Source organism: Rhodococcus sp. NPDC058505 (genome assembly GCF_042720095.1).
Classification (GTDB): domain Bacteria; phylum Actinomycetota; class Actinomycetes; order Mycobacteriales; family Mycobacteriaceae; genus Rhodococcus_G.
The window spans coordinates 1-56,444 of sequence record NZ_JBHXNB010000018.1 but is presented as its reverse complement, the minus strand read 5'-3'; the positions used below and the strand labels follow the sequence as shown (position 1 = coordinate 56,444).

General features: G+C 70.3%; 51 protein-coding genes, 4 tRNA genes and 1 pseudogene. 27 read left to right on the top strand and 29 right to left on the bottom strand.

Annotated elements, in window-relative coordinates:
* The first annotated feature begins 86 nt into the window (after nt 1-86).
* The gene (locus ACFWPA_RS14495) at nt 87-1,220 is read left to right on the top strand and encodes a nitronate monooxygenase (RefSeq protein ID WP_378570657.1); all 1,134 of its coding nucleotides are present in this window, start codon (nt 87-89) and stop codon (nt 1,218-1,220) included.
* Between the two features lie 7 nt (nt 1,221-1,227).
* Here ACFWPA_RS14495 and dinB read toward each other — a convergent pair whose 3' ends face one another.
* Nucleotides 1,228-2,451: a DNA polymerase IV gene (dinB, locus tag ACFWPA_RS14490; protein ID WP_378570655.1), complete on the bottom strand. Its 1,224-nt coding sequence runs from the start codon at nt 2,449-2,451 to the stop codon at nt 1,228-1,230.
* 147 nt (nt 2,452-2,598) lie between these two features.
* Here dinB and ACFWPA_RS14485 point away from each other — a divergent pair, with 147 nt between their 5' ends.
* Nucleotides 2,599-3,405, top strand: coding sequence for a DUF1542 domain-containing protein (locus ACFWPA_RS14485; RefSeq protein ID WP_378570653.1), 807 nt, complete (start codon nt 2,599-2,601; stop codon nt 3,403-3,405).
* 52 nt (nt 3,406-3,457) lie between these two features.
* Here ACFWPA_RS14485 and ACFWPA_RS14480 read toward each other — a convergent pair whose 3' ends face one another.
* Together ACFWPA_RS14480 and ACFWPA_RS14475 are read right to left on the bottom strand one after the other, a co-directional pair.
* A complete protein-coding gene (locus tag ACFWPA_RS14480; protein WP_378570651.1) occupies nt 3,458-4,255 on the bottom strand; it encodes an Fpg/Nei family DNA glycosylase in 798 nt (265 codons plus the stop codon).
* A gap of 4 nt (nt 4,256-4,259) precedes the next feature.
* Nucleotides 4,260-4,739, bottom strand: coding sequence for a ribose-5-phosphate isomerase (locus tag ACFWPA_RS14475; RefSeq protein WP_378506479.1), 480 nt, complete (start codon nt 4,737-4,739; stop codon nt 4,260-4,262).
* Nucleotides 4,740-4,844: 105 nt separating this feature from the next.
* On the opposite strand from ACFWPA_RS14475, the gene ACFWPA_RS14470 reads away from it, so the two are divergent.
* Complete coding sequence (locus tag ACFWPA_RS14470) at nt 4,845-5,621, top strand: SDR family NAD(P)-dependent oxidoreductase (protein WP_378570649.1); 777 nt, start codon at nt 4,845-4,847, stop codon at nt 5,619-5,621.
* A 151-nt stretch (nt 5,622-5,772) separates the two neighbouring features.
* Here the strand turns inward: ACFWPA_RS14470 and ACFWPA_RS14465 are convergent, their stop codons facing one another.
* Nucleotides 5,773-6,390, bottom strand: coding sequence for a DsbA family protein (locus ACFWPA_RS14465; protein ID WP_378506477.1), 618 nt, complete (start codon nt 6,388-6,390; stop codon nt 5,773-5,775).
* A gap of 141 nt (nt 6,391-6,531) precedes the next feature.
* On the opposite strand from ACFWPA_RS14465, the gene ACFWPA_RS14460 reads away from it, so the two are divergent.
* Both ACFWPA_RS14460 and pepN read left to right on the top strand, forming a co-directional pair.
* Nucleotides 6,532-7,764, top strand: a complete 1,233-nt coding sequence (locus ACFWPA_RS14460; protein ID WP_378506476.1) for an NAD(P)/FAD-dependent oxidoreductase — start codon at nt 6,532-6,534, stop codon at nt 7,762-7,764.
* A 102-nt stretch (nt 7,765-7,866) separates the two neighbouring features.
* On the top strand, nt 7,867-10,431 hold the full coding sequence (gene pepN / locus ACFWPA_RS14455; protein ID WP_378506475.1) for an aminopeptidase N: 2,565 nt from the start codon (nt 7,867-7,869) through the stop codon (nt 10,429-10,431).
* 89 nt (nt 10,432-10,520) lie between these two features.
* Here pepN and ACFWPA_RS14450 read toward each other — a convergent pair whose 3' ends face one another.
* The 3 genes from ACFWPA_RS14450 to ACFWPA_RS14440 are packed head-to-tail and all read right to left on the bottom strand — an operon-like array spanning nt 10,521 to nt 11,979.
* Nucleotides 10,521-10,994, bottom strand: coding sequence for a DUF5130 family protein (locus ACFWPA_RS14450; RefSeq protein WP_378506474.1), 474 nt, complete (start codon nt 10,992-10,994; stop codon nt 10,521-10,523).
* Nucleotides 10,981-11,244: a hypothetical protein gene (locus tag ACFWPA_RS14445; RefSeq protein WP_378506473.1), complete on the bottom strand. Its 264-nt coding sequence runs from the start codon at nt 11,242-11,244 to the stop codon at nt 10,981-10,983. Before ACFWPA_RS14445 ends, ACFWPA_RS14450 begins: the two co-directional genes overlap by 14 nt.
* Nucleotides 11,245-11,301: 57 nt before the next feature.
* Nucleotides 11,302-11,979 (bottom strand): HNH endonuclease, encoded by a 678-nt coding sequence (locus ACFWPA_RS14440; protein WP_378506472.1) that lies wholly within the window; start codon nt 11,977-11,979, stop codon nt 11,302-11,304.
* Nucleotides 11,980-12,133: 154 nt separating this feature from the next.
* Here ACFWPA_RS14440 and ACFWPA_RS14435 point away from each other — a divergent pair, with 154 nt between their 5' ends.
* Both ACFWPA_RS14435 and ACFWPA_RS14430 read left to right on the top strand, forming a co-directional pair.
* Nucleotides 12,134-12,529, top strand: a complete 396-nt coding sequence (locus tag ACFWPA_RS14435; protein ID WP_378506471.1) for a globin — start codon at nt 12,134-12,136, stop codon at nt 12,527-12,529.
* A 72-nt stretch (nt 12,530-12,601) separates the two neighbouring features.
* A complete protein-coding gene (locus ACFWPA_RS14430; protein WP_378506470.1) occupies nt 12,602-14,206 on the top strand; it encodes an alpha-amylase family glycosyl hydrolase in 1,605 nt (534 codons plus the stop codon).
* A gap of 17 nt (nt 14,207-14,223) precedes the next feature.
* Here ACFWPA_RS14430 and ACFWPA_RS14425 read toward each other — a convergent pair whose 3' ends face one another.
* The 8 genes from ACFWPA_RS14425 to ACFWPA_RS14390 form a co-directional block, all read right to left on the bottom strand.
* Nucleotides 14,224-14,880 (bottom strand): hypothetical protein, encoded by a 657-nt coding sequence (locus ACFWPA_RS14425; RefSeq protein WP_378506469.1) that lies wholly within the window; start codon nt 14,878-14,880, stop codon nt 14,224-14,226.
* Nucleotides 14,873-15,313, bottom strand: coding sequence for an acyl-CoA thioesterase (locus ACFWPA_RS14420; RefSeq protein ID WP_378506468.1), 441 nt, complete (start codon nt 15,311-15,313; stop codon nt 14,873-14,875). The genes ACFWPA_RS14425 and ACFWPA_RS14420 overlap by 8 nt, the downstream gene beginning before the upstream one ends.
* Complete coding sequence (locus tag ACFWPA_RS14415; protein ID WP_378570646.1) at nt 15,310-20,211, bottom strand: NAD-glutamate dehydrogenase; 4,902 nt, start codon at nt 20,209-20,211, stop codon at nt 15,310-15,312. Before ACFWPA_RS14415 ends, ACFWPA_RS14420 begins: the two co-directional genes overlap by 4 nt.
* Nucleotides 20,212-20,288: 77 nt before the next feature.
* A complete protein-coding gene (locus ACFWPA_RS14410; protein ID WP_378570644.1) occupies nt 20,289-20,699 on the bottom strand; it encodes an acyl-CoA thioesterase in 411 nt (136 codons plus the stop codon).
* Between the two features lie 6 nt (nt 20,700-20,705).
* Nucleotides 20,706-22,379 (bottom strand): energy-dependent translational throttle protein EttA, encoded by a 1,674-nt coding sequence (gene ettA / locus ACFWPA_RS14405; protein WP_378506465.1) that lies wholly within the window; start codon nt 22,377-22,379, stop codon nt 20,706-20,708.
* Nucleotides 22,380-22,451: 72 nt separating this feature from the next.
* Entirely contained in the window at nt 22,452-23,579 is a 1,128-nt protein-coding gene (locus ACFWPA_RS14400; protein WP_378570642.1) for a lipase family protein, read from the bottom strand.
* Between the two features lie 102 nt (nt 23,580-23,681).
* The gene (locus ACFWPA_RS14395) at nt 23,682-24,128 is read right to left on the bottom strand and encodes a single-stranded DNA-binding protein (protein WP_378570640.1); all 447 of its coding nucleotides are present in this window, start codon (nt 24,126-24,128) and stop codon (nt 23,682-23,684) included.
* Nucleotides 24,129-24,309: 181 nt separating this feature from the next.
* Nucleotides 24,310-24,927 carry a TetR/AcrR family transcriptional regulator gene (locus ACFWPA_RS14390; protein ID WP_378570638.1) on the bottom strand — a complete coding sequence of 206 codons (618 nt, stop codon included), beginning with the start codon at nt 24,925-24,927 and terminating at the stop codon, nt 24,310-24,312.
* Between ACFWPA_RS14390 and ACFWPA_RS14385 the strand changes: the two are divergent.
* Nucleotides 24,901-25,113: pseudogene (locus tag ACFWPA_RS14385) on the top strand (oxygenase MpaB family protein); the annotation flags it as partial. The gene ACFWPA_RS14390 and the pseudogene ACFWPA_RS14385 sit on opposite strands and share 27 nt — an antisense overlap.
* A 21-nt stretch (nt 25,114-25,134) precedes the next feature.
* On the opposite strand, the gene ACFWPA_RS14380 reads toward ACFWPA_RS14385, so the two are convergent.
* Nucleotides 25,135-27,165: a cytochrome c oxidase assembly protein gene (locus ACFWPA_RS14380; RefSeq protein ID WP_378570636.1), complete on the bottom strand. Its 2,031-nt coding sequence runs from the start codon at nt 27,163-27,165 to the stop codon at nt 25,135-25,137.
* 124 nt (nt 27,166-27,289) lie between these two features.
* On the opposite strand from ACFWPA_RS14380, the gene ACFWPA_RS14375 reads away from it, so the two are divergent.
* The 3 genes from ACFWPA_RS14375 to ACFWPA_RS14365 all read left to right on the top strand — a co-directional run bounded on the left by ACFWPA_RS14375 (nt 27,290) and on the right by ACFWPA_RS14365 (nt 28,850).
* Nucleotides 27,290-27,363 (top strand) — tRNA-Arg (locus ACFWPA_RS14375).
* Between the two features lie 385 nt (nt 27,364-27,748).
* Nucleotides 27,749-27,874 carry a hypothetical protein gene (locus ACFWPA_RS14370; RefSeq protein ID WP_378506459.1) on the top strand — a complete coding sequence of 42 codons (126 nt, stop codon included), beginning with the start codon at nt 27,749-27,751 and terminating at the stop codon, nt 27,872-27,874.
* A gap of 286 nt (nt 27,875-28,160) precedes the next feature.
* The gene (locus ACFWPA_RS14365; RefSeq protein ID WP_378506458.1) at nt 28,161-28,850 is read left to right on the top strand and encodes a hypothetical protein; all 690 of its coding nucleotides are present in this window, start codon (nt 28,161-28,163) and stop codon (nt 28,848-28,850) included.
* 8 nt (nt 28,851-28,858) lie between these two features.
* Here the strand turns inward: ACFWPA_RS14365 and ACFWPA_RS14360 are convergent, their stop codons facing one another.
* Both ACFWPA_RS14360 and ACFWPA_RS14355 read right to left on the bottom strand, forming a co-directional pair.
* Complete coding sequence (locus tag ACFWPA_RS14360; protein WP_378506457.1) at nt 28,859-29,020, bottom strand: hypothetical protein; 162 nt, start codon at nt 29,018-29,020, stop codon at nt 28,859-28,861.
* Between the two features lie 108 nt (nt 29,021-29,128).
* Nucleotides 29,129-30,526 (bottom strand): FUSC family protein, encoded by a 1,398-nt coding sequence (locus ACFWPA_RS14355; RefSeq protein WP_378506456.1) that lies wholly within the window; start codon nt 30,524-30,526, stop codon nt 29,129-29,131.
* A 74-nt stretch (nt 30,527-30,600) separates the two neighbouring features.
* Here ACFWPA_RS14355 and ACFWPA_RS14350 point away from each other — a divergent pair, with 74 nt between their 5' ends.
* On the top strand, nt 30,601-31,104 hold the full coding sequence (locus ACFWPA_RS14350; RefSeq protein WP_378506455.1) for a MarR family winged helix-turn-helix transcriptional regulator: 504 nt from the start codon (nt 30,601-30,603) through the stop codon (nt 31,102-31,104).
* A gap of 118 nt (nt 31,105-31,222) precedes the next feature.
* On the opposite strand, the gene ACFWPA_RS14345 is transcribed toward ACFWPA_RS14350, so the two are convergent.
* The 3 genes from ACFWPA_RS14345 to ACFWPA_RS14335 form a co-directional block, all read right to left on the bottom strand.
* A complete protein-coding gene (locus ACFWPA_RS14345) occupies nt 31,223-31,999 on the bottom strand; it encodes an HNH endonuclease family protein (protein WP_378506454.1) in 777 nt (258 codons plus the stop codon).
* A 122-nt stretch (nt 32,000-32,121) separates the two neighbouring features.
* Nucleotides 32,122-33,087 (bottom strand): endonuclease/exonuclease/phosphatase family protein, encoded by a 966-nt coding sequence (locus ACFWPA_RS14340; RefSeq protein ID WP_378506453.1) that lies wholly within the window; start codon nt 33,085-33,087, stop codon nt 32,122-32,124.
* Between the two features lie 47 nt (nt 33,088-33,134).
* Nucleotides 33,135-34,367, bottom strand: a complete 1,233-nt coding sequence (locus ACFWPA_RS14335; RefSeq protein WP_378506452.1) for a PucR family transcriptional regulator — start codon at nt 34,365-34,367, stop codon at nt 33,135-33,137.
* Nucleotides 34,368-34,595: 228 nt separating this feature from the next.
* Here ACFWPA_RS14335 and ACFWPA_RS14330 point away from each other — a divergent pair, with 228 nt between their 5' ends.
* Nucleotides 34,596-35,417, top strand: a complete 822-nt coding sequence (locus tag ACFWPA_RS14330; protein WP_378506451.1) for an alpha/beta fold hydrolase — start codon at nt 34,596-34,598, stop codon at nt 35,415-35,417.
* Nucleotides 35,414-35,992, top strand: coding sequence for a DUF4203 domain-containing protein (locus ACFWPA_RS14325; RefSeq protein ID WP_378506450.1), 579 nt, complete (start codon nt 35,414-35,416; stop codon nt 35,990-35,992). The genes ACFWPA_RS14330 and ACFWPA_RS14325 overlap by 4 nt, the downstream gene beginning before the upstream one ends.
* On the opposite strand, the gene ACFWPA_RS14320 is transcribed toward ACFWPA_RS14325, so the two are convergent.
* Nucleotides 35,968-37,287 carry an MFS transporter gene (locus tag ACFWPA_RS14320; RefSeq protein ID WP_378506449.1) on the bottom strand — a complete coding sequence of 440 codons (1,320 nt, stop codon included), beginning with the start codon at nt 37,285-37,287 and terminating at the stop codon, nt 35,968-35,970. The two genes, ACFWPA_RS14325 and ACFWPA_RS14320, sit on opposite strands and share 25 nt — an antisense overlap.
* Nucleotides 37,288-37,390: 103 nt before the next feature.
* Here ACFWPA_RS14320 and ACFWPA_RS14315 point away from each other — a divergent pair, with 103 nt between their 5' ends.
* The 5 genes from ACFWPA_RS14315 to ACFWPA_RS14295 all read left to right on the top strand — a co-directional run bounded on the left by ACFWPA_RS14315 (nt 37,391) and on the right by ACFWPA_RS14295 (nt 44,021).
* Nucleotides 37,391-37,918 carry a PadR family transcriptional regulator gene (locus ACFWPA_RS14315; RefSeq protein ID WP_378506448.1) on the top strand — a complete coding sequence of 176 codons (528 nt, stop codon included), beginning with the start codon at nt 37,391-37,393 and terminating at the stop codon, nt 37,916-37,918.
* A complete protein-coding gene (locus ACFWPA_RS14310) occupies nt 37,908-39,983 on the top strand; it encodes an FAD-dependent oxidoreductase (protein ID WP_378570634.1) in 2,076 nt (691 codons plus the stop codon). The genes ACFWPA_RS14315 and ACFWPA_RS14310 overlap by 11 nt, the downstream gene beginning before the upstream one ends.
* Before the next feature lie 56 nt (nt 39,984-40,039).
* Nucleotides 40,040-40,843: a mycolate reductase gene (gene cmrA / locus ACFWPA_RS14305; protein ID WP_378570631.1), complete on the top strand. Its 804-nt coding sequence runs from the start codon at nt 40,040-40,042 to the stop codon at nt 40,841-40,843.
* Nucleotides 40,844-40,960: 117 nt separating this feature from the next.
* Nucleotides 40,961-42,304 carry a diaminopimelate decarboxylase gene (gene lysA / locus ACFWPA_RS14300; RefSeq protein ID WP_378570629.1) on the top strand — a complete coding sequence of 448 codons (1,344 nt, stop codon included), beginning with the start codon at nt 40,961-40,963 and terminating at the stop codon, nt 42,302-42,304.
* A 79-nt stretch (nt 42,305-42,383) separates the two neighbouring features.
* On the top strand, nt 42,384-44,021 hold the full coding sequence (locus ACFWPA_RS14295) for an AMP-binding protein (protein WP_378570627.1): 1,638 nt from the start codon (nt 42,384-42,386) through the stop codon (nt 44,019-44,021).
* A gap of 173 nt (nt 44,022-44,194) precedes the next feature.
* On the opposite strand, the gene ACFWPA_RS14290 is transcribed toward ACFWPA_RS14295, so the two are convergent.
* The gene (locus tag ACFWPA_RS14290; protein WP_378570625.1) at nt 44,195-45,910 is read right to left on the bottom strand and encodes a helicase HerA-like domain-containing protein; all 1,716 of its coding nucleotides are present in this window, start codon (nt 45,908-45,910) and stop codon (nt 44,195-44,197) included.
* 84 nt (nt 45,911-45,994) lie between these two features.
* On the opposite strand from ACFWPA_RS14290, the gene orn reads away from it, so the two are divergent.
* Together orn and ACFWPA_RS14280 are read left to right on the top strand one after the other, a co-directional pair.
* The gene (gene orn / locus ACFWPA_RS14285) at nt 45,995-46,594 is read left to right on the top strand and encodes an oligoribonuclease (protein ID WP_378506442.1); all 600 of its coding nucleotides are present in this window, start codon (nt 45,995-45,997) and stop codon (nt 46,592-46,594) included.
* A 90-nt stretch (nt 46,595-46,684) separates the two neighbouring features.
* Nucleotides 46,685-46,757: transfer RNA gene (locus tag ACFWPA_RS14280), tRNA-His, on the top strand.
* Nucleotides 46,758-46,874: 117 nt separating this feature from the next.
* Here the strand turns inward: ACFWPA_RS14280 and ACFWPA_RS14275 are convergent.
* Nucleotides 46,875-48,047, bottom strand: a complete 1,173-nt coding sequence (locus ACFWPA_RS14275; protein ID WP_378570623.1) for an Ig-like domain-containing protein — start codon at nt 48,045-48,047, stop codon at nt 46,875-46,877.
* A gap of 297 nt (nt 48,048-48,344) precedes the next feature.
* Here ACFWPA_RS14275 and ACFWPA_RS14270 point away from each other — a divergent pair.
* Nucleotides 48,345-48,420 (top strand) — tRNA-Lys (locus ACFWPA_RS14270).
* A gap of 73 nt (nt 48,421-48,493) precedes the next feature.
* Nucleotides 48,494-48,569 (top strand) — tRNA-Lys (locus tag ACFWPA_RS14265).
* Nucleotides 48,570-48,627: 58 nt separating this feature from the next.
* Here ACFWPA_RS14265 and ACFWPA_RS14260 read toward each other — a convergent pair.
* Entirely contained in the window at nt 48,628-48,849 is a 222-nt protein-coding gene (locus ACFWPA_RS14260; protein ID WP_378506441.1) for a DUF3618 domain-containing protein, read from the bottom strand.
* A 71-nt stretch (nt 48,850-48,920) separates the two neighbouring features.
* On the opposite strand from ACFWPA_RS14260, the gene bcp reads away from it, so the two are divergent.
* The gene (bcp, locus tag ACFWPA_RS14255) at nt 48,921-49,394 is read left to right on the top strand and encodes a thioredoxin-dependent thiol peroxidase (protein ID WP_378570621.1); all 474 of its coding nucleotides are present in this window, start codon (nt 48,921-48,923) and stop codon (nt 49,392-49,394) included.
* 72 nt (nt 49,395-49,466) lie between these two features.
* Here bcp and ACFWPA_RS14250 read toward each other — a convergent pair whose 3' ends face one another.
* The 4 genes from ACFWPA_RS14250 to ACFWPA_RS14235 form a co-directional block, all read right to left on the bottom strand.
* Entirely contained in the window at nt 49,467-50,825 is a 1,359-nt protein-coding gene (locus ACFWPA_RS14250) for a dipeptidase (RefSeq protein WP_378570696.1), read from the bottom strand.
* Between the two features lie 34 nt (nt 50,826-50,859).
* Nucleotides 50,860-51,351, bottom strand: coding sequence for a hypothetical protein (locus ACFWPA_RS14245; RefSeq protein WP_378570619.1), 492 nt, complete (start codon nt 51,349-51,351; stop codon nt 50,860-50,862).
* 1 nt (nt 51,352) lies between these two features.
* Nucleotides 51,353-52,819 (bottom strand): APC family permease, encoded by a 1,467-nt coding sequence (locus ACFWPA_RS14240; RefSeq protein WP_378570617.1) that lies wholly within the window; start codon nt 52,817-52,819, stop codon nt 51,353-51,355.
* Nucleotides 52,820-52,978: 159 nt separating this feature from the next.
* The gene (locus tag ACFWPA_RS14235) at nt 52,979-53,713 is read right to left on the bottom strand and encodes a TetR/AcrR family transcriptional regulator (protein WP_378570615.1); all 735 of its coding nucleotides are present in this window, start codon (nt 53,711-53,713) and stop codon (nt 52,979-52,981) included.
* Between the two features lie 107 nt (nt 53,714-53,820).
* Here ACFWPA_RS14235 and ACFWPA_RS14230 point away from each other — a divergent pair, with 107 nt between their 5' ends.
* The 3 genes from ACFWPA_RS14230 to ACFWPA_RS14220 all read left to right on the top strand — a co-directional run bounded on the left by ACFWPA_RS14230 (nt 53,821) and on the right by ACFWPA_RS14220 (nt 56,379).
* Nucleotides 53,821-54,795: an ATP-binding cassette domain-containing protein gene (locus ACFWPA_RS14230; RefSeq protein WP_378570613.1), complete on the top strand. Its 975-nt coding sequence runs from the start codon at nt 53,821-53,823 to the stop codon at nt 54,793-54,795.
* Nucleotides 54,792-55,571: an ABC transporter permease gene (locus ACFWPA_RS14225; protein WP_378506435.1), complete on the top strand. Its 780-nt coding sequence runs from the start codon at nt 54,792-54,794 to the stop codon at nt 55,569-55,571. Before ACFWPA_RS14230 ends, ACFWPA_RS14225 begins: the two co-directional genes overlap by 4 nt.
* 88 nt (nt 55,572-55,659) lie before the next feature.
* Complete coding sequence (locus tag ACFWPA_RS14220) at nt 55,660-56,379, top strand: TetR/AcrR family transcriptional regulator (protein ID WP_378570611.1); 720 nt, start codon at nt 55,660-55,662, stop codon at nt 56,377-56,379.
* Nucleotides 56,380-56,444 lie beyond the last annotated feature (65 nt).

Genomic DNA, 56,444 nt, shown 5'->3' with positions numbered 1-56,444 from the left:
TTCCCTGGACCGCCCCGCAGCGCCGCGCACCGATCTAAGGTGCAACCTGTTACAGGTTTGCCACCGAATCAGTGAAGGAACCGCGCATGCACACCCCGCTCTGCGATGACCTCGGCATCGAGTTCCCCATCTTCGCGTTCACCCACTGCCGCGACGTCGTCGTCGCGGTCAGCAAGGCGGGCGGCTTCGGAGTGCTCGGCGCGGTCGGGTTCACCCCCGAGGAGCTCGAGATCGAGCTGAACTGGATCGACGAGCACATCGGCGACCACCCCTACGGTGTCGACATCGTCATCCCGAACAAGTACGAGGGCATGGACTCGAACCTGTCCGCGGACGAGCTCACCACCATGCTGCAGAACATGGTTCCGAAGGAGACGCTCGAGTTCGGGCGCAAGATCCTCACCGACCACGGCGTCCCCCTGCCCGATGATGGCAGCGATAACGCGTTGCAGCTTCTCGGCTGGACGGAGGCCACCGCCACCCCGCAGGTCGAGGTCGCGCTGCAGCACCCGAAGGTCACCCTGATCGCCAACGCGCTCGGGACCCCGCCGGTCGAGATGATCAAGCACATCCACGACGCGGGCCGCAAGGTTGCCGCGCTGTGCGGCTCGCCCTATCAGGCCCGCAAGCACGCTGACGCAGGCGTCGACATCATCATTGCGCAGGGCGGCGAGGGCGGCGGCCACTGCGGCGAGGTCGGCTCGATCGTGCTGTGGCCGCAGGTCGTCAGGGAGGTCGCGCCGGTGCCGGTGCTCGCGGCGGGCGGTATCGGCAGCGGCCAGCAGATCGCGGCGGCACTCGCGCTCGGCGCGCAGGGCGCCTGGTCGGGCTCGCAGTGGCTGATGGTGGAGGAGGCGGAGAACACCCAGGTCCAGCAGCAGGCGTACATCGGCGCCTCCAGCCGCGACACCGTCCGCAGCCGGTCCTTCACCGGTAAGCCCTGCCGGATGCTGCGCAACGACTGGACGGAGGCGTGGGAGCAGGAGGGCAACCCCGAACCGCTTGGCATGCCGCTGCAGTACATGGTCTCCGGCATGGCCGTCGCCGCAACACACAAGTACCCGAACGAGACCGTCGACGTCGCGTTCAACCCGGTCGGGCAGGTCGTCGGCCAGTTCACCAAGGTCGAGAAGACGTCCGCTGTGATCGAACGCTGGGTGCAGGAGTACCTCGAGGCGACGGGCACCCTGGAGCAGCTGAACGAGGCCGCGAACGCCTGAGCCTGCGCTAGGGGTCGGGAAGGATCGGGACGCTCGCTCCCCGCTCCTTCCCGAGCAGCGCGGCCCTGGTGACGGCGACCGACCCGAACCGGTCCCGGACCGCGTCGAGTGCGCTGTCGAGCGCGGCCACGTCCGGTGACCCGGCCGCGGCGGCCGTATCGAACGGCAAGGCCAGCTGTTCGGCGCCCTCCCTGTCGAGGCCGGTGAGTGCGACCCCGACCAGGGTCAGCCCGCGCTCGGCAATGACCGGGCCCGCCTGCGCCAGCAGCGCCCGCACCGCCGCGAGCACCGTCTCCGTGCGGGCGGTCGCCTGCGGCAGCGTCCGGGACCGGGTCGCGCGGGTGTAGTCCGCGAACCGCAACCGAATCACGACGGTGCGGCACACCCGCCCGGCGCGGCGCAGCCGACGCGTGACCCGGTCGACCAGTGCGGCGGCGAGCGCGTCGATCTCGGCCGGGGAGCGCGGCCCGCGGCCGAGGGCGTGCTGGGCGCCGATCGAGCGGCGGCGGGTTCCGGTCTGCACCCGGCGCGGATCGCGAGCCGAGGCCAGCGCGTGGAGGTGCCGGCCGGCCGCGCCGCCCACCACCGCGACGAGTTCGCGTTCCGGCAGCGCCGCCATCTGCCCGACCGTCGTGATGCCGTAGTCGCGCAGCGTGCGACTCGTCACCGCGCCGACGCCCCAGAGCCGCTCCACCGGCAGTGGATGCAGGAACGCCAGTTCGCGATCCGGCGGTACGAGCAACAGACCGTCCGGCTTACCCACCGCGCTGGCCACCTTGGCGAGAAACTTGGTCCGAGCGATCCCGACGGTGATCGGCAGCCCGACCCGGTCCCGGACGTCGCGGCGCAGTTTCGTTGCGATCTCGGTCGGCGTGCCCGCGATCCGGGACAGACCACCGACATCGAGGAACGCCTCGTCGATCGAGATGCCCTCGACCAGCGGCGTGACGTCCCGAAACACCTCGAACACGGCCCGGCTCGCCGCCGCGTAGGCGGACATGCGCGGCGGAACGACGATCGCCTGCGGGCACAGCCGCCGCGCAGCCGCCCCGCTGCTCGGGGTCCGCACCCCGAACGCCTTCGCCTCGTAGCTCGCCGCGAGGACCACCCCGCCGCCGACGATCACCGGCCTGCCGCGCAGCGACGGATCGTCGCGCTGTTCGACCGACGCATAGAACGAGTCGAGATCCGCGTGCAGGATCGTCGCCTCTTCACGATTGGACACGAACACATGTTCGCATCGGTCGCCGACAAGTTTCGCGGCAGCCGAACGGTAGCGGGAGGCAACGCCGAAACACCGGTATCCTGAGGATGTCCGTTTTGTCCCCGTGTGCGAACCGCCCACGCCCTTCCGGCCGGTTCGTCTGGAAGGTCTCGTGTGGAACTCCTCCTGATCCTCGTCGTCCTGGGCGCCGTCGTCTTCCTGGTCATGAAGAGCCAGAAGAAGTCGGTCGGACACGCCGCCAACCAACTCGAGGACGCCAAGGCCGACGCCAGGCAGTCGATCGAGCGACTCGGCGGCCAGGTCTTCAATCTGACCGGCACCGACGACGCGTCCAAGCAGGCGCTCGCCGACGCCTCCGAACGCTTCACCGCGGCAGGCTCCCAGATCGAGCAGGCGAACACGCCCGCACAGGCACGCCTGGCGAAGCAGACCGCGCTTGAGGGCCTGTACTACATCCGCGCCGCACGCACCGCGATGGGCATGGACCCCGGCCCCGAGGTGCCCAGCATCGACGGGCAGCGGGCCGCCGGTCAGGTCACCGAGGACCGGCAGATCGACTTCGAGGGCAGGCAGGTGGCGGCCTCACCGAACCCGTCGGCGGCGACGCCAAACTACTACCCCGGCGGTCGCGTCGCCGGTCGACCGGTCCCCGCCGGCTGGTACTCGGAGCCGTGGTGGAAGCCCGCGCTCGTCGCAGGCGCCTGGGGCATCGGTTCGATGATGCTCTTCTCCGCGATGTTCAGCGGCATGGCCGGCGTCCCGTACGACGCGCAGTCGTTCGAGAGCGGCGCGGGCGACGGCAGCGACGCCGGCGGTGACGCGGGCGGCGACATGGGCGGCGGCGACGACATGGGCGGCGGGGGCGACATGGGCGGCGGGGGCGACATGGGCGGCGGCGACGTCGGCGGCCAGGACTTCGGCGGCTTCGACGGTGGCGGCATGGACTTCGGCGACTTCTGAGTTCTCGACGCAGGGCGGCCCGGGTCCGATCGGATCCGGGCCGCTTCGTCCGTCAGGCCAGCTGACAGGTGGGGCACCAGAACAGGTTGCGGCCCTTCATGACCGCGTGCAGGACCGGTGTGCCGCACACCCGGCACGGCTCCCCCGCCCGCCGGTAGACGTAGGTGCGCGGGCGGTCCACCGCGTACGACGGGGCACCGCGGTCATGCTCGGGGCGCACCACGTGCATCACTCCGGCGTCGACGCCGACCGCCATCAACGCGACCAGGTCGCCCCAGATCGCGTCCCACTCCTCGCGTCCCAGCTTCGCGCCGGGACGGTCCGGGTGGATGCCGTGCCGGAACAGCACCTCAGCGCGGTACACGTTACCGACCCCCGCGAGCACCGCCTGATCCATCAGCAGGGCGCCGATCGCGCTCTGCGACTTGGAGATTCGGCGCCACGCCCGATCCGGGTCGGCATCGGTCCGCAGCGGGTCCGGCCCGAGCCGACGTTCGAGTGCCCGCACCTGCGGCTCGTCGTAGATCTCGCACGCCGTCGGACCCCGCAGGTCGGTACCCACCTCCGCGCCGATCATCCGCATCCGCACCTGCCCGACCGGTTCCCCCATCGGCAGCGGCAATTCGGTGAACTTTCCGTACAGCCCGAGGTGGACGTGCACGATCCGTCCGCCCTCGTAGTGGTGCAGCAGATGCTTTCCGTACGCGTCCGCCCGTTCGAGTACCCGACCGTCGACCGCCGCCGCACCTGCCAGGAATCGGCCCTGCGGGCTGAAGACGCGAACGGGAGCACCGGCGAAGCGTGCCTGGTGCTCCCGCGCGAGTCGATGCAGGGTGTGCCCTTCGGGCACGCGTTCAGTTCTCGACGCCGGGGACTGCGGGGGCGTCGCCGGTGCGCTCGTACGCGGCGAGGATGTCGATGCGGCGCTGGTGACGCTCCTCGTTCGACCACTCGGTGGCGAGGAACGCGTCGACGATGGCGAGTGCCTCCTCGACCGAGTGCATGCGGCCGCCGATGCCGATCAGCTGGGCGTTGTTGTGCTGCCGCGCGAGCTGCGCGGTCTCCACGCTCCAGGCCAGCGCGCAGCGGGCGCCGGGAACCTTGTTGGCAGCGATCTGCTCACCGTTGCCGCTGCCGCCGAGGACGATGCCCAGGCTGCCCTCGTCCTCGACGACGCGGCGAGCGGCGTCGATGCAGAAGGCCGGGTAGTCGTCGAGGGCGTCGTATTCGTGCGCCCCGCAGTCCACCGCCTCGTGCCCGTTCGCGATCAGATGGTCCTTGATGGTGTTCTTGAGCTCGAAGCCGGCGTGGTCGGCACCCAGGTATACGCGCATGCATCGATGATAGGGACCGGCGAGGAGGTTCCCGCCAGGGACCACGGCGGGGCGAAGTTTCCACCACCGGCCACGCCGAACTGAGCGAACGCTAGGGTCTGCGCTATGGAACTCAACGGAACCAGTGCAATCGTCACCGGCGGCGCGTCCGGCATCGGCGCGGCCACCGCCCGGCAGCTTGCCGCCCGCGGATCGAAGGTCGTCGTCGCGGACCTCAACGCGGAGGTGGGCAACGCCCTCGCCAAGGAGATCGACGGCCTGTTCGTCCAGGTCGACGTCACGAACACCGACCAGATCGTCGAGGCCGTCGACGCCGCGTCCGAGCTCGGCCCGCTGCGCGCCGCCGTCAACTCCGCTGGCATCGGTTCCGCATCGAGGACCATCGGCCGGGACGGCAGCTACGAGTCCGCGTTCAATCTCGACCTCTACAAGAAGGTCATCGAGATCAACCTGATCGGCACCTTCGACGTGACCCGCATCGCGGCGACCGCGATGAGCCGCCTCGACCCCACCGCCACCGGCGAGCGGGGCGCGATCGTCAACATGGCGTCGGTCGCGGCGTTCGACGGCCAGATCGGGCAGGCCGCGTACTCCTCGTCGAAGGGCGGAGTCGTCGGCATGACCCTCCCGGTCGCCAGGGACCTCGCCGCCGCTGGCATCCGGCTCAACACCGTCGCGCCCGGCCTGATCGACACCCCGATCTACGGTTCCGGGCCGCAGTCCGACGCGTTCAAGGCGAAGCTCGGCGAGAGCGTGCTGTTCCCGCACCGTCTCGGCGTGCCGGACGAGCTCGCGAGCATGGTGCTCGAACTGCTCACCAACTCGTACATGAACGCCGAGGTCGTCCGCGTCGACGGCGGCATCAGGATGCCCCCGAAGTAGCCTCCCCGATCCTCCCCCTCGCCCCACCCCCTGACCGAATGTGGGATTCGGTCGTCCTGACTGACCGAATCCCACATTCGGTCCGGCAGGGCGAGGGGTCGGGCAGGGCGAGGGGTCAGGCAGGGCGAGGGGTCCGGCAGGGCGAGCGGGGCTAGCCGAAGGCTGGGTCCTCGGTGCGGGTGCGCTTGAGCTCGAAGAAGTGCGGGTAGCCAGCGAGCGCGACGACGCCGTCCCAGACCCGTCCCGCGTCCTCGCCACGCGGAATCCGGGACAGCACGGGGCCGAAGAACGCGACCCCGTTGACGTGAATGGTCGGGGTGCCGACGTCGTCGCCGACGGCATCCATGCCCGCCCGGTGGCTGGCCCGCAGTGCCGCGTCGTTGGCGTCGGTGTCGGCGGCGGACGCCAGGTCGGCGGGCAGCCCGACCTCGGCCAGTGCCTCGGCGATGACGACACCGAGGTCCTCATTGCCCTGATCGTGGATGCGGGTGCCCATCGCCGTGTACAGCGGCAGCAGCACCTCATCGCCGTGTGCCTGCGCCGCGGCGATCGCGACCCGAACCGGGCCCCACGCCTTCTCCAACATCGCCCGGTAGTTCTCGGGCAGATCCTTGTCCTCGTTCAGGACCGCGAGGCTCATCACGTGGAAGCGGGCCTCGATGTCGCGCACCTTCTCGACCTCGAGGATCCAGCGGGAGGTGATCCAGCACCACGGGCACAGCGGGTCGAACCAGAAATCGGCGGTGTCCTTCCGGACTGTCTCGCTCACGCGCGTTCCTCCATCCTTCGTGTGATTCCGGGCGGCCGCCCGTCGATCACAACCCCGGCCCGCCGCGATTGCTTCCCGCGTCCCCGACGCGGCAGTACCGTCGACGGTACGCACGCAGATCCCGGACCCGGAGGGTGACCGATGTCAGCGACCCGAACGTTCGTCATCGTCGGCGGCGGCCTCGCCGGCGCCAGGCTCGCGGAAGAACTGCGCGGGAAGGACTTCGACGGCAGCATCGTGCTGTTCTGTGCCGAGGAGCGGCTGCCCTACGAGCGGCCGCCGCTGTCGAAGGAGCACCTGACCGGCGGCAAGCCCCTCACCGAGTTCACCGTCCACCCCGCCGACTGGTACCGCGACCACCACATCGACCTGCGGTTGGGCACCACCGTCACCGCCCTCGACCCGGCCGCGCACACGGTCACGCTGCCCGACGGCGGCACCGTGCATTACGACAAGGCCGCGCTGGCGACCGGGTCGCGGTCACGGCGACCGCCGATCCCCGGCGCGGACGCCGACCGGGTGCACTACCTGCGGACCGTCGACGAATCCGACGCCCTGCTCGCGGCGCTGCGCCACGGCACCCGCCTGGTGATCGTCGGGGCGGGCTGGATCGGGCTCGAGGTCGCGGCGGCGGCCCGGGGTCGCGGCGCCACGGTCACCGTGGTGGAGACCGCACCGCTGCCCCTGCTCGGCGCGCTCGGACCCGAGATGGGGACCGTCTTCGCCGAACTGCACCGCGAGCACGGCGTTGACCTGCGGCTCGAGAGTGCGGTGGACGCCGTCGTCACCGCCGACGGCCGGGCCACCGGGGTGCGGCTGGGCAGCGGCGACGTCGTCGACGCGGACGCGGTGCTGATCGCGGTGGGGGCGCAACCCAACGTCGAACTCGCGCGGGACGCCGGGCTGGCCGTGGACGGCGGCGTCCTCGTCGACGCGGGACTGAGCACCAGCGACCCGGACATCGTTGCGGTGGGCGACATCGCCGCCCAGGAACATCCGGTGCTCCGGACGCGGGTCCGGGTCGAGCACTGGGCGACCGCCCTGAACCAACCGGCGGTCGCCGCGGCGACGATGCTCGGACACCGGGCCGAGTACACCACCCTGCCGTATTTCTTCACCGACCAGTACGACCTCGGCATGGAGTACGTCGGGCACACCCCGACCGGATACGCACGGGTGGTGCTGCGCGGCGACGCGGCGCGGCACGAGTTCGTCGCGTTCTGGCTCGACGACCGCGATCGGGTGCTGGCCGGGATGAACGTCAACGTCTGGGACGTCACCGACGATGTGAAGGCGCTGATCGGGTCGGGGCGTGCGGTGGACGCCGACCGGCTCGCCGATCCCGCTGTCGCGCTGGGCGAGACGTACCGGTGACGGCACCGTCCGCGACGCGCACCCGCTCGCGCATTGGCGTCGGCGCCTCGTGATGGGATGGAGCCGAACCTTGTGTCCCCGACCCCCGAGGAGTGTTCACCCGTGGCCCCACCGAACCTGACCCGCGAGCAGGCAGCAGAGCGCGCCGCCCTGCTGACCGTCGACAACTACACGGTCGACCTGGACCTGACCGACGGTGCAGGCGGACCGGGCGACCTGACCTTCCGCTCCCGCACGTCCGTCACGTTCGACGCGACCGAGGGCGGCGCGACGTTCATCGACCTGATCGCGAAGACCGTGCACTCGGCGACCCTCAACGGCGCCCCGGTCGACGTCAGCGGCTACTCGGAGGAGACCGGGATCGCGCTGACCGGTCTTGCCGCCAGCAACGAGTTGGTCATCGACGCCGACTGCCTGTACACCAACACCGGCGAGGGCCTGCACCGGTTCGTCGACCCCACCGACGACAGCGTGTACCTGTACTCGCAGTTCGAGACCGCGGATGCGAAGCGGATGTTCGCATGCTTCGACCAGCCGGACCTCAAGGCTACCTTCGACATCGCGGTCACCGCACCGGCGGACTGGAAGGTGATCTCCAACGGTGTCGGTACCGCCGCGGCGGGCAGGCACACGTTCGCGACCACGCCGCGGATGAGCACCTACCTGGTTGCCCTGATCGCGGGGCCGTACGCGGAGTGGACCGACTCGTACTCCGACGAGCACGGCGACATCCCGCTGGGCATCTTCTGCCGCGCATCGCTCGCCGAGCACATGGACGCCGATCGGCTGTTCACCGAGACGAAGCAGGGGTTCGCGTTCTACCACCGCAACTTTGGGGTGCCGTACGCGTTCGGCAAGTACGACCAGCTGTTCGTGCCCGAGTTCAACGCCGGTGCGATGGAGAACGCCGGCGCCGTGACCTTCCTGGAGGACTACGTCTTCCGCTCCAAGGTGACCCGCTACTCGTACGAGCGCCGCGCCGAGACGGTGCTGCACGAGATGGCACACATGTGGTTCGGCGACCTGGTGACGATGAAGTGGTGGGACGACCTGTGGCTCAACGAGTCGTTCGCCACGTTCGCGTCGGTGCTGTGCCAGACGGAGGCCACCGAGTACACCAACGCCTGGACCACCTTCGCGAACGTCGAGAAGTCGTGGGCGTACCGGCAGGACCAGCTGCCGTCGACGCACCCGATCGCCGCGGACATCCCGGACCTGGCCGCGGTGGAGGTGAACTTTGACGGCATCACGTACGCGAAGGGCGCGTCGGTACTCAAGCAGCTGGTCGCGTACGTCGGTCTCGAGCCATTCCTGGCGGGGCTGCGCGCCTACTTCGCCGAGCACGCCTACGGCAACGCCACCTTCGACGACCTGCTCGCCGCGCTGGAGCGCTCCTCCGGACGAGACCTGTCCGGCTGGGGGGCGCAGTGGCTCAAGACCACCGGCCTGAACATTCTGCGTCCCGAGTTCGAGGTCGACGGCGACGGCCGGTTCACCTCGTTCGCGGTGGTGCAGGACGGTGCTGCGCCCGGCGCTGGCGAGACCCGGGTGCACCGGCTCGCGGTCGGCGTCTACGACGACGTCGACGGCAAGCTGGTCCGCACCGAGCGGGTCGAGCTCGACGTCGACGGCCCGCGCACCGAGGTGCCCGACCTGGTCGGGGTGGCGCGCGGCGCGCTGGTGCTGGTCAACGACGACGACCTCACCTACTGCTCGGTGCGCCTCGACCCGGAGTCGCTGGAGACGGCGATCGCGCGGATCGGCGACATCACCGATCCGCTGCCCCGCACGCTGGTGTGGTCGGCGGCCTGGGAGATGACGCGGCAGGCCGAGTTCCGGGCCCGCGACTTCGTCGCGCTGGTGCAGCACGGTATCGGGGCCGAGACGGAGGTCGGGGTCGCCTCGCGGCTGCTGATGCAGGCGCACACCGCGCTCGCGTCGTACGCCGAGCCGGGCTGGGCCGCCGAGACCGGCTGGCCGGACTTCGCGAACCGGCTGCTGGAGCTGGCCCGCGAGGCCGAGGCGGGTTCGGATCACCAGCTGGCGTTCGTCAACGCGTTGACCGGCGCGCGCCTGGCGCCGTGGCACACCGAGGTGCTCGCCGAATTGCTCGGCGGCGCACCGGAGCGGGTGGGGCTGCCGGGCCTGACTGTCGACACCGATCTGCGGTGGCGGGTGCTGACGGCGCTGGCGGCGGCCGGTGAGATCGACGCGGACGGGATCGACTCGCCGGTCATCGACGCGGAGGCGGAACGGGATCCGACCGCGGCCGGTGCCCGCGCTGCCGCCGCCGCCCGCGCGGCCCGACCGCAGCGGGCGGTCAAGGAGCAGGCCTGGGCGACGGTGGTCGGCGACGACGCGGTCGCGAACATCACCGCCCGGTCCATCATCGGCGGCTTCGCGCCGGCCGGTCAGGGCGAGCTGCTGGAACCGTTCGTGGCACGCTACTTCGCCGACATCCCCGGCGTCTGGCAGCGGCGCTCGAGCGAGGTCGCGCAGACGGTGGTCGTCGGGCTGTACCCGGCGTGGTCGATCGACCAGGACGCGGTTGCCGCCGCGGACGCGTTCCTGGCGGGCGAGCATCCGCCCGCGCTGCGCCGTCTGGTCGTCGAGGGGCGCGCCGGCATCGTGCGTTCGCTCGCGGCCCGCGCGTTCGACGCCGGGTAGCCCGACAAACAAGAAGTTCCCCAATGCCACATTGGGTCACGTCAGGTGACCGAATGTGGCATTGGGGAACTCGGGGTGGTGCGTGCTGCCTACGGCTTGGCGATCGCCGCGCTCATCACGCGGATCGCGGCGACGAGGCCGTCGATCAGGTCGTTGTCGGCGAACGACGCCACCGCGGCCGTCACACCGAGCTGCGCGACGCGGTCCGTGACGCGGTCCGCGACGTCCTTGCCGGACCGGACCTCGACGACCCGCTGGTTCGGGGACACCGCGATGAGCACGGACCGCTCCGCCTCCGGGGTGGTCGGGAACAGCTCGGTGACGCCCGCAGCCGGGTCGGCGCCGAGGGTGCCGACATACACGTTGAACCGCACCTTCGTCGCGCGGGTCGCGTCGATCAGCGCGTCGTCGAGCGCGACGAGCTCGTCGGCGGTGAACGGGAGCGCGGTGTCGAGCGGCTCACCGACCCGATGCACGCCGGAGACCCGCCCGCTGGCGGTGACCACCGTGCCCACCGGGAGATCAGCCTCGATCACTGCCGGGAAACTACTACCACCTGCCACTTGCGGAACCTCCGATCAGATCTGCCGAGCCCGCCGTGATCGCGGCGTGGCCAGCGTGGTGGCCGGGACGGGTGGTGACCTCGTCGACGGCGGACCAGAGCACCGGCTCGTGGGTCCACTTCTTGTCCAGGGTGTACCGCGGGGGCTTGGGACTCGGGTCACGCTTGGCCGGATAGCACAGCCCCGCCATGACCGCGATGACGACGACGGGAATCCCGACGTAGATCAGCGTTGTCTCGAGAATGCTCACCCGCCAAACTTAGCCCAGGGCCGGGGAAAATGTGCCGTTGGGGCGGGCTTGACCGGCTCAGGCCGCGCCCTCCCCGAGATACCGCAGCCACAACGGGTCGAGTTCCTTCGTCGACGCGAGCAGCCGCCAGTGCTGACCCTTCGGCGGGACCAGCGCTGCGCGAAGCGTCCACCCGAGCTCGCTGAGGAGTTTGTCCGCTTTGCGATGGTTGCAGGGTGCGCAGCAGGCGACGCAGTTCTCCCAGGTGTGTTCGCCGCCGCGACTGCGCGGGACCACGTGGTCGATTGTCTCCGCCTTGTCGCCGCAGTAGGCGCACCGGAACCGGTCACGGTGCATCAGTGCGGCGCGGGTCATCGGGATCCGCGCCCGGTACGGCACCCGCACGTAATTTCGCAGCCGGATCACCGACGGAACCTGGACCGAACAGCCAGCGGAATGGATGACCTGGCCGAGCGGGTCCTCGTGCACGGAATCGGCCTTGTCGCAGACCAACAGCACGACCGCGCGGCGAACGGGGAGGGCGGTCAGCGGCTCGTAGGTGGCGTTCAGCAGCAGCACCCGGCGCTTCACCCAGGCGGCCACCAGGTCGTCACCCGGGCGGGTCGGCCTGTTGCCTTCGTCGATCGCGTACAGCGCGGGCGATGCGCGCTGCGGAGAAGCCCCCGACCCCGGCCTGTCACGGGCGTCGGTGGGCTCGAGTTGTCGATGCGCGCGGGTGCTGTGCCGGTGCTTCATGCGACCTCCGGAGAACGACCTGTCCCAGTTGACCACGGATGACGCGCGGACGCACGCGCATTTGCGGCACCGCATGCGGGACATTCGGTGAACGGGAGGCAACGCCGAAGGCACGTCGACACCCCACCTGCGGGCAGGCACAATGGGTGACGCCATGAGTGATGCCGAGATGAGCTTCTACGACGCGGTCGGTGGGGCCGAGACGTTCCGCAAGCTGACCGCCCGCTTCTACGAGGAGGTCGCGAAGGACGAGATCGTTCGCCCCCTCTACCCCGAGGAGGATCTGGGGCCTGCCGAGCGCCGGATGCGCATGTTCCTCGAACAGTACTGGGGCGGCCCGCGCACCTACTCCGAGGAACGCGGCCATCCGCGGCTGCGGATGCGGCACCACCCGTTCAAGATCGGCCCACTCGAGCGGGACGCGTGGCTGCGCTGCATGCACATCGCGATCGATTCGATCGACGAGCGCACCCTCGACGCCGCGCACCGGCGCGCCCTTGTCGAGTACATCGACATGGCGGCCAACTCGCTGGTGAACTCCCCCGTCTGACCCGCAGCGCGGGCCGATCGGTGCGCCCGCGCCGAGTCGTGGGCATCGCCCCGGTGTGGCACTGTGGCGACCGTGAGCACAGCGGAACGCGCGGCGGGTCCCCCGGATCGGGCCTGCGATGACCGGTGGTGGACGAACGCCGTCTTCTATCAGGTCTATCCCCGCTCGTTCTCCGACGGTGACGGCGACGGCGTCGGCGACCTTGCCGGGGTCCGCGACCGGCTCGGATACCTGGAGTTGCTCGGTATCGACGCGCTGTGGCTGAGCCCGGTGATGCGGTCCCCGATGGCCGATCACGGGTACGACGTGTCCGACCCGCGGGACATCGACCCGCTCTTCGGCGACCTCGACACGATGGATGCGCTGATCGCCGAGGCGCATGCCCGGCACATGCGCGTCACGATGGACCTGGTGCCCAACCACACCAGCGATCGACATCCGTGGTTCGTGCAGGCGCTGGCCGCGGCGCCCGGCGCCCCGGAGCGCGCGCGGTACATCTTCCGGGATGGGCGCGGCGCGAACGGCGACGAGCCACCGAACAACTGGCCGTCGATCTTCGGTGGTCCGGCGTGGACCCGGGTCACCGGGGCCGACGGCTCCCCCGGCCAGTGGTACCTGCACATCTTCGCCAGCGAGCAGCCGGACCTGAACTGGGACAACCCCGAGGTCGCCGACGACCTGCACAGCACGCTGCGATTCTGGCTGGACCGCGGCGTCGACGGGTTCCGGATCGACGTCGCGCACGGCATGGCGAAGCCGGAGGGCCTGCCCGATCACGAGTGGGCGGCGAGCGCGCTGCTGCGCAACGACGACGACGATCCGCGCTTCGACAATCCGGGCGTGCACGAGATCCACCGCGGCATCCGCACGGTGATGAACGAGTACCCGGGCACGATGGCGGTCGGCGAGATCTGGGTACGCGACAACGAGCGGTTCGGGGAGTACATCCGGCCCGACGAACTGCACCTGGGATTCAACTTCCGGCTCGCCGAGGCGGAATTCGGCGCTGAGCCGGTGCGCACCGCGATCGACAATTCCCTCGCCGCGGTCGACGCGGTCGGTGGCACCCCGACGTGGACGCTGTCGAACCACGACGTGCCGCGGGAGGTGACGCGGTACGGGGGCGGTGCGATCGGCCTGGCCCGTGCCAGGGCGATGGCACTCGTCGAGTTCGCATTGCCCGGTGCCGTATTCGTCTACAACGGTGCCGAACTGGGGTTACCGAACGTCAATCTGCCCGACGAGGCGCTGCAGGACCCGGTGTGGGCCCGGTCCGGGCACACCGAACGGGGCCGCGATGGCTGCCGGGTCCCGCTCCCGTGGGAGGGCAGCGAGCCGCCGTACGGCTTCACCACCGCAGCGGCAACGTGGCTGCCGATGCCGGCCGACTGGTCGACCCTGACGGCGGAGGCCCAACTCGAGGACGTCGAGTCGATGCTGTCGCTGTACCGCTCCGCGATCGAACTACGGAGCCGGCGTCCCGAGTGCACAGGAACCGAAATCGACTGGTACGGAAGCCCTCCCGGCTGCTTCGCCTTCCGTCGCCGCGGCGGGCTGATCTGCGCACTCAACGCCACCGACGCGCCGGTCGCACTGCCGCCCGGGCAGCTGCTGCTGGCCAGTGCCGCTCTCGTGGACGGCGCGCTGCCCGGCAATGCCGCCGCCTGGCTGGTGTGAGGAACGGCCCGGGACCGTTACAGCACCGACAGCGGAATGTCCCCGCCGCGGCGGGCGGCCACCGAGCCATACCGGGCGTCGAGCCGCAGCCAGGTCCGCGCTGCCCGGACCCGGACCAGCTCGGCCGGATCCACCACCGCCGACTCCACATCACCGCCCGGCACGAATCCCATTGCGGCCAGCGCAAAGACGGTGCGCATCGTGATGCCCACCTGCTCACCGCCGCCGTCGACGGCGAGGACCTCCTGCTCCAGGAGGGACGCGGGCGGCCCGTGACCGCCGTGCTCCGCAGCCACCTCGGTGCCCTGCCGGGCCAGGTCGATCAGCAGGCGCGCGGGAAGGTCGTCCACGTGCACCCATCCCCCGTCCGGGGGCAACGCACCCCGCCACGCCGAATCCATCGGGAATCCGGGGTCGATCTCCTCCCCGGCCGCGTCGAGTGCGTGCAGCAGCCCGTCGGCCGCGGCGACGATGTCGTCGGGACGCAGCCGCGCGGCAACCACCCGGGAGGCAATCGTGTCGAATCCCGTTGTCACCCAAGCCACGACGTGCGCGTCGTCGCGACGTCGCATGCGAACGACGGCGCTGTCGTCGAGCCGAACCGCCCGGGCAAGGAACGCCGCGAGGTTTGCCCGCTCCCCCGAGTCGGGGACGACGAGGACGCGGTCAGTCACGCTGCCAGCGCTCCAGGTATTCCCGCTCGGGTGCGGAAAGCCTGCGTAGCCGCTGCGTGTTGATGTCGAACGCCGCGATCTGGGTGGACGCCACGATCGACGGCGCCGACGCCGGATCGGCGCCGCCTGCCCGCACCTCGTAGCCGATCGTGAAGTCCACGGCGCGGACCTGGTCGATCCACATCAGCACGTCCAGTGGCCCGTCGTCGTGCCGCAGTTGGCCGCGGTAGCGCACGTGCAGGTCGGCGATCACCGCGCCCTCCCGCAGCGCAACCGTCGGCAGTCCGTCCTCGAATAGCCACGGGATCCGTGCCTCCTCGAGCAGCGTCACCATGCGCGCGTGGTTGATGTGCTGGAAGACGTCCATGTCGGACCACCGCACCCCCACCTTCGTGTGGAACCCCAGCTGCGTTCCCGTCCGCTCCCCGCTCACCGCATACCCTCCGCTCGGGTGCCCGCTCCGCGCACCATGCTCCGTACCTGACGCGCCGCCACCGACAGCGTCGCGAGGTCCAGGGTTCCAGACGCCCCGATCTCGCCGAGCGCCGCCCGCGCCCTCGCCAGCCGGGAGGCGTTGGTGGACTCCCAGTCCTCGATCTTCTCGGCCGCGCTCTCGTGCGGTTCGCCCCCGGACAGCACGTCCATCGTCAGGGCCCGCAGCGACCCGTACAGGTCGTCGCGCAGCGCAAGCCGAGCCAGCGAATGCCACCGATCACCCCGCGCGAGACCCGAAACGGCGGTGAGGAATCCGTCGATCCCGAGGTGCGAGTCGAGTGCGTAGTACAGCGAGCCGACCTCGTCGTGGTCCCGGTCGGTGATGTCCGAGATGTCGATGATGTCGAGGATCGGGAACGCGTCGAGCATGCCGAACACCCGCAGCGCCAGATCCCGCGGGCACCCGCGGCCGAGCACCGCCGCCATCCGCGCGTCCAGCTCGGTGAGGTGATGCCCGCGCAGCCAGCCGGGCACCCGCGGCGTCAGGGTCCGCACCCGGGCCGCATAGCGGTTGATCTCGGCACCGACCGCGATCGGCTGGGGGCGGTTGGTCAGCAACCAGCGGGAGACGCGGTCGAGCATCCGTCGCGATTCGAGGACCAGGTCGTCGCTGACCGAGGTGGGCACCGCGGCAGCGGCAATGTCCGCCCACACCCCCCGCAGGTCGAAGATCTCGGTGGCCGCGGTGAACGCGCGGATCGCGTCGGTGCTGCTCGCACCGGCCTCCTCGGCGAGCCGGTAGGTGTAGCTGATCCCACCGACGTCGACGGCCTCGTTCGCGAGGGTCGTCGCGACGATCTGACGACGCAGCCGGTGCGTGCGGATCTGCGACGCGAACCGGTCCCGCAGCGGCACCGGGAAGTACCGCGGCAGCCGGGTCGCGTAACTGTCACTGTCGGGCAGCTCGCTCGCCAGCAGGTCGTCCTTGAGGGTCAGCTTCACGTGGGCGAGCAGGGTCGCGAGCTCCGGCGACGTGAGCCCGAGCCCGGCCTCCGCGCGGTGCGCGATCTCGTCCTCGGTGGGCAACGCCTCGAGCCCCCGGTCCAGGCCGCGGTCGCGTTCGAGCACGGCGATCAGCCGTGCGTGCACGCCGAGCATCCCCGCCGCGTCGGCGCGGGAGGTTCCGATCAGCAGGTTCTGGGCGATGTTGTCGCGCAACACGAGCCGGGACACCTCGTCGGTCATCGACGCGAGCAGCTCGTTGCGTTCGCTGTGCCCGAGTTCGCCAGCACTGACCGCCGTGTCGAGCAGGATCTTGATGTTCACCTCGTGGTCGGAGCAGTCCACCCCGGCGGAGTTGTCGAGGGCGTCGGTGTTGATCCGGCCGCCGGACAGGTCGTATTCGACCCGGCCGCGCGGGGTGACGCCAAGGTTGCCGCCCTCGCCGATCACCCTGGCCCGCACCTCGGCGCCGTTCACCCGGACGATGTCGTTGGACTTGTCCCCGACGTCGGCGTCGGACTCGGCCCGCGACTTGACGTAGGTGCCGATGCCGCCGTTCCAGAGCAGGTCGACCGGGGCCCGCAGGATCGCCCGGATCAGTTCCGGGGGCGGCAGTTCCGTGACGGCGGCGTCGAGCCCGAGGGCGGTGCGGGCCGCCGCCGAGATCGGGATCGCCTTGACCGACCGCTCCCAGACCCCGCCGCCCGCGCTGATCGCGTCGCGGTCGTAGTCCGCCCACGACGAGCGCGGCAGCGCGAACAGCCGTCGCCGCTCCGCGAACGACCGCGGCGCGTCCGGGTCCGGGTCGAGGAACACGTGCCGGTGGTCGAACGCCGCGACCAGCCGAATGTGTTCGCTCAGCAGCATCCCGTTGCCGAAGACGTCACCGCTCATGTCGCCGATCCCGACCACCGTGACGTCCTGGGACTGCACGTCGACGTCGAGCTCACGGAAATGCCGCTTGACCGACTCCCACGCCCCCTTCGCGGTGATACCCATCTCCTTGTGGTCGTAGCCGACCGACCCGCCGGACGCGAACGCGTCCCCGAGCCAGTAGCCGTAGTCGGCGGCCACCTCGTTGGCGAGATCGGAGAACGCGGCGGTGCCCTTGTCGGCCGCGACGACGAGGTAGGTGTCGTCACCGTCCCTGCGCACCACCCGATTCGGCGGCAGCACCCGACCGGTGGCCCGCTCGACGTTGTCGGTGAGGTCGAGCAGTCCCGCCACGAACAACCGGTAACAGGCCCGCCCCTCGGCGAGCGTGGCCTGCCGGTCGGCTGCCGGGTCCCCGGTCGAGGACGGCGGCCGCTTCACGACGAAACCCCCCTTCGCCCCGACCGGCACGATCACCGCGTTCTTGACGGCCTGCGCCTTGACCAGGCCGAGGATCTCGGTGCGGAAGTCTTCCCGCCGGTCCGACCAGCGCAACCCACCGCGTGCCACCGGCCCGAACCGCAGGTGCACCCCCTCGACGCGGGGCGAGTACACGAACACCTCGAAACGCGGTCGGGGGCGGGGCAGTTCGGAGATCCGACCGGGATCGAGCTTGAACGCCAACACGTCGCGGTGCGCACCGGCCGCGTCGCGCATGTACGCATTGGTGCGGAGGGTCGCGAGGATCAGCGAGAGCATGGCGCGCAGGATCCGGTCGGCGTCGAGGCCGACGACGTCCTTGACCCTGGACTGCAGCTCCCCGGCGAGCTGCTCGGCCCGGTCGGCGGACGCCGCGTCCGGATCGAAACTCGCCTCGAACAGCTCGACGAGCAGCCGGGTCGTGTGCGCGTGGTCCAGCAGCACCGACTCGATGTGGAACTGGCTGTACGGGAATCCCGCCTGCCGCAGGTACTTCGCGTACGCCCGCAGCACCGCGGCCTGACGCCAGTCGAGGTGCGAACGCAGCACCAACTCGTTGAACCGGTCGGGTTCGGAGCGGCCGTACCAGACCGCGGTGACGGCGTCGGTGAACCGGCGTTGCAGCGCCCGAGCCTCGGCCGACCCGCCCCGCTCCGCCTCGTCGAGCTCGACCTCGAGGTTCTCCTCGACCGCGGTGTCGATCAGTTCCGGCGCCGCCGCCACCCCGAAATCGTAGATCCAGCAGGGCGTTCCGTCGGGTCGGAGCACATCGTACGGACGCTCGTCGATCACCTCGACTCCGAGGGACTGCAGCACCGGCAGCACCTGACTCAGTGACACCCCGTCCCCGGTGATGTACAGGGTGAACCGCCACTGCCCCGGCCGTGCCTCGCGCCGACGGTACAGTTCCAGGTCGATCTCCCCCACCCGAAGTCGCTCGAGCCGGGCGATGTCGCGGACGGCGCGGGCGGCCTCGAAATCCTCCTTGTAGCTCTCCGGGAAGGCGGCCGCGTACCGTTGCGCGGTCAGCGACGGCACCCGCGGTTCCCGGGTGGTTGCGTCCATCAGGTCGTCGTCCCAGGCGCGGGTCGCGGCAGCGAGCAGCGCCTCGATCCGCTCCCGGTTGGCCGCCGAGGTGTCGACGGGCGGGACCGGAGCGCCGGGCTCGGTACGGATCGTGAAATGCACCATGGCCAGGTCGGACTCGGTGACGCGGGCACTGTAATCGAGTGTGCCGCCACCAAGTTCACGCAACAGGATCGACTGCATCGCCAGCCTCGACCGGGTGTTGTACCGATCGCGCGGCAGGTAGACGAGCGCGGACACGAACCGGCCGTCGTGATCATCCCGCAGGAACAGGCGTGCCTGCCTGCGCACCCCGATCGCGAGGACCGCGGTCACCGTGTCGAACAGTGTGTCCGCGTCGACGGAGAACAGTTCGGTCCGCGGCAGCGACTGGATGACCTCCAGCATCGCCTGCCCGGAGAACGAGTGCAGGTCGAAGCCCGCGCGGGCGATCACCGCGCGGGCGCGGGTCGCGACGACCGGAATGTCGAGGATGTTCTCGTGCACCGCGGTCACGGTGAGCACGCCGAGGAAACGGTGCTCACCGACGGTACGACCGGCGGAATCGAGGTCGAGGACCCGCACGAACGAGGGGTAGACCGAGCGGTGCACCGTCGCGGGAAGCGGCCCCTGCGCGAAGGTCAACAACTGCTGGTCCGAACGGAACTCCGGTGCGGGAAGGTCGATCCGATGGTCGGTGCGGGTGGACGCGCCGAGAACCCCGAGCCCGCTGCCCGGGACGACACTGGCCGTGCGGGTGTCGTCGACCGCGGGGTCCCCGTACGCGTAGCGGCGGTAGCCGAGGAGCGCGAAGTGGCCAGCCGCGAACCAGCGCAGCAGTGCAGCATCGTCGCGGACCTGCCGCTCGGGATACCCGGTCGGTGCCGAGTCGGCGAACCGTTCGAGACCGTCGGCGAGATCGCGCTGCACCCCGCGCATCGCGTCGGTGTCGGAGATGACGGTGCGGACGTCGACGAGCACGTCCCGGACCGCGGCGGCGATGACGTCGAACCGCGCCGGGTCGGTGGCCGGATGCAGCTGCAGGTGCATCCACGACTCGGTGTGCGTGGAACGTTCGTGCTGTGCCCCGTCGACAAGCACGTCGATCAGTGCGCCGTCGGGGTCCCGCCGCACCCGCAGCACCGGATGCACGATCTCAACGACGGTCACCCCGAGGCGGGCGAGCAGGGCGGTGACGGACTCGACGAGCATCGGCATGTCGTCGGTGACGACCTGCAGCGCGGGCACGCCGCCCACCACGCCTGCCCTGGCCAGCGACCCGGCGGTCCCCCGGGTCGCCGCCAGCTCCAGGTGGGCCCGGAACGCGGCCATCGCCTCGTCGGTGACGATCCCACCGGTCCAGGCGACGTCGGTGCCCCGGAAGTAGGCGGCCGCCACCTCCGGCAGATGCCCGGACAGGGCGCCGGGCAGGCCGGCGCCCCATTCCGGGCCGAATCGATCTGCGGACACGGTCATCTCGCGGTCACCCCCTGGTCGCTGGAGCAGGTGTGTACCGACGAGCCTAGCCGGGCCGGGTCCCCGATCGGCGGATGCTACGAGGTCACGTCGACCGGGGCGTGCGTGCGCAGTTGCTCACGGATCCGGTCGGGCAACGGAACGGCCTGCTCGGTCACCGGATCGAACGCGACCATCACGCTGTCGACCTCCGCGCACACCGCGCCGGTGCGGTCCCGCATCACCTGATGCACTGCGAACGAGGAGGTGCCCACCTTCGGGATGGTGAGCTCGACGGTCAGCGGCGCCGTCTCGTCCGTCACCGGACGCAGGTAGTCGAACGAGAGCTTGCGCACCACCAGCGGGTGGAGCGGGCCACCGATCGTCACGGACTCCCGGAAAAACCGCACCCGGGACTCCTGCGCGTACTCCGCGTACAGCACGTTGTTCACGTGGCCGAGACGATCGGAGTCGCCCCAGCGCACCTCGATCTGACAGGTGTGTGCCATCGCGGATCAGTCCCTCGTCAGCTTGCGGTGAGTGACGCGGTGCGGGCGGGCGGCTTCGGCACCGAGCCGCTCGACCTTGTTGGCCTCGTACGCCTCGAAGTTACCCTCGAACCAGAACCACTTGCCCTCCTCGACGTTGCCCTCCCACGCGAGGATGTGGGTGCAGGTCCGGTCCAGGAACCAGCGGTCGTGGGAGATCACGACGGCGCAGCCGGGGAACTGCTGTAGCGCGTTCTCCAGCGAGCTCAACGTCTCGACGTCGAGGTCGTTGGTCGGCTCGTCGAGGAGGATCAGGTTGCCGCCCTCCTTGAGGGTCAGCGCCAGGTTCAGGCGGTTGCGCTCACCACCGGACAGCACCTCCGACCGCTTCTGCTGGTCCGGACCCTTGAAGCCGAACGCGCTGACGTAGGCGCGCGAGGGCATCTCGTTCTGCCCGACCTCGATGAAGTCGAGGCCGTCGGAGACGACCTCCCACACCGTCTTCTTCGGGTCGATGTTCGCGCGGGACTGGTCGACGTAGCTCAGCTTGACCGTGTCGCCAACCTTCACGCTGCCGGAGTCCGGCTGCTCCAGACCGACGATCGTCTTGAACAGCGTGGTCTTGCCGACACCGTTGGGGCCGATGACACCGACGATGCCGTTGCGCGGCAACGTGAACGACAGATCCTTGATCAGGACCCGGTTCTCGAAGCCCTTGTCGAGGTGGTCGACCTCGACCACGACGTTGCCGAGGCGCGGCGGCGTCGGGATCTGGATCTCCTCGAAGTCGAGCTTGCGGTGCTTCTCGGCCTCGGCGGCCATCTCCTCGTACCGGTCGAGGCGGGCCTTGTTCTTCGTCTGCCGGGCCTTCGCACCCGAGCGGACCCAGGCGAGCTCCTCCTTGAGCCGCTTCTGCAGCTTCTGGTCCTTCTTGCCCTGAACCTCGAGGCGCTCCGCCTTCTTCTCCAGGTAGGTGGAGTAGTTGCCCTCGTACGGGTGCAGCTTGCCGCGGTCTACCTCGCAGATCCACTGCGCGACGTGGTCGAGGAAGTAGCGGTCGTGGGTGACGGCGAGCACGGCGCCCGGGTACGAGGCGAGGAACTGCTCAAGCCAGAGCACCGACTCGGCGTCCAGGTGGTTGGTCGGCTCGTCGAGGAGCAGCAGGTCCGGCTTGCTCAGCAGCAGCTTGCACAGCGCGACGCGGCGGCGCTCACCACCGGACAGGTGCGTGACGGGCTCGTCGGCGGGCGGGCAGCGCAGCGCGTCCATCGCCTGCTCGAGCTGGGAGTCGACGTCCCACGCGTCGGCGTGGTCGAGCTCCTCCTGGAGCTTGCCCATCTCCTCCATCAGCTCGTCGGAGTAGTCGGTCGCCATCAGCTCGGCGATCTCGTTGAACCGGTCGAGCTTGACCTTGATCTCGCCGAGGCCCTCCTCGACGTTGCCGCGGACGGTCTTCTCCTCGTTGAGCGGGGGCTCCTGCATGAGGATGCCGACGGTGGCCTCCGGGTCGAGAAACGCCTCACCGTTGGACGGCTGGTCGAGGCCGGCCATGATCTTGAGGATGGAGGACTTGCCGGCGCCGTTCGGGCCGACGACACCGATCTTGGCTCCCGGGTAGAAGCTCATCGTGACGTCATCGAGGATGACCTTGTCGCCGTGCGCCTTGCGCACCTTCTTCATCGTGTAAATGAACTCCGCCATGCGCACCAGCGTATCGGGAGGACAGGTGCCGCCCCAATCCACGGCCCGGCGGTCACACCACGGTGCGCGGCCTCACCGCATCACCCCGTCGACGAACACCGCGGCGTCGTCGAACGCCGCCGCCGGGGTGCCCAGGTGATCCGCGGACGGGTACACCCGGAAATCGACGTCGGTCCGGGACGCCGCGAGCTGCCCGGTGAACACCAGGGTGAGCGGGATCGGCACCACCAGGTCGACGGCGCCCTGCCCGAGGAACAGTCGGCGGTCGTAGCCGCCGGTCGGCACGCCGAGATACTCGGTCAGGGCCGGCCGCAGGTCGTGCAGCGGCCGGGAGAACAGGTCACCGACCGACGCGCCACCGAGGTACTCGTTGAACTCGAGGGTGCATACCCGCTGCGCGATGGTCGCGAGTTCGCGGCCCCGGGGCGAGAGGTAGGAGTCGATGTTCAGGTCGGGGCGCGCGGACCGCAGCCCCGCCATTGTGAACAGCGTGAACTTGGTCAGCCCGGCGACACCGATGTTCGGGATGCCGGGCCTACCCAGCGCGAACACCTGGTCGAGGTTGGTCGGTGCACCGAGGGCGACCGCGCCGCGGTAGTCGAGCTCCGGCGCGTACGCGGTGGCCAGGTGGGCGGTGCTGAGGGCCGCGTGCCCGCCCTGCGAGAGGCCGGCGACCACCCAGCGCGGGGAGAGCGCGGGGACCAGCTGCCGCCCGGCGCGCACCATGTCGATCACGTCGTGCGCGGCCGCGACACCGTCGAGGTACGCGAGCTCGCCCGGGGTGCCGAGGCCCGCGTAGTCGGTGGCGACGACCGCGTACCCGCGCCGCAGCCACCGGTCCATGAACTCCGCCTCCACCGCGGTGCCACCGACCGCGGACGGCGCGCACTGGTCGGCGAGGCCGATGGTGCCGTGCGCATACGACACCACCGGCCAGCCACCCGGCGGGGCCTGCCCCTGCGGCACATACACCGCCCCGGAGCTCAGCCGGGGTGCACCGCGGTGATCGGCGGTGCGATAGGTGACCCGGTACCCGTCCGCCGCTCCGGGGAGCGCGGCCTGCGGGGGCAGCGGCCGCGTGTCGACGACGCTGCCGGGTCCGTCGGCGGGCGGGGCCGCCGCGGCCGGTGACGTCGCGATCGGGGCCATCCCAACGAGCGCCGCCGTCACCGCCGCCAGCAGTGCCGTCCTCCATCGCATCCCAGGCATCCGTGCCTCCTGTCGGTGACCGATCCGTGCCGATCTGATCACGGTAGGCGCACACCGGGCCCGGGTCCGGGTTTCGGGACATCGCGTCCGCGCTCACCTGACGACGGCGACCTCCGCGTTCACCGCCTCCGCGCCCTCGTCGGGATCGTCGAGCCCGTCCGCCTCGGACGGCGGGACCTTCGATGTCCGGTCGAGTTTCGCGGTGCAGCGGGCGAGGTCGGGGCCGACCGCGGTTGCCCGCATCTCGAGGTCGGATCGTTCGACACCATCCCGGTTCGTGTACTCGTTGGTGCGCAGCTGGCCGTACGCGATGATCGGATCCCCCTTCATCAGCGATGCGCCGACGCCCCCGACCAGTCGGCGCCAGCAACTGACGGTCAGGTAGAGCGTGCCGCCGTCGGTCCACTCCCCCGACGCCTGGTCGAACCGCCGGGCATTGCTGGCCATCCGGAAGCTCAGCACCTCCTCGCCCGCATTGGTGGATCGTTTCACCGGATGGGTGATGACGGTGCCGACCACCGCCGTGTGCGTCTCGTACATGTCCGTCCTCCTGTTCCGGGGCTGGTCGCCCCCACCGACCACCGTGCCCGGGAGCGGGCCGATGCGGGAGGGGCCAACGGCGCGTTGTGGACAACCCGCGAATCGCTCCACAGCGGGGACGGATCACCGGTTCGCGGCGCGACCGTCGTCGGTGGACTGTGGTAGCGCGACCACCGCCGGGTCAGGGGGCAGCGGCGGCGGGGACGAGACCCGCGAGGGCCTGCGCATAGGCGGCCAACCGGTCACGGGTGTACGTCTCGGGATCACTGACCGCGAGCCTGCCGAGCATCTCCGCGAACGACATCATCGTGTGCCCAAGCAGCTCCGCGTCGAACCCGGCGAGCGCCGGTTCCAACCCAATGCCGATGCGCGCCAAGTCGACCGCGCGGTCGAGGATCGCCGCCCGCGCGGTCCGCAGATGGTCGCGGTATTCACTCGGTGCGTCGTCGGGTCCGGTGAGGATCAGGCGCCACCGGGTCGGGTTGTCGAGCACCACCCGAACGAACGCGGCCACGGTGCCGCCGTACGCGGCGGCCGGTCCGGTGCGGGTCAGATCGGTGGGCAACGTGTCCAGCACCTGAGCAACCGCACGCTGGTACTCACGGTCGAGCAGCGCGGCCACGAGATCACCGCGGGTGCGGAACACCGTGTACAGCACCGGTTTTCCGACGCCCACTTCCGCGGCGACCGCCTCCATGCTCAGGTCATGCAGACCCGACCGTCGGGTGACCTCGAACGCGGCGTCGAGAAGTTGCTCGCGGCGCTGCGCGGGAACCCGGCCAGCCAGCTGTGGATCCACATCACCGGATGGCACTCGGTCCTCAAGTGCTACGAGATGTTCGGCCCGGCTGCGCTCTCACCCGCGGAGGAGTCGCGATACTGGGCCGACTGCGTGACGGCGGCGGAGCTGCAGACCTGCCGGCCGGCCGACGTGCCGAGGCCGTCAGCCCGGCCGAGGCCAGGGAGCGGCTGCACGCGACCCCGGCCTGACCGACCGGCGACACGGCTACTTCCAGCCCTCCCGATCGCGGCGCGCCAGTTCCGCGAACATCGCGTTATGGGCGGCGAGGTCGGCGTCGTCATCGCGGTCCGCGGCCCGGTCGATGCGCTTGGCAACCTTCCGGTCGGACCGCGACCACTGCACCAGCAGGGCGAGCATCACCAGCACCAGCGGAATCTCCCCGGTCGCCCAGGCGATGCCGCCGCCGACCTTCTGGTCACCGAAGAGGTCGTCGTTCCAGCCCAACGCCAGCGACCGGTAGTACCAGCCACCGATGACCTCCATCGTGCTCATCAGCGCGATCCCGAAGAACGCGTGGAACGGCAGCGACCCGAACACCATCGCCAGCTTCGTCACCGGCTCGATCTGGCGCGGCGCCGGGTCGATCCCGATCACCACCCAGTAGAACAGGTAGCCGCTGAGGATGAAGTGCAGGTTCATCAGCAGATGCGCACCGTGCGAGTCCAGCGTCGAGCCGAAGATCCCGCCGAGGTAGAGGGCGTAGAAGCCGCCGACGAACAGCACCGACGCGACCAGCGGGTGCGTGACGAAGCGGGAAAACCTGCTGTGCAACGCCGCGAGCAGCCATTCGCGCGGGCCCGGCGCACCGTCGGGGCCCGCCGGCTTGAGGGCACGCAACGCCAGGGTCATCGGGCCACCGAGCACCAGCAGCACCGGCGCGAGCATCGACAGCGCCATGTGGGCGCCCATGTGGACGCTGAACACGGCGGGCGCGTACCGGCCGAGCCCGGACGAGGTGCCGATCAGCAGGGTCGCGCAGCCGAGCAGCCACGCGACGGTCCGGCCGATCGGCCACGCGTCCCCGCGCGCCTTCAGCCTGCGGACACCGATCACGTACCAGACCGCGGCGATGACCGCGGCGGTCCCGAAGATCAGGTCGAATCGCCAGTCGAACATCAGCCGGGCGACGGTCGGCGGACCGTCCAGGTTGTAGCCGAGCTGCACCTCCGCGGGAGTCGGGCGGATGTCCTCCGGCGGGGGCGGGGTCCTGCCGAGCCCCACCGCGAGACCGATCGTCGCGGCGAACACGATCGCCTCGCCGCCCGCGAACCGGACCAGCGCACCGCGCGAGGTCGGGTCGGCGGCCAACGCGGGCAGCGCCCGTCGCCGCTGCAGAAACCCGAACACGCCGAGAATCACCAGTGCAACCGTCTTCGCGACGAGCAGCCACCCGTAGGTGCTGGTGAACAGCTCGTCGAGGGGCAGCCGGACCAGGCCGTTGATCACCCCGGAGAACGCCATGATCACGAACGCCGCCGTCGCGATCACCGAGAACCGGCGGGCCGCGAGATCGGTGTGCTCACCGCCGCGGCGGGCATGCACCAGCAGCGCGAACAGTCCACCCGCCCACAACGATGCCGCGACCAGGTGCCACAGCAGGCTGTTCGTCGCCATGTCGTGGGAGCCGCCTGCCGACGAATGCCCCGTCAGCGCGAGCGGGATCAGGGTCACGATGCCGAGCCCGAGCACCACCGGCGTCCAGTTCCACCGCAGCAGCATCCGCGAACAAACCGCGAGCAGGATCGCCAGGATCGCCGTGTTCCGCCACGCCCCGGCCAGCTCGATCTGCGGGATCGCCTTCCACAGGTTCTCCGGCTTCAACGCCTCCGCGAACGGCTGCCCCGCGGTGTCCGACACCGTCAGCGGGACCAGGACCAGCGCACACGCCGCCCACACGATCGCCGCATTCGACGCGGTCCGCACCGCCCGGTAGCCGCCGACATCGAGGACACCCGACTTCTGCGGCGGCACCAGGAACGACGCCAGCAGCAACGACCCGATCGCGATCACCGCCGCGACCTCGCCGATCGCCTTCACCGCCGGCAGCCCGTACGTCGTCAACGGTCCGGGGTCGGGGATACCGAGCCGGACCAACGCCTCCGACGCCGACAGCCCAACGATGATCGCCGCGACCAACCCGGCGATCAGGCCGAGGGTGACGAAGATGGGGACCGCGCTCTCCCCCGCCCGACGGGACGGTGGTGCTTCGGAGTGGGCGAGCTCGGGTGATGCCATGACCACCAGGGTAGGAGGCGGCGGAGTGTGAACCACGCCCAGGTTCCACCGCGCCGCCGTGTGCCGGTCCGACCCGCCCGCCCGCAGCCGGTAGACTCCTGACCCGATCCCACGCCGGGGTCATGCCTCCGTAGCTCAGTTGGATAGAGCAAGAGCCTTCTAATCTCTAGGTCGCAGGTTCGATTCCTGCCGGGGGCACACAGTGACACTGCCGGCCTCCGGCCGGGTGCGCGCCAGCGTGAGGGTTCGAAGGCATTTCACGCAGGCGCACTGTGTCACTCCCGACCTCCGGGGCGTCGTGCCGTTCACCAAAGCCCGACCCGTGTGACGTGAAACACTATGCGGTACGACTCCGATAGACCGGGTTGAGGTGAGTCCCATGCCCGAACATCACACCGGCCGCCCCGGCCCGCACATCCTCGAGAACCGTCCGACCGCTCCGTGCCGGTCGCCACCGCGCTGACGATCGTCCCCGACCCGGTGGCGAGGACCGGACGCATCGCGCGCTCCGACCGATGCGTCCGATCCGTCGCACCGATGCTCGCAACCCCTCTAGGTGAAGGTGCAGAGAACCATGGAATTCATGACACAACTCATCGGCGTGCTCGACAAGCTGCTGGACGTGATGGGCAAGATGCAGGGCCCAGGCGGAGGTGGCGGCGGCGCCGGAATGGGCAGCCTCGGCAGCCTCGGCGGGCTCAGCGGCTGATCACGCGGCGACGGCCCCGGCCCACCGGCCGGGGCCCTCGCCGTGTTTCGGGTCGTCTCGACCCGGCCGCGATTCGCCTGCGCGCACGATTCGTGCGCGGTAAAGTCGACTCCTGAATTTGCCGCCCCCGCACAGGCGTCGGCGGAGTGTCAGGGCACTTCGGACAGCCTCGTTCCCGAAGCAACCCCCGGTGATTTCGCGTCGATAGGCCCCGCGAATCGCAGATCGCTGTCGCGTCCGTGAGAACCGCCAGATCAGTTCCGATCAAATGGGGATCGCCATGAAGATGGCCACCACTCTGGTCATGCCCGTGCTCGTCGCAGCAACCATCGTCTCCGGCGCGGGCACCGCGTCCGCGCAATTGCCCGCGCCGCCACCACTGCCCGCGCTACCCGACCTACCCGACCTACCCGCGCTGCCGCCGTTGCCGACGGTGTCGCTGCCGGAACTGCCCGCGCTGCCCGCCCCCGACCCGGTGCCGGTGGACCTGCCCGCCGTGCCGGTGCCCGCCGTGGAGCTCCCCGCGGTGCCCCTCCCCGATCCGATGCCGGTCGCCCTTCCGCCGGTGACGCTCCCCGACCCGATCCGGGTGGACCTGCCCGCACCTCCCCCGCCGCCGCGGGTACCCACGCTCGACGAGGTCGCGACGATGCTCGGACTGCAACCGCCGCCGACCCCCGCGATGGTCACCGCACAGTTCGCGGAGCAGACGTGGCCGGACAACGAGCCGAAGCGGGAGGCGTTCAACGAGATGACGAACGAGATCACCATCGGCTGGAACAACGGCGGTCAGCAACGCATGATGCTCGGCTCGTTCGTCGGCCTGGCGATCGGCTGCGTGTCGATCTTCCCGAACTTCATGGCGGGCTGCATGCTCGGCAACCTCATCGGGGCAGGCGTCGGCGCGGTGGTGGGCATCGACGAGGGGAACCCGAAGGCACGCCCGTCGGTGGAGAAGTTCTTCGCGACACCGTGACCCGCGCGTCAGGCGCGGCGGACCACCGTCAGCTTCGACACCCGGGAGGAGATGCGTCGGTCCTCGCCGTCGCGGAGCAGCGCGATGCCGGACCGGATCTCCTCGACCACCCAGGTGCCCGCCGTGTCCGAGATGTGGACGAGGTCGCCCGTCTGCACCGTGTCACCCATCGCATCCTCCGCCTTCTCGCGCCGCAGCGCGGACGCGTCGTGTGTTGTCGTTGCCGACAATTATCACGTGGCGCTGCCCCGCCGCGGCGGACTGGGGCGGATTCGCCGTCACCGACCGGCCAGGTGCGCGCGGTCCGCCCGGCTGATCGTGACGGCAGCGACGATCACCCCGACCACCACACCGACCAGGGTGTCGACCACCCGACTGACCGCCGTCCCGGTGTCGACGGTGGCACCGAGACCGATCACGAGCAGGGCCATCGGCGTGACGAACAGTGAGCACAGGGCGTAGTTCCGGGTGGCGGTCACCTCCGCCGCGACCTGCAGCACCGCGATGATGACGACGCACTGCCAGTAGCCGAGGGACAGCGCGATCAGGGCCGCCGCGATCACCGCGCCGCCCACGTTTCCGAGCAGTCGCTGGATTGCGCGCTGCACCGTCTGCCCGTAGGTCACCCCCTGCATCGCGGCCATCGCACCCATCGACGCCCACAGCGGATGGTCGAATCCCAGTTCCGCCGCCAGCCAGCCGGCGACGGCGGAGGCGACGACGATCCGGGCTGCGTACTCGGTCACGGCGCGGGTGCGCAGGCCCGCGACGCCGACCGCAACGAACGACGGCGGGCGGGGCAGCGGCGGGGCGCCGGTCCCGGCTCCGAGGATGGTGCGGTGCCGCTTCGCCTTCCGCAGTTCGGCCTCGTGCCGCACCACCTCGTCGAGTCGTCTCGGGTCGCCGAGTTCCCATTCGTCGAGTGCGGCGTCGGCCTCACCGAGGATGGCCGCGAGGTCGCTGGCGTTGGTGTGCCCGGTCGACGTGGCCGTCAGTACCAGCTTCTCCCTTGCCGAGGTGATCGCGTCGCGGGCGGCCGCGGGATCCGCGCCTGCGGGCACCGCGGCAGCGGCGGCGAGCGCCCGTGCCACCGCGAGCCGGGCGGGTCCCCAGGGCAGGAACAGCAACGGAACCAGCGCGACGCCGAGGCCGACGGTCGCGCCGACCGTCGAACTCACCAGCGCAACAGCGAGATCCGCCGCGGACGCGGTAGAGCCGACGGCCGCGGTCGCGGCGAAGACGAGGATCACCGGGCCCGGTCCGGCGATGCGGAACGCGGCGAGCACCGCTGCGGCGGCGCCGGACAGCACCGCGATCGACGCGATCTGCGCCCACACCGGCAGCCCCGCCAACGCGATCAGGCCGCCGACCAGTACCGACGAGACGACAAGGATCCCGACGGATCCGACCTTCTCCGCCGTGCGGCGCAGCGGGTCATGGCGTGCGAACGCCGAGGTGAGGGCGCTCAGGACCGCGAGTCCGGCGACGTCGCCGTGCCCGGTAAGCCCGAAGACCACGAGGACCAGCGTCGCGGCCAACCCGACCCGCACCGAGACGGCGAGGGTCGCGTCCGCGGGTCGGACGACGAAGGCCCGCCGCCAGGTCTCGGCGGACACCGTGTGGGCGAGGGCGTCACGCGTCCGACGGGGGCGGACGATCGGGGTTCGGGTCGGCATCGCCCAACGATAGCAATAGTTCACTAGTAAAATACATATGAAATAGTATGACCTCGGTCGCCTACGATGACCTCATGCCACCCAGCGCGCCCGGCGAGGACTTCATCGACCACGTTCGACGACAGTGGTCCCGAACCCACCCGGAGGTGGACGCCGCCCCGATCGAGGTCATCGGCCGCATCACCCGGATCGGGTCACTCGCGCTGCACGAGCTGGACCGCGCCCTTGCCGGCAGCGGCGTCTCCCGGATCGAATTCGAGATCCTCTGCGCCCTCGCCCGCAGCGATCGACCCCTCCGGGCCAGCGAGGTCACCACCGCGACCATGACGAGCGGCGCATCGACGACCAAGCACACCGACCGCCTGACCCGCATCGGCCTGGTCGAGCGACTCCGCTTCGAACGCGACGGACGGGTGGTGCTCCTGCAGCCGACCGACGCCGGGCGCGCACTGGTGGACCGCGAATTCCCCGCCCGGGTGGAGCGGGACCGGCGGCTGCTCGAGGGCCTCGACGCCGACGAACAGGCCACCCTCGCGGACCTGCTGCGCCGGGTCGCGGGGAACTTCGCCGCTCCCTGACGCGATGAACGGGGGTTCATGTGCCATCGCCGTCCGGGAACTGGCACATGAACCCCCGTTCAATCCGTGGCCCGACCGCCGAGATGACGTCGCCGCGCCGGGAGCTCGACCACCGGGATCATGCGATCTCACCGCGCTGCCCGCACTCCCCGACCGCGGTCCGCAACGCCGCCCGCTCGGCCGTGTCGACGGTGAGCCCGTACTTCACCTTGATCCGGATGTACGAGTCGACGTACCCGCACCGAAACCCGCCGGGGGGCAGGTAGTCGGCGGCGTCCTGGTCACCCTTCGACCTGTTCGCCGACGGATCGGAGGCCATCAGGTTCTGCGCGTCGTTCGCGATCGCCCGGCGGGCAACCTGGTCGAGTGCGCGCGCGCCCGAGCGCCACGCCTCGGCCAACGGCACGATGTGTTCCGCGTCGACCGCGGAGGGGTCGGTCGTCCACCGGTACTCCCTGAGCGCACCGGTGTCCCGGTCGAGGACGCCGTACCGGTCGAGCCAGCCGCCGCCCCTGCCGACCGTCAACCGGCAGGTCTTCGGGTCGAGGCGCACCGATCCGGACGCGTCCCGGAGCATCATCACGTCGCGGGTGGTGCAGCGGGCGTACGCCGCGAACTCGGGGCCGAATCCGTGCTCCGGACGGTTGGTGTCCCAGTGCGGGAACCGGTCCCGGCTGTAGCCGTCCATCGACGCCTCGGCCGCGACCTGTAGCCGGGCGAGTTGGTCGGCGAGATCGCCCGCGACCACCTCCGGCGTCGACCCGGAATCGTTGCGCTCCCACTCGTCGAGCAGCACGTAGCCGACGGCGACGAGCACCACGACCAGGAAGGACAGGGCCGCGCGCAGCACCCGGCGCACGGTGCGCGACAACCGCGCGTTGAGGGACGGACGCACGGAAATCTCCTGGACGCTCTGACGGGACGGCAGAGTATCGCCCGCGGCGATCCGAATCTGGTGACGGCGCGCGGATCCCGCCCACGACTGTGATGCAGATTACCCACCCGGCGACGCCCTCGTCACGGGTGGCCGGGCACCATGATCCGGGCCAGCACCCCGCGGTGGTCGGAGCCGGGCAGGTCGACAACGCCGACGTCGGTCGCCCTCGCGCCCGCGACCAGGATCCGGTCGATCGACAGCAGCGGCGGCAACCAGCGGTCCGCGGGATAGCTGCGCAGCACCCCGGAGCCCGCCTGCTCGGCGGCGTCGCGAACACCGTCGCCGAGCAGGGCACGGAACTGGGCGTGATCCCAGGTCGCATTGAAATCCGCTGCCATGACGACGGTGTCGGCGTCGGTGCGCAACCCGTCCAGGATGCCGTGCAGCCGGTCCAGTTCGTCGGCCCAGATCGGCGTCTGATGCCGCGGCCACGGCGGCACCGGATGCGCCGCAAGCACCGTCAGCGAGTCGCCGCCGGGCAGCGTCGCCCGCGCGGAGAGCGCGGCCATCGCAAATCCGGGGTGCTGCACCTGCTCCGACAGCGGGTATCGGCTCCAGATGCCGGTGCCGTCCGCACCGGATGCGGCGGGTCGCACGTAGCGATAGGGCAACAGCTCGTCGAGACCCGACGCGGTCAGCCCGTCCATCGCCGTTACGGTCAGTTCATTCACGGTCATCAGGTCGACGCCACGCGAACGCACCTGCGCGACAACCGACTCCGGATCCGCCTTCCCGAACTCGATGTTCGCCTGGAGGACCGTCAGCCCGCGCTCCGGGTTCGCGCCCGACCCGGCGTCGTGCACGTACAGCGGCGCCTGGGTCCAGGCCGCCCCGGCGGCGACCGCGGTCGCGACCGCGAGGCCGAGCCGATCCCGGACGGCGAGAAACACCAGCACCGCCAGCACGATCCCCGATACCAGGTAGGGCGCGGCCGCGGCCGCGACGACGATCGGCGCCGAGGTCACCGGCACCACGTGCGCAAGGACACCCGCGGCCGCCGCCGCGACCGCCGCCCATCCGACGACGAGTGCGCCCCAACGAATCACCCGGGTCGACGACCTCGTCCGCCCGGTATCGCGCCCGGGGACGAGGGTCACTCGGGCACCCGTCGCGCCACCAACGCCGCCCCGATGTGCGGCAGGTCGGCGGGGTCGGAGGGGTTGAGCCCGGTCAGTTCGAACACCCGGCGCATCCGGTAGTCGACCGTGTTCGCGTGCACCGCGAGGGTGGCCGCGGTCGCCCTCCGGTTGAGCCCGCTATCGACATAGGTCTCGAGGGTCTGCATCAGTTCCGGCTTCCCCACCAGCGGAGCCAGCAGCGCAGCCAGTTCGCGTTGGGCGGCGCTCGGCCTGCTCAGTTGGTATTCGAGCAGCACGTCCGACAGCCGGTACAAGCCGGACGGACGATCCGACCTGGTCACCAGCGCAACGATTTCCGCGGTCTGCTCGACCGCCGACGGCACCCCCGCTGGCGTCGCGACCGCCCCGGCGACGTGAAAATCGGCGCCGAGCACCCGCCCGAGCCGGTCGACGACGGCCCGCAACTGCTCCCAGTCCGGGGCGCTGGCCGGGCACGGCACCAGCGCCAGCCCCCCGCCGCTGTCGATCACCGTCAAGGCAGGCTCCCCGGTGATCCGGTCCAGTTCGGTCTGCACCCGGCGCAGCTTCCGGCGTCCGGCGACGGTTCCGCTGACCCCGGAACCGCGCTCGTCGTCGTTCTCGCCGATCGCCAGGGTCAAGGCGAGGTAGTGCGGGGCCAGCCGCAGCCCGGTGCGGTGCACGACGGAGTCGAGATCCTCCCCCGCGACCAACGCCGACATGAACGACCGCCTGCCCGAGTTCGCCTGGCTCTCCATGCTCTGCCGTTCCTCGAAGTAGGCGGCGCTCACCGCGATCGTCAACCGGCGCAGGAAGTCCAGGATCATTGTCATCAGCGTCTGGACGTCGTCGATGTCGTCCGGGCCCGCACCGTCGAGCAGTTCGCCCGCCGCGAGACCGATCCCGGCGTGGTAGGCGTGCAGCACGGCATCGAGCGGCACCCCCTCCTCGGCGCGGCGGGCCGCGGAACTGCGCTGCTCGACGAGTTCGGAGTCGCGGGCCCCGCGACGCTCGCGGACCAGGGTGGCGAAGAGCTCCATGTTGCGGAGCACGATGTCGGAGATCTCCCCGTGCACCGCTTCCCGCGGCAGCGCCCGGTAGATGGGCAGCTCGTCCATCAGTCGGCCGATCACGCGGGCGGTCAGGTCGGGGGCGGCGTTGGACAGCCACTGCGCCGCCGGCCTTCCCGCGATGCGCAGCGGCGGTACCACCCGGTTGTCTACGGTCACGGATTCCTCCCAATACCGGACATTACGGAAAATCTACTGCGTCGCTCCTGTCTGGCTACCACGCAGCGACCCGGATGTCACCGCGGGACCCGCTCTCGGCGTGGCGTCGCCGCGCTCGCCCGAACCGCGAGGGTCCTGACGTAGGGTTCGAAAAACACCAGGTCGTCGCCGATCCGGCGGTGACAACGACGGACGGCGGAACGCATGGATGCGGTCGAGAAGTCAGCGATGACCGTCGGAGACTACACATACGACGTCACCCTCGCCGGACCGGCGGGCGGAGCACCGGTCGTGTTGTTGCACGGTTTCCCCGAGACGGCCGCCTGCTGGCACCCGGTCCTGCCTGCCCTCGCCCGCGCGGGATTTCGGCTGATCGCGCCGAACCAGCGCGGGTACTCCGCTGGCGCGCGCCCGGCGGGTGTGGAGCACTACGCGATCGACGCACTCGGCGGCGACGTCCTTGCCCTGCTCGATCACCTGGAACTACGGTCCGCGCACCTCGTCGGTCACGACTGGGGCGCCGCGGTCGCCTGGTGGACCGCGGCCAACCACCCGGACCGGGTCCGTTCCCTGACGGCGGTCTCGGTGCCGCACCCGGCGGCGTTCGGGTGGGCACTGCGCATGGACGACGACCAGAAGGCCCGGTCCCGCTACATCGGCGTGTTCCGGAATGGACACTCCGCCGAGCAGGTCCTGCTGGCCGACGGCGCGGGGCGCCTGCGCGAGATCTACGCGGGCGTGGACCCGGCCCTCGTCGACGAACACGTCCGCGTCCTCACCGAGCCGGGCGCCCTCACCGCTGCCCTGTCCTGGTATCGGGCGATGGGGCGCGACGTCGCGGAGACCCCCGCCGTCCGGGTACCGACCACCTATGTGTGGAGCGACGGCGACGACGCGCTGGGCCGGGCGGGTGCCGAGAAGTGCGCCGAGTTCGTCACCGGGCCGTACCGGTTCGTCGAACTCGACAGCGTCAACCACTGGGTGCCCGAACAGGCACCCGAGAGTCTTGCGGCCGCGATCATCGCCCGCGTGGAAGGAGTGTCGGCATGAACGGAATCGTCATCGTCCTGCTGGGCGCACTGCTGTGCTTCTACGGCATTCGCTCACTGCACCTGGCCGTCCTCGCCTCCGGATTCGGGTTGGGCTGGCTGGTCACCGACCTGTTCAACGCCGCGTTCTGGACGCTCGTGCTCTTCGGCCTGATCGGGGCGGCCGCGGCGTGGGTGCTGACCACCCTCGTCTTCAAGTTTTCGGCGTACTTCATCGGCGGCATCTCGGGCGCCATGGCAGGCGCGAAGCTGGCGGACGCGCTGCAGCCCGGCGAGAACAACTGGGCGCTGAGCTGGATCGTGATTCTCGCGCTGGCGGTCGCCGCCGCCTTCGTCGCGGACAAGTACCGGGCGCGGGCGCTGCTGTGGCTGACCTCCATCGGCGGCGCAAGCATGATCCTCAGCGGCCTCGGCACCATGACCGGCGCGCTCGAGTTCCTCGCCCACCCCGACTCCGGTGTCCAGCAGGTCACCTCGACCCTGGTGTGGATCGCGCTGGCCGTCGCGGGCTGGATCGTCCAACGCCGACTCTTCCCGGAGAAGCTGGGGCTTCAGCCCACCGACTCGCGGCGGTAGGGCGCGCGGACGGCCAGCAGCGCAGCCAACCCGACGGCGAGGACCACGAGCAGCCCCAGGATGCCTGCGCGGTCGCTGCCGAACATCCACGCGAACAGCCCGAACAGGGTCGGCGACAGGAACGACACCGCCCGGCCGGTCGTGGCGTAGAGACCGAACATCTGCCCCTCCCGCCCGGCCGGGCTCAGCCGGGCCATGAACGTGCGGGCCGCGGACTGCGCCGGCCCGACGAACAGGCACAGCAGCAGACCGAGGAACCAGAACGCGACCGGCCCGGACACCGCCAGCAACGCGGCACCCACCGCGAGCATGGACGCGAGCGAGGTCACGATCACCGACTTGGGGCCGAACCGATCGTCGAGGCGTCCGGCCACCAACGCGCCGACCGCCGCAACAACATTGGCCGCGACACCGAACAGCAGCACGTCACCGGACGCGATGCCGTACACGTTGACCGCCAGCACCGCGCCGAAGGTGAACACGCCGGCGAGCCCGTCCCGGAACAGGGCGCTGGCCACCAGGTATCCGACCGTGCGGCGGTCGTGCGCCCACAGGGCGGTCAGGTCGCGCCAGAGCAGCCGGTAGGAGCCGACGAAACCCGGCCCGGCGGCCGCCGCCTCGCGCCGCGGCACCTCCGGCACCGCGAACAGCACCGGCACCGCGAACACCGCGAACCACACCGCAGCGAGGACCACGACGGTCCGGATGTTCAGCCCACCGTCGGTGCTCAGACCAAACAATCCCCGCGCGGGCCCGTCCCCGGCAATGAACCCGACATAGCACACCAGCAGCAGCACGATCCCACCGAAATAACCCATCGCCCAACCGAACCCGGATACCCGACCGATGCTGTCCGGCGACGAGACCTGCCGCAGCATCGCGAAGTACGGCACCTGCGCGAGCTCGAAGAGGACCGACCCGACACCGAGCAGCACCAGACCGAACCACAGGTACCGATGGTCGTCCCTGACGAAGAACATCGCCAACATGCAGCCGACCACGGCGGTGGTGAGCAGCGCGAGCGAGCGTTTGCGGCGGCCGGTGGCGTCGGCACGCTGACCGGTGACCGGGGCGAGGACGGCGATCAGCAGCCCCGCCGCGCCGAGGGACCAGCCGAGCCAGCTGCTCGCCGACACCGAGCCGGGGAGGTCGTCACCGACCGCGTCGGTGAGGTACACCGAGAAGACGAAGGTCACGATCACCGCGTTGAAGGCGGCGGACCCCCAGTCCCACAGCCCCCACGCGACGACCTGCCCGCGCGTTGCCACCGTGCCGTTGTCCACCGCCATGCTCATGGCGCGAGCCTAGGCCAGGAATCTGGTGCCGTCGCCGAGGGAAACACCCGACCACGGTATGCACTCTGTTGCATAGTCGCGTGGTTGCATACATACTCGGCGGGTGGCACTCGAACACGCGCTCCTGGTCTCGCTGTCGGAACAGTCGGGCTCCGGGTACGAACTGGCCCGCCGATTCGACAGGTCGATCGGCTTCTTCTGGAGCGCCACCCACCAGCAGATCTACCGCGTCCTCAAACGCATGGACGAGTCCGGGTGGGTGACCGGCGAGACGGTCGGGCAGGAGCGTCGACCGAACAAGCGGGTCTACCGGGTGTCCGCGGCCGGTCGCGCCGAACTGGCGCGCTGGATCGCCGAACCGACCGAGGTCGGGGATCTGCGCAACGAGCTCGCCGTGAAGATCCGAGCAGCCTCCCTCGGCGACCTCGACGACGTGCGCGCCGAGGTCCTCCGGCACCGGGACGGCCACGCCCGCCGCCTCGAGGTCTACCGCATGATCGAGAAGCGCGACTTCCCCGCCCCCGACCGACTGTCCGGCACAGCACTGCACCAATACCTGGTGCTGCGCGGGGGCATTCGTGTCGAGGAGGGATTCACCCAGTGGTGCGAGGAGATCCTCGATGCCCTCTGACCCCGTGCCAGCCACCCCGACCGGAAGGCCCTCCGTGACCGCGCCCTACCCGCACCTGTTGTCGCCGCTCGACCTCGGCTTCACCACCCTGCGCAACCGGGTGGTGATGGGGTCGATGCACACCGGCCTCGAGGACCGCACCCGCGACGTGCCGAAATTGGCCGCCTACTTCGCCGAACGGGCCCGCGGCGGGGTCGGGCTGATCGTCACCGGCGGCTACGCCCCGAACCGGACCGGCTGGCTGCTGCCGCTCGGGGCCGACCTGATCACCCGCAGGCAGGCCACCCGACACCGGGAGATCACCGATGCCGTGCACGCCGAGGGCGGCAAGATCGCGCTGCAGATCCTGCATGCCGGCCGCTACTCCTACCAGCCGTTGAGCGTGTCCGCGTCGTCGATCAAGGCCCCCATCAACCCGTTTCGCCCGCGAGCGCTGACCCGCCGCGGCATCGAGACGACGATCGACGACTACGTCCGCTGTGCGCGGCTGGCCAAGGAGGCCGGCTACGACGGCGTCGAGATCATGGGCGGCGAGGGCTACTTCCTCAACCAGTTCCTCGCGCCACGCACCAACCGGCGCACCGACGAGTGGGGCGGCTCGCCCGAGAATCGGCGGCGCATCGCGGTGGAGATCGTCCGCCGCACCCGTGCCGCCGTCGGCGAGCACTTCATCATCTTGTTCCGGCTGTCGATGGCCGACCTCGTCGAGAAGGGGCAGACCTGGAGTGAGATCGTCGACCTCGCAAGGGAACTCGAGAACGCTGGCACCACAATCCTGAACACCGACATCGGCTGGCACGAGTCGCGCGTGCCCACCATTGTCACGTCGGTCCCCCGCGCGGCGTTCGCGGAGTTCAGCGAACGACTCGCCAGCGAGGTGCGCATCCCGGTGTGCGCGTCGAACCGGATCAACATGCCCGAGACCGCCGAGGACATCCTGGCCCGCGGTCCCGTGCAACTGATCTCCGCGGCGCGCCCCCTGCTCGCCGACCCCGACTGGGTGAACAAGGCCGCCGCCGACCGCGGCGACGAGATCAACACGTGCATCGCATGCAACCAGGCCTGTCTGGACCACGCGTTCGCGAACAAGCCCGTCTCCTGCCTGCTCAACCCGCGCGCCGGGCGCGAGACCGAGCTGGTGCTCGGCCCCACCCGACGCCGCAAGTCGATCGCGGTTGTCGGCGCGGGCCCGGCCGGACTGTCGGCGGCGCTCGGGCTCGCGCAACGCGGCCACGAGGTGAACCTGTTCGAGGCGGGGGGCGAGATTGGCGGCCAGTTCGCGATTGCCCGTCGCATCCCCGGCAAGGAGGAGTTCGCCGAAACCATCCGCTACTACACCCGCAGCCTCGAGGTCGCGGGCGTCAAGGTGCATCTGCACACCCGGGTTGACGCCGCGACCCTGATCGACGGCGGTCACGACGAGGTGGTGCTCGCCACCGGTGTCACCCCGCGCATCCCTGCGATCGACGGCATCGACCACCCGAGCGTGCTGTCCTATGCCGAGCTGGTACGTGAGGGGAAGCCGGCCGGCGAGCGGGTCGCGGTGATCGGCGCGGGCGGGATCGGCGTCGACATCTCCGAGTACCTCACCCACGCGCAGTCCCCGACGCTCGACCTGGCCGAGTGGAACCGCGAGTGGGGCGTCACCCACGACGAGGCGGCCGCAGGCGCGCTCACCGAGCCGATCGTCACACCGTCCCCGCGCCGCGTCTACCTGCTGCAGCGCAAGAGCACCCCGATCGGCGCCGGCCTCGGCAAGACGTCGGGGTGGGTGCACCGGGCGGCACTGAAAAAGAAGGGCGTGCACCAGCTCTCGGGCGTCAACTACGAACGGATCGACGACGAGGGCCTGCACATCAGCTTCGGGGAGAAGCGGGAACGACCGCAGACGATCGCCGTCGACACCGTCGTCGTCTGCGCCGGGCAGGAACCGGTCCGCGAGCTCGAGTCCGCGCTGATCGCCGCCGGGATGCCCGTGCACGTCATCGGTGGCGCCGACGTCGCGGCCGAACTCGACGCCAAGCGGGCCATCGACCAGGGCACTCGGCTCGCCGCGACGCTGTAGTACCGCGGGCGCCCGGCCGCGGCACCGCATGCACGGGCGGGCGCTAGCCTGTCCGGGTGACTCTGCCTACCCCCACCCCCGACGCCCGCGCGGTCGTGACCGGCGCCTCCTCCGGAATCGGCGAGGCGCTGGCCACCGAGCTGGCCGCCCGCGGCCACTCGCTGATCCTCGTCGCCCGCCGGGAGGACTTGCTCGACGCACTGGCCGCGAAGCTGACCGCGGAGCACGCCGTCACCGTCGAGGTCCGCGCGGTCGACCTGTCCGACCGAGATCGGCGGGCACCGCTGGTCGAGGAGCTGTCCGGGCGGGACATCTCGATCCTGTGCAACAACGCGGGGATCGCGACGTTCGGCCCGGTGTCGGACCTGGACCCGTCGTACGAGCGGGCGCAGGTGGAACTCAATGCCGTTGCGGTGCACGACCTCACGCTGGCCGTGCTGCCCGGGATGCTGGCCCGCGGCTCGGGCGGGATCCTGATGGTGGGGTCGGCGGCGGGCAACATGCCGATCCCGAACAACGCGACCTACGCGGCGACCAAGGCGTTCGTGAACACCTTCTCCGAGTCGCTGCGCGGTGAGCTGACGGATTCCGGCGTCCACGTCACCCTGTTGGCGCCCGGGCCGGTGCGCACCGAGACCCCGGATCCGGCCGATGCGTCGATCGTGGACCGGCTGGTTCCGGACTTCCTGTGGATCTCCAGCGAGTACACCGCGAAGCTGTCCCTCGACGCGCTCGCGAAGAACAAGATGCGGGTCGTTCCCGGCATCCTGAGCAAGGGGATGTCGGTGGCCGGCGGCTACACCCCCCGCGCCGTCGTCGCCCCGATCGTCGGGACCTTCTACCGGAAGCTCGGCGGCTAGCCGCCGTCAGGGCGGCGTCAGGGAGCCCACGGCAGGCGTCAACGCCCTGTCAGGGTCGGCGCCGCGGCGCGGGTCGGCGGGTAGTCCGGAGGGTGCACCCCACCCGAGGAGACAACCGTGACCCTGCTCGACATCCTCCCGTCGCTTCGCTCGGCGATGACCCCACGCCTCGATCCCGACCTGTGGCCGGTCACCACCCACGTCGACGAGCTCGGCCGGATCACGGTCGGCGGCGTCGCGCTCTGCGACGTCGCCGACCAGTTCGGCACCCCGACGTACCTCCTCGACGAACGCGACGTCCGATATCGGTGCCGGGTATATCGCGACACCTTCCCGGAGGCCGAGATCGCCTACGCCGGAAAGGCACTCCTGACCCGGGCGGTGGCGGCGTGGATCGCGGACGAGGGCCTGTCCCTCGACGTCTGCTCGGCGGGTGAACTGGCCATTGCCCTGTCTGCGGGTGTCGATCCCCGCCGAATCATCCTGCACGGCAACGTCAAGACCTCCGCTGACCTGACCGCGGCCCGGTCCGCGCGAGTGGGGCGGATCGTCGTCGACTCACCCACCGAGATCACCATGCTGTCCGCCTCGTCCGCGCCCCGCCAGAATGTTCTGGTGCGGGTGACGCCCGGCGTGGACGCGGGCACCCATCGGGCGGTCACCACCGGCATCGACGACCAGAAGTTCGGCTTCCCCCTCGCGCACGATCAGGCGGTCGACGCGATTCGGCGGATACTCGGGCAGCCCCGCCTCAACCTCATCGGGCTGCACTGCCACCTGGGGTCCCAGATCGTCGACACCGAGTGTTACGGGGTCGCACTGGATCGCCTGATCGCGACGATGGCGCAGGTCCGCCTCGACCACGGCACGATCCTCACGCAACTGAATCTCGGCGGTGGCCACGGCGTTTCGTACCGGGCGGGCGACCCCGCCCTTGACCCGTCGGCGCTGGCCGAGACGATCGAGGACGTGCTGGACGACGCCTGCGCGCGGCACCGGTTCCCGCGCCCCCGGATCGTCCTGGAACCGGGGCGGGCGATCACCGCGCGCGCCGGGGTGACGGTGTACCGGGTGGTGTCCGTCAAGCAGGTTCGTGGCGGCCGCACCTTCGTGTGCGTCGACGGCGGCATGAGTGACAATCCCCGCGTCGCGCTGTACGGGGCGCGGTACACCGTCGCGTTGGCGAACCGGCACTCGACCGCGCCGACGACGCCCGTGACCGTCGCGGGTCGCTACTGCGAGTCCGGCGACGAGATTGCGGTCGACACGAGCCTGCCCGGGGATGTGCGCCCGGGCGACGTCCTCGCGGTTCCCGTCACCGGCGCCTACCACCACAGCCTGGCGTCGACGTACAACGCGGTCGGACGGCCCCCGGTCGTCGCGGCAGCGGCAGGGGCGGTGCGGGAACTGGTCCGCCGCGAGACCATCGCCGACCTGTTGGGACGCGACGTCGGGCGCTGACACTGGCGCCTCTCCTTACTGGCAAGTAAGTTGTGGGGTGCCGCGGCTACGCGGCCACCGACCGCCAGGAGGACCCCGCATGCCGCGCCTTTCCGGAGCCACCGACCTGATCAGGGGCCTGGTGCCGATCACGAAGGCTGGCATCGTCGGCCCGATCGGACCGGGCGCCCTCACCGGCGTCGTCTCCGCCTGGTACCAGTGGGACTTCACCGCCGGTGGCCTGCTCGCGGTCGCGGCACGACGCGCTGGCGAACGCATCGCCGTCATCGACGACCGCGGCCCCGTCACGTACCGGCAGCTCGACGCCGACGCCGAGGCCCTGGCCCTCGCCCTGCACGATCGCGGTCTGCGCGAACGCGGCCGGATCGGTGTCCTTGCCCGCAACCACCGCGGGTTCGTGATCGCGATGGGCGCATCGGCCCGACTCGGCACCGACCTGGTGCTGCTCAATACCGGCGCGTCGGCCGCGCAGCTCGGCGAGATCGCCGCCGAACAGAAGCTGGACTGGCTGCTCGTCGATCCCGAATTCACGCCCCTCATCCCCGATTCGACGCTGCGGGTCGCGGTGTTCGAGGATCCGACGGACCCCGGTGATGGCGCCAACCGCGCGCAGGGGTGGGCCCGATTCGAGGGGCTCCTCGAGGACGGCCGCGACAGCAACGGCCTCGCCCTGCCGCGCCGCCCCCGACGCGGCCGCCTGATCGTCCTCACCTCCGGCACCACCGGCACCCCGAAGGGCGCGTCCCGGCCCGAACCGCGCAGCTGGATGCCCGCGTCCGCGGTGCTGTCCCGACTGCCGCTGCGCAGTCACGGGATCACGGTGCTCGCCTCGCCGATCTTCCACACCTGGGGCCTTGCCGGGACACAACTCGCGCTCGCGCTCCGGTCGACGCTCGTGCTGACCGGCCGGTTCGACCCGGCCGCGACCGTGGAATCCGTTGCCCGGCACCGGGCCGACGCGCTGTGGGTGGTTCCCACGATGCTGCAACGCATCACCGACCTGCCCGCGGATCGCCTCGACGTCGACCTGGAGTCCCTGCGGATCATCGCTGCCAGCGGGTCCGCGATCCCCACCGGAGTCGTGCACCGGACGTTCGACGTGTTCGGGTCGGTGCTGTACAACTTCTACGGATCCACCGAGGTGAGCTGGGCGTCGATCGCGCGGCCCGACGAACTGCGGCAGCACCCGACAACGGCGGGCCGTCCCCCGCTCGGCACCGTCGTGAAGATCCTCGACGACGACGGTGCCGAGGTCCCGACCCTGACCGTCGGCCGGGTGTTCGTCGGCAACGGCATGCTGTTCGAGGGATACACCCGCGCAGGCTCCGAGAAGGAGATCGTCGACGGCATGATGGCCACCGGCGATGTCGGGCACTTTGACGGCGACGGCCTGCTGTTCCTCGACGGGCGCAGCGACGACATGATCGTCTCCGGCGGCGAGAACGTGTACCCCCGAGAAGTCGAGAACCTGCTGTCGGAGCTGCCGGGCGTCCTTGAGGTCGCGGTGCTCGGCGTCGACGACGCCGAGTTCGTGTCCCGGCTCGCGGCGTTCGTCGTCCGCGCCGGGGACGCCGAGGGTACCGCCCTGACCGTGGACGGCATCCGCGACCACGTCCGCTCGCACCTGGCGCGCCACTGCGTCCCTCGCGACGTCACGTTCCTCGACGAGCTGCCCCGCAACGCGACCGGCAAGGTGGTCCCCCGCCTGCTCCGCTGACCCGCCCCGCGGCCCTCATCACCGCGCCCCGCGCCCCTCATCACCGCGCCCCTCGCCACCTTGACCGAATGTGGGATCCGGTCACATCAACTGACCGAATCCCACATTCGGTCACCGGGCGGCGGGGTTGGGCAGGTCACCGGGCGGCGGGGTCGGACGGATGACCGGACGCGTCACCGCCGTTTGCGACGGCCGGTGCCGAACAGCGATCGGGAGATCTCCCGGCCCGCGACGGTGGCCGCGGATCGCAGGAAGCTCTTGACGGCGCTGTTGTCGAGGATCTTCTCGACCGCGCTCGGCTCGTCGGGTGCGGGCGGCGGCAGATCCGGCAGGTCGGGAAGCGCGGGCGGCAACTCCGGTGCCGGTTCGGACTGTGGCGCCAGCCGCGCCGACAGCACCTCGTACGCCGACTCCCGGTCAAGCGTCGCACCGTACTTCGCGTGCAGCGGGCTCGCGGCCGCCGCGGCGCGGATGGCGCCCTCACCGATCGTGTCCATCAACGACCGCGGCGGCGGGATCTTCGCCCACGCCACCGGGGTCGGCGCACCCTTCTCCGACAACACCGTGACGATCGCCTCGCCGGTGCCGAGCGAGGTGAGTGCCTTCTCGAGGTCGTAGTGCTCGGTCTTCGGGTAGGTGCGGACCGTCTTCGTCAGGGCCTTCTGGTCGTCCGGTGTGAAGGCGCGCAACGCGTGCTGGATCCGAGCACCGAGCTGCGAGAGCACCGCGTTCGGCACATCCGTCGGCAGCTGGGTGCAGAAGAACACGCCGACCCCCTTGGACCGGATCAGCTTCACGGTCTGCTCGACCTGCTGCAGGAAGGCCTTCGACGCGTCCGCGAACAGCAGGTGCGCCTCGTCGAACACGAACACCAGCTTCGGCTTGTCCACGTCCCCGACTTCGGGCAACGTCTGAAATAGGTCCGCGAGCACCCACATCAGGAATGTGGAGAACATCACCGGCCGCGCCGCCTGCGCGCCCAGCTCGAACAGCGTCACCACGCCACGCCCGTCCGGCGCGACCCGGAGCAGGTCCGCGGTGTCGAATTCGGGCTCCCCGAAGAAGGTGTCGCCGCCGTCGGCCTCCAGGTTGACCAGCGCGCGCAGGATCACTCCCGCCGTCGCCGAGGACACCCCGCCGATGCCCTTGAGGTCGGCCTTGCCCTCGTCGGAGGTCAGGTGGGCGATCACCGACCGCAGGTCCTTCAGGTCGAGCAGCGCCAGGCCCCGGGTGTCCGCCCAGTGGAAGATCAGCCCGAGCGTCGACTCCTGGGTGTCGTTGAGCCCGAGCACCTTGCTGAGCAGGATCGGCCCGAAGCTGGTGATCGTCGCCCGCACCGGGACACCAATACCTTCGGTGCCGAGCGAGACGAAGTCGACGGGGAAGGCGGTCGGGGCCCAGTCCGCGACACCCGTCTCGACCGCGCGGGCGGCCATCTTCTCGCTGGCCTCGCCCGCGGCGGACAGCCCGGAGACGTCGCCCTTGACGTCGGCCATCACCACCGGGACGCCCGCCGCCGACAACTGCTCGCAGATGCCCTGCAACGTCTTCGTCTTTCCGGTCCCGGTCGCGCCGGCGACCAGACCGTGCCGGTTCAGCGTTGCAAGCGGGATTCGCACCCGCGCAGCGGAATCCACCTGCCCGTCGACGATCACCGTGCCGAGCTCGAGGGCGCCGCCCGTGAAGGCGTAGCCGGCGGCGATCTCCCGGGCAGCCGAATCGTCCTGCGCGGGTACACCACCCCCCTCCGCTGCGGTGGCCGCCAGGGCTGCCTCCTCCGCCGCCCTCGCCGCCTCCGCCGCGACCCGGGCGGCCTCCTCGGCCGCCGCCTTCGCCGTCGCGGCACGTTCCGCGAGCGCCGCCGCGTCCGATCCCGGATCCACCGTCATCCCCGCCTCCTCGATCGTCTGCCCACCCGACATCCGCTCCACCGCGAACCCTATCCGAGAAGGCGCTGACTACTGTGGATGCTCGTGCAGGACAAACTTGTGTGGATCGATTGCGAAATGACCGGGCTCCGACTCGGTACCGACAAGCTGATCGAGGTGGCGGCCTTGGTCACCGACAGCGAACTGAACATCCTCGGGGAGGGCGTGGACATCGTCATCCACGCCGACGACGCGGCCCTCGCGGACATGCCGGACGTGGTGCGGGAGATGCACGCCAAGTCGGGCCTGACCGACGAGGTCCGCGCCTCCGCCGTCACGCTCGAGGAGGCCGAGCAGCAGGTCCTCGCGTACATCCGCGAACACATCCCCGCGCCGGGCACCGCCCCGCTGTGCGGAAACTCGATCGCCACCGACCGCGGATTCCTTGCCCGTGACATGCCCGCACTCGACGAGTACCTGCACTACCGGATGATCGACGTCTCCTCGATCAAGGAACTGTGCAGGCGCTGGTACCCGCGGATCTATTTCGGTCAGCCGGAGAAGGGGCTCGCGCACCGCGCGCTGGCCGACATCAAGGAGTCGATCCGGGAACTGCAGTACTACCGGCGGACCGCGTTCGTCGCCGACCCCGGCCCCTCTACCAGCGACATTGCCGCCGTCGTCAAGGATCTGGTTGCCGAGTAGATACCGATTGGCGTTCCGGGCGCCGGACACGCTAGTATCGTCCACGCTGCTGACGCACGGCCCGCACGGGCGGCGCGTGGGACAGCAATGGTGACCGTAGTTCAGTTGGTAGAGCACCAGGTTGTGATCCTGGCTGTCGCGGGTTCGAGTCCCGTCGGTCACCCCGAAGAAAGGCCCCCGACTCCGGTCGGGGGCCTTTCTCGTTTCGTGCGTACCACCCGAGCCGATTCCCTCACGTCACAGCGAGACTGTGACGTGAGGGAACAGCGGGAGGGGGCGGTCACACCGCGGCGTTGCCCGCCTTCCAGGTCTCCCACGGGATGTTCCAGTCGCCGAGGCCGTCGACGCCGGACAGGGTGCCGCCGACGGTGTTCTTCACGATCGTGATGTCGCCGCGCTTGGTGTTGTCGTACACCCATTTTGCGTTCGCGGGACTCAGGTTCAGGCAGCCGTGGCTGGTGTTCGAGTAGCCCTGTTGCCCCACCGACCACGGCGCCGAGTGGAAGAAGATTCCGCTGTACGACATGCGGGTCGCCCAGTCGACCGGGGTGCGGTAGCCGTCCGGGGAGTTGACCGGCACGCCGTACGTGGACGAGTCCATCACCAGATGGTCGAAGCGGTCCCCGATGATGTAGACGCCGTTGTCGGTCGGGGTGTCGTCCTTGCCCATCGACGTCGGCATGGTCATCACGACCTGACCGTTGCGTTCGAAGGTGACCTGCTTGGTCGCGTCGTCCGCGACGGCGATCATCGCGTCGCCGATCCGGAACTCGGACCGCTGGTTCACCTGCCCGAACAGGCCGTTGCCCAGGTCCCGCCCGAAGACGTCGACATCGACGGTGACGGTGGTTCCGGGCGCCCAGTAGTGCTCCGGACGCCACCGAACCTCGCGGTTGTTGACCCAGTAGAACGCGCCGTCGACGGGAGGATTGGTGGTGACGGTGATCGCGTCCTGCGCGGCCGTGCGGTCGGGGATGTTCTCGTCGAACTGGACCGCGACCGGCTGCCCGACCCCGACGACCTCACCCTCGGTCGGCAGCACGTACGGCCTGGTGAGGTTGCCGGGCGAGCTGGTGGTGAAGTTCGACACCAGACCACCGGACCCGCCGAGCCCGATGGCGTCGACCTCGAGCCGGTAGCTGCCGTCGTAGCGGAGCGGCTCGGAGTTCACCCAGGACCGGCCGTCCGGTGCGATCGCGCCGGGCACCTCCGCTCCTGCCGCGTCGACCAGGACCACCCGGGACAGGGTGCCGTCCGCGACCCGCACCGCGACGGGTTCGCTCGGTGAGTGCCCGACCGCACCGTCCGCGACGGCCGATGACAGCTTCGGCTTGATGAGCTCGGTGACCGGGTTGACGTCGATCGCGGGCGCCGCACCCGCTTCGCCGCTCGAGGGAACCGTGCACCCCGACGCACCGAGCACCACGGCCGCCGCCCCCAGCGCGACCACCATCCGGAACTTCCTCACCGCAACCCCACTTCACACCGTGTCCTCGACGGGCCGACCCGATACCGACCGGGCGTGCTCCACCCGACCCCGCGGCAGTGATTTTGCCAGGCCTTTGCAGACCGACTCCCCCGGCGCCCCCGATCGACCCGTAACGTTCACATTGCAATCGCCCCTTGACCGGATCGCGTTACCCTCCGTGCGCCGTAATGCGACGCTGACCAGCCGATTTCACATCGGACGGGAAGTCCTGTTAATGTTCTCCTCGCACCGAGCGAGACGAACACCTCGCGAGACGCACCGGCGCCATTAGCTCAATTGGCAGAGCAGCTGACTCTTAATCAGCGGGTTCGGGGTTCAAGTCCCTGATGGCGCACCACACGACAAGGCCCCGACTGGTCCTCCGGATCGGATCCGGGGCCTTCAACGTGTCCCGTGCCGCGGCACACCGAGCGCCATTAGCTCAATTGGCAGAGCAGCTGACTCTTAATCAGCGGGTTCGGGGTTCAAGTCCCTGATGGCGCACCACACGAAAGGCCCCGGTCCTCTCGGACCGGGGCCTTTCGGCATCCGGGGGGACGGCCACTCAGCGGAAGATCTTCCGCAGCACCAGCACCGCCACCAGGGCACCCGCACCGAGCAGCGCGTACGTCACCGGCGGCTCGCTGACCTTCGCGACCAGCGCGGTCTTGGTGGTCTCGAGCAGGCGCTTGGGGTTGGCGCGCACACTCAGCTCGTCGAGGGTGGCGGCGAGCTGATTTCGCGCCTGCTCGATGTCGCGTTCGATGCTGTCGGTGTCCCTTGGCACGTGGACTTCCTCTCCTGGTCGGTCGTTCTCTGCCATGACCGTACCCGGAGCGGCCAAGTAGCCTGACGGTCGTGACCGACAACAACAGACTGACCCCCGGAGACCCCGCGCCCGCCTTCACCCTGCCCGACGCCGACGGCAACGAGGTGTCGCTCTCCGACTACCGCGGACGCAAGGTCATCGTCTATTTCTACCCGGCGGCGAGCACCCCCGGCTGCACCAAGCAGGCGTGCGACTTCCGGGACAGCCTCGCCGAATTGAACGGGGCGGGACTCGACGTCATCGGGATCTCCCCCGACAAGCCAGCGAAGCTCGCGAAGTTCCGCGACGCGGAGTCGCTGACCTTCCCGCTGCTGTCCGACCCCGAGAAGGCGACGCTCGCGGCCTGGGGCGCGTTCGGCGAGAAGACGATGTACGGCAAGAAGGTGCAGGGCGTGATCCGCTCCACGTTCCTCGTCGATGAGAACGGCGCGATCGCGGTCGCGCAGTACAACGTGCGGGCCACCGGGCACGTGGCGAAGCTGCGCCGCGACCTGTCCGTCTGACCCCGCTCCGGACCGGGTGAAGGGCACCTGGACCCGGTTCAGCGGGGCGAACGGCACCTTCACCAGGTGGGGTCAGGAGCCGAAACGCCGCAGGAACAGCGCCTCGGCGACCGCGAGGTTCTCGATCTCGGACGGGTCGACGCTCTCGTTCGGCGCGTGGATCAGGCAGCGGGGTTCCTCGACGCCGAGCATCACGATCTCGGCCCCGGGCACCTGCTCGGCGAAGACGTTGCACAGCGGGATCGACCCGCCCTGCCCGACGGTGCCGAGTGGTCGCCCGAACGCCTCCGCCATCGCCGCACCCAGTGCGGCGTACCCGGGACCATCGGTGCCCGCCCGGAACGGCGACCCGGTCTGTTCCGGCTCCACCGTCACCCTCGACCCCCACGGCGCGTGCGCGTGCAGGTGCCCGATCAACGCGTCCAACGCGGTCTGCGGGTCCATGCCGGGCGGGACCCGCAGGTTCAGCCGCGCGGAGGCGCGGGGTTGGATCGCCGCTGCCGATCCGACAACCGGCGGGCAGTCGATGCCGAGGATGGTCAGCGCGGGGCGGGCCCAGACCCGGTCCGCCACCGTCCCGGTCCCGGCAAGGCCGACGCCGTCGAGAACCCCCGCATCGGTGCGGAACTGGGCTTCGGCGTAGGCGGCACCGTCCCAGGACTGGGTGGCGTCGAGGCCGTCGACGACGGTGTTGCCGTCCGCGTCCCGCAGTGACGCCAGCATCTGCACCAACGCGGCAAGCGCGTCGGGGGCCGGCCCACCGAACATCCCCGAATGGACCTCGCTCGCCATGGTCTCCACGTGCACGACGACGTTCGCGACCCCGCGCAGCGTCACCGTCGCGGTCGGCTCCCCGACCTCCGCGTTGCCGGTGTCCACGACGAGGATCATGTCGGCCTGGAACAGGTCGGGGCGCGCCGCGACGAGCGCCTCGAGCCCGCCGGTGCCCATCTCCTCGGTGCCCTCCGCGACGATCCGGATGCCGACCGGGAACGGAGTGCCCGATGTCCCCGACCCGCGCAGCGCGCGGAGCGCCAGCAGGTGCATCACGATGTTGCCCTTGCAGTCCGCGGCGCCCCTGCCGTACCAGCGGCCGTCGCGGTCGGTGAGTTCGAAGGGCGGCGTGTGCCATGCAGTTTCGTCGCCGGGCGGCTGCACGTCGTAGTGGCAGTAGAGCAGGACCGTCGGGGCTCCCGGCGGCCCCGGCTGGTGCCCGACGACGGCGTTCGAGCCGTCCGCCGTCTCGATCAGTTCCACCGACCCGACGCCGGCGGCGACGAAAGCGTCCCTGACCCAGGTCGCTGCGGCGAGGCACTCCTCGGGCGGGAACTGCCGCGGATCGGCCACCGATCGATACGCCACCAGCGTCGCGAGTTCCTCCCGTGCCGTTGGCATCAGCCGCCGCACCGCATCGCGGATGTCCGCCCCCATCGTCAGGTCCGACACGTCCCGCTCCTCCCGTCGATCACTTCTCCGTCACCAGCTTCAGGTCCGCGAGCAGCCCGTCGAAGTCGGCGAGCCGGTCGGGGCAGTACACCTCGAGCACCAGCCGCTCGCCCGCGAGCCGGTCGCGGGTGGCGAGAATGGGCCGCTGCCCCGGACCGGGTGCCCCGCTGACGATCTGCTGGTCGAGCAGGCCCGCACGTAGTGCGCCAGCGGAGTCGGTGCACGCCGCTCCCCCGTCGGTTCCGAGGACCCGTGCGGTGGCGTCGATGTCGACTGGCTGCAGCCCGGCCGCCGAATAGCGTACGGCCAGCTCGGTGGCAAGGTTCTCCGCCCGCTCGTCGCTCCGGTCCGCGTTGAAGGCGACCAGCCCCCACACGGTGAGCCCGACGAACAGCGCGAAGGCGAGCAGGTAGAGGATCAGGTGGGTGTTTTCGGGTCGGCGGAACAGGTCGTCGCCCGCGGCGAGGTCAACCTCGTCGGACGGGCCGGGTTCCGGTGCGGCCGTGCTCATCTCACGCCTCCTTCATCGCGGTCAGTGGGTCGACGGTCACGTCCTGCTTCCAGGACGGTTTGCGCAGCGCCAGGATCAGCAGCGGCGCCCCGAGCCCGACGATGCCGAACCCGCCACCGACGATGAGCACGTAGACAACAACGTTGCCGCCGCCGAACTGGGACGGCGGGACGAATCCGATGAAGAAGGCGGCCGCGCTCGAGAGCAGCCCCACCCAGCACAGCAGCGGAAGCACGGGCGCGCGGTAGCCACGAGGATGGTCGGGCTGACTGCGCCGCAACCGCATCGCCGCGACGAACAGCAGCAGGTACACCACCAGGTACACCTGGGTGGTGATCACCGAGAGGATCCAGTACGCGCTCGACACCTCCGGGATGAACGCGTACAGCAGCGCGATCAGGGTGGTCACCACCCCCTGCGCGACGAGAATGTTCTGCTGGATCCCGTGCTTGTTGAGCTTCTGCAACACCGGGGGCAGGAACCCGTCCTTGCGGCCGATCATCAGCAGCCCCTTGGACGGTCCGGCCAGCCAGGTGAGCATCCCGCCGAGCGAGGCGGCAATCAACATCAGCGCGAGAATCGGTGTCGCCCAGCCGAACCCGAAGTGCGCGAAGAAGGTGTCGAAGGCCTGCATCACCCCCGCGGTCAGCGACAGCTTGTCCGCGGGCACCACCCAGCTGATCGCGATCGCGGGCAGGATAAAGATTGCGAGCACCAACCCCATCGCGACGAACATCGCGCGCGGGAACTCGAACGCGGGCCGCCGCAGACTGGACACGTGCACCGCGTTCATCTCCATGCCCGAGTAGGACAGGAAGTTGTTGACGATCAGCACCAGCGACGCGATGCCCGTCCACGCGGGCAGCAGCGCGGACGCCTCCATCGGCGCGGCGGAGGGATTGCCCTGGCCGAGGAAGACGACGCCCATCACGATCAGCAGCACACCGGGGATGAGGGTGCCGAGGATCAGCCCGGCACTGGACAGTCCGGCGACGGCCTTCATCCCGCGGGACGAGACGAACACCCCGGTCCAGAACAGGGTGACGATGATGATTGCGGTGTAGAGGCCGTTCGAGGCGAGCGACGGGTCGATCACGTACGCGAACGTGCTCGCGACGTAGGCCAGCAACGTCGGATAGTAGAAGATCGTCATCGCGAACTGGCACCACACCGCGAGGAACCCGGCCTTGTCGGAGATGCCCTCCGCGACCCAGCGGTAGACGCCACCGGACCAGCCGGACGCGAGTTCCGCGGACACCAGCGACGTCGGCAGCAGGAACACGATCGCGGGCACGACGTACAGGAAGACGCACGCGAGGCCGTACACCGCCATCGACGGCGACGAGCGGAGGCTGGCCACCGAACTCGTCGTCATCAACGCCAGCGCGATCCAGGTGATGTACTGCTGGCGCGGCCCGGTGGGCAGCACCCGCGCGGGGGTCGCGTCCCCAGTAGTGTCGACTCCCATTGGCTCCACCATCCCGTCGGACAGGCCGTCGTGAGTCCCGCACGGGCCGCGACAGCGCAGGCTTCACCAGCACTATCCGGCCTGCAGCCCGGGTCCGCAGCGCGGCAGCCCCGATCGTGACCCGATTTCACCCCGATCGGGTGAGACGTCGGGGCGCCGTCAGCTCCGCGCGTCGATCAGGGTCTGCACGCCGTCGAGGAGCAGGTCGAGGGCGAATCGGAAGCCGAGTTCGCCGGGGTGGGCTCCGCCGCCGTCGTCCTCGTCGAATCCGCCGCCGACCAGGGCGGCCACCAGGTGCGGGAAGCGCGCGGTGTCGATCAGTTTCGGCAGCAGTGCGCCGTAGTCGATCTCGTCGGTGGCCGCGCTCGCCATGTCGCTGGACAGCCGCGCCCGGCCGACGACGAACAGGGAGGTGGTGGTGACGACCTGCACCTTGACCATCTCCGATACCGGAACCGCCGCCAGTGCGCCGAGTCCGGCGTCGAGCCAGCGCAGATTGTTCGGACCGGTCGGCGGCGCGACGATCGGCAGCTGCAGCCACCACGGGTGGCGCAGCACCCGGGCGTATTCGGCCAGCGCCCAGGCATGCAGACCCGCGCGCCACGGCAGGTCGGGGTCGAGCGCGGGGGGTTCGCCGAGCGCGCGATCGGTGATCAGCTCGACCAGTTCGTCCTTGCTGTCGACGTAGCGGTACAGCGACATCGGCGTGAAGCCGAGTTGCTTGGCGAGCCGCGCCATCGACACCGCGGCGACCCCCTCGGCGTCCGCGAGCTCGATCGCGGCGTCGAGGATCTGCTCGAGCGTCAACCCCCGGCGCGGTCCGCGGCTGCCCGCCTCGACGAACCCCCAGGCCCTGCGCACCGTCCGGGGCAGGTCGTCGCCTGCTGTCTGCATGATTCGCGCGCTCCCGTCGTCGTGGACCTCTTGCGCTCATCCTAAAACTACGTATGGTCTACACAAAGCATACGCGATACACAGTTTCCGATCAGAGGAGCGCTGCCATGCCCCACGACGATCTCCCCGCCGCGATCGAGCTCCGCGGCCTGACCAAGCGCTACGGCGACACCACCGTGCTCGACGGCGTGGACCTGACCGTTCCGGCGGGAAGCATCTTCGCCCTGCTCGGCGCCAACGGCGCGGGCAAAACCACCACGGTCCGGATCCTGTCCACCCTCCTGCCGTTCGACACCGGCACGGTCCGCGTCGCGGGCCACGCCCTGCCGCAGGACGCCCGGTCGGTGCACCGCGCGATCGGTGTCACCGGCCAGTACGCCGCGGTGGACGGGCTGCTCACCGGACGCGAGAACCTCGTCCTCGTCGCCGAACTCAGCCACCTCGGCCGGGCCGAATCACGCAGGCGCGCCGCCGAACTGCTGGACCGTTTCGGCCTCGTCGACGCGGCCGACCGCCGCGCCGACACCTATTCGGGTGGCATGCGCCGGCGACTCGACCTCGCGATGAGCCTGGTCGCCGGGCCTCGGCTGGTGTTCCTCGACGAACCGACCACCGGCCTCGACCCGCGCAGCCGACGCGAGATGTGGACCGTCGTCCGGGAACTCGCGTCCGACGGGGTCACCATCGTGCTGACCACCCAGTACCTCGACGAGGCGGACGAACTCGCGGACCGGATCGCGGTCCTCGACGGCGGCCGGATCGTCGCCGAGGGCACCGCGGACGAGCTGAAGGCGCTGGTGTCCGGCGGCCATCTCGAGCTGCAGTTCGCCGACCCCGTGGACCTCGAGCGGACCGCGGCGGCCCTGCCCGATGCGTCGGTGCACGCCGACGCGTTGACCCTCACCGTGCCGACGGACGGCAGCGTCGCCTCGCTCAAGTCCCTGCTCGCTGGCATCGACGACACCGTCGCGGTGGACCGCGTCGCGCTGCACACCCCCAACCTCGACGACGTCTTCTTCGCTCTCACCGGCTCGCACCGCGACCCCGACGCCACCCCGACCACGAAGGCGGTATCCCGATGAGCACCCCCGTGCCGATCCGGTTCGCCGCAGGCCGCGACGCCGCCGTCATCACGCGCCGCAGCCTGACCCACCTGCTGCGCAGCCCGGACTCGATGATCACCGCACTGGCGCTGCCGATCGTGCTCATGCTCTTGTTCGTCTACGTCTTCGGCGGGGCGATCGACACCGGCACCGACTACCTCGACTATGTCGTCCCCGGGATCATCCTGCTGTGCGCCGCATTCGGTGCTGCGACGACCGCGGTCAGCGTCTCGTCCGACCTGACCGAGGGCATCGTCGACCGCTTCCGCACCCTGCCGATGGCGCAGTCGGCGTTCCTGACCGGCCATGTGCTCGCCAGCATCGCACGCAACCTGATCACCACGGCCATCGTGATCGGCGTCGCCCTCGCGATGGGGTTCCGGCCGACGACGGACCCGGTGCGGTGGCTCGGGGTCGTCGCGATCCTCGTGCTGTTCCTCTTCGCGCTGTCGTACCTGTCGACCGCGCTCGGGCTGCTCGCGAGGAACCCCGAGGCAGCGAACGGCTTCACCTTCGTGATCATGTTCCTGCCCTACGTCTCGAGCGCGTTCGTCCCCGCCGAGTCGATGCCGTCGTGGCTGCAGTGGTTCGCCGAGAACCAGCCGATCACCCCGATCATCGAGACGGTCCGCGGCCTGCTGATGGGCACACCCATCGGCGACAGCGGCTGGCTCGCGGTCGCCTGGTGCATCGTGATCGCCGGGATCGGGTTCGGGTGGGCGAGCGTGCTGTACCGACGTCGGGTCACGCGCTGACACCCGATTCCCGGTACCGACGGACACACAGAACCCCAGGGTGATCGAATCCGGTGCGCACGCCGGTTAACCTGGGTGAGTGGACGCCATGACCAGCAGTCGAGCCTCGCGTCGCGCGGACCCGGCCCTGGTGGCCGGTGCCGCCGATCCCGTCCTGGTTGGCGTCGCCGCCGACCCGGACGCACCGCAGGAACTGCTGCCCCGCAAGCGGCCGACGCAGGAACGCAGCCGGCGCAAGTTCGACGCCCTGCTCGCCTCCGCACGGGACCTCCTGACCGAGGTCGGGTTCGAGTCGTTCACCTGCGAGGAGGTCGCCTCCCGCGCCGACGTCCCGATCGGCACCCTCTACCAGTTCTTCGCCAACAAGTACGTGATCGTGTGCGAGCTGAACCGGCAGGACTTCGCGTCGGTCCGCGACGAACTCGAGCAGTTCGACGGGGTGATCCCCTCGCTGGACTGGCTGCGGTTCCTGGACAGCTTCGTCGACCACCTGGCGAAGCTGTGGACGTCGGATCCGTCCCGCCGGGAGGTCTGGCTGGCGATGCAGTCGACGCCGTCGACCCGCGCGACCGGCAAGATCAGCGAGAAGCAGCTCGCCGAGAAGATCGCGACGATGCTCGCGCCGCTGACGCCGCGCACCCTCCGCGACCGCCGGATCATGATGGCCGAGGTGCTGGTGCACGTCGTCTACTCGATGCTGAACTTCTCCGTGCAGGACGGGCAGTCGCATTCCGACGCGGTCGCCGAACTGAAACGGCTGATGGCCGCGTATCTCCTTGTTGCCGAGAAGGAGTCACGGACCAGCTAGGCACAACGGACGGGGCCCGCCGGTGGATTTCCGCCACCGGCGGGCCCCGGCCCTCGTGTAAGCGC

Coding starts and splice junctions, on each gene's coding strand:
- ACFWPA_RS14240 (WP_378570617.1), bottom strand. CDS start 52,819: ATGGGAGTCGACACTACTGGGGACGCGACCCCCGCGCGGGTGCTGCCC.
- ACFWPA_RS14415 (WP_378570646.1), bottom strand. CDS start 20,211: ATGACCGTGTCCGCAGATCGATTCGGCCCGGAATGGGGCGCCGGCCTG.
- ACFWPA_RS14440 (WP_378506472.1), bottom strand. CDS start 11,979: ATGAAGCACCGGCACAGCACCCGCGCGCATCGACAACTCGAGCCCACC.
- ACFWPA_RS14435 (WP_378506471.1), top strand. CDS start 12,134: ATGAGTGATGCCGAGATGAGCTTCTACGACGCGGTCGGTGGGGCCGAG.
- ettA (WP_378506465.1), bottom strand. CDS start 22,379: ATGGCGGAGTTCATTTACACGATGAAGAAGGTGCGCAAGGCGCACGGC.
- ACFWPA_RS14230 (WP_378570613.1), top strand. CDS start 53,821: ATGCCCCACGACGATCTCCCCGCCGCGATCGAGCTCCGCGGCCTGACC.
- ACFWPA_RS14410 (WP_378570644.1), bottom strand. CDS start 20,699: ATGGCACACACCTGTCAGATCGAGGTGCGCTGGGGCGACTCCGATCGT.
- ACFWPA_RS14470 (WP_378570649.1), top strand. CDS start 4,845: ATGGAACTCAACGGAACCAGTGCAATCGTCACCGGCGGCGCGTCCGGC.
- ACFWPA_RS14460 (WP_378506476.1), top strand. CDS start 6,532: ATGTCAGCGACCCGAACGTTCGTCATCGTCGGCGGCGGCCTCGCCGGC.
- ACFWPA_RS14320 (WP_378506449.1), bottom strand. CDS start 37,287: ATGAGCATGGCGGTGGACAACGGCACGGTGGCAACGCGCGGGCAGGTC.
- ACFWPA_RS14325 (WP_378506450.1), top strand. CDS start 35,414: ATGAACGGAATCGTCATCGTCCTGCTGGGCGCACTGCTGTGCTTCTAC.
- ACFWPA_RS14295 (WP_378570627.1), top strand. CDS start 42,384: ATGCCGCGCCTTTCCGGAGCCACCGACCTGATCAGGGGCCTGGTGCCG.
- ACFWPA_RS14360 (WP_378506457.1), bottom strand. CDS start 29,020: ATGGGTGACACGGTGCAGACGGGCGACCTCGTCCACATCTCGGACACG.
- ACFWPA_RS14275 (WP_378570623.1), bottom strand. CDS start 48,047: ATGGTGGTCGCGCTGGGGGCGGCGGCCGTGGTGCTCGGTGCGTCGGGG.
- ACFWPA_RS14395 (WP_378570640.1), bottom strand. CDS start 24,128: ATGTACGAGACGCACACGGCGGTGGTCGGCACCGTCATCACCCATCCG.
- ACFWPA_RS14250 (WP_378570696.1), bottom strand. CDS start 50,825: ATGGGGGCGGACATCCGCGATGCGGTGCGGCGGCTGATGCCAACGGCA.
- ACFWPA_RS14290 (WP_378570625.1), bottom strand. CDS start 45,910: ATGACGGTGGATCCGGGATCGGACGCGGCGGCGCTCGCGGAACGTGCC.
- ACFWPA_RS14220 (WP_378570611.1), top strand. CDS start 55,660: ATGACCAGCAGTCGAGCCTCGCGTCGCGCGGACCCGGCCCTGGTGGCC.
- ACFWPA_RS14400 (WP_378570642.1), bottom strand. CDS start 23,579: ATGCGATGGAGGACGGCACTGCTGGCGGCGGTGACGGCGGCGCTCGTT.
- ACFWPA_RS14310 (WP_378570634.1), top strand. CDS start 37,908: ATGCCCTCTGACCCCGTGCCAGCCACCCCGACCGGAAGGCCCTCCGTG.
- ACFWPA_RS14330 (WP_378506451.1), top strand. CDS start 34,596: ATGACCGTCGGAGACTACACATACGACGTCACCCTCGCCGGACCGGCG.
- ACFWPA_RS14225 (WP_378506435.1), top strand. CDS start 54,792: ATGAGCACCCCCGTGCCGATCCGGTTCGCCGCAGGCCGCGACGCCGCC.
- ACFWPA_RS14495 (WP_378570657.1), top strand. CDS start 87: ATGCACACCCCGCTCTGCGATGACCTCGGCATCGAGTTCCCCATCTTC.
- ACFWPA_RS14235 (WP_378570615.1), bottom strand. CDS start 53,713: ATGCAGACAGCAGGCGACGACCTGCCCCGGACGGTGCGCAGGGCCTGG.
- ACFWPA_RS14475 (WP_378506479.1), bottom strand. CDS start 4,739: ATGCGCGTATACCTGGGTGCCGACCACGCCGGCTTCGAGCTCAAGAAC.
- ACFWPA_RS14350 (WP_378506455.1), top strand. CDS start 30,601: ATGCCACCCAGCGCGCCCGGCGAGGACTTCATCGACCACGTTCGACGA.
- ACFWPA_RS14365 (WP_378506458.1), top strand. CDS start 28,161: ATGGCCACCACTCTGGTCATGCCCGTGCTCGTCGCAGCAACCATCGTC.
- ACFWPA_RS14380 (WP_378570636.1), bottom strand. CDS start 27,165: ATGGCATCACCCGAGCTCGCCCACTCCGAAGCACCACCGTCCCGTCGG.
- ACFWPA_RS14245 (WP_378570619.1), bottom strand. CDS start 51,351: ATGAGCACGGCCGCACCGGAACCCGGCCCGTCCGACGAGGTTGACCTC.
- ACFWPA_RS14370 (WP_378506459.1), top strand. CDS start 27,749: ATGACACAACTCATCGGCGTGCTCGACAAGCTGCTGGACGTGATGGGC.
- ACFWPA_RS14355 (WP_378506456.1), bottom strand. CDS start 30,526: ATGCCGACCCGAACCCCGATCGTCCGCCCCCGTCGGACGCGTGACGCC.